The 57,671-nt window shown below is 73.7% G+C and carries 47 protein-coding genes, 1 tRNA gene and 1 pseudogene (1 of these 49 running past the window's edge); 35 read left to right on the plus strand and 14 right to left on the minus strand.

Features of this window, described 5'->3' with window-relative positions; all coding sequences use genetic code 11:
* The 11 genes from ACWGH0_RS04115 to ACWGH0_RS04165 form a co-directional block, all read left to right on the plus strand.
* Positions 1-3,601, plus strand: a 3,601-nt coding sequence (locus ACWGH0_RS04115) for a ThuA domain-containing protein (RefSeq protein ID WP_453402566.1), incomplete at its 5' end; no start/stop codon positions are given.
* Positions 3,602-3,728: 127 nt separating this feature from the next.
* Positions 3,729-4,874: an inositol-3-phosphate synthase gene (locus tag ACWGH0_RS04120; RefSeq protein WP_453402567.1), complete on the plus strand. Its 1,146-nt coding sequence runs from the start codon at positions 3,729-3,731 to the stop codon at positions 4,872-4,874.
* Positions 4,871-6,142 (plus strand): UbiA family prenyltransferase, encoded by a 1,272-nt coding sequence (locus ACWGH0_RS04125; RefSeq protein ID WP_453402568.1) that lies wholly within the window; start codon positions 4,871-4,873, stop codon positions 6,140-6,142. The genes ACWGH0_RS04120 and ACWGH0_RS04125 overlap by 4 nt, the downstream gene beginning before the upstream one ends.
* Positions 6,139-7,080: a sugar phosphate isomerase/epimerase family protein gene (locus ACWGH0_RS04130; RefSeq protein WP_453402569.1), complete on the plus strand. Its 942-nt coding sequence runs from the start codon at positions 6,139-6,141 to the stop codon at positions 7,078-7,080. The genes ACWGH0_RS04125 and ACWGH0_RS04130 overlap by 4 nt, the downstream gene beginning before the upstream one ends.
* Positions 7,081-7,880: 800 nt before the next feature.
* A complete protein-coding gene (locus ACWGH0_RS04135; protein WP_453402701.1) occupies positions 7,881-8,603 on the plus strand; it encodes an EboA domain-containing protein in 723 nt (240 codons plus the stop codon).
* Positions 8,603-9,454 carry a TatD family hydrolase gene (locus ACWGH0_RS04140; RefSeq protein ID WP_453402570.1) on the plus strand — a complete coding sequence of 284 codons (852 nt, stop codon included), beginning with the start codon at positions 8,603-8,605 and terminating at the stop codon, positions 9,452-9,454. Before ACWGH0_RS04135 ends, ACWGH0_RS04140 begins: the two co-directional genes overlap by 1 nt.
* Positions 9,455-9,472: 18 nt before the next feature.
* Entirely contained in the window at positions 9,473-10,642 is a 1,170-nt protein-coding gene (eboE, locus tag ACWGH0_RS04145) for a metabolite traffic protein EboE (protein WP_453402571.1), read from the plus strand.
* Positions 10,639-12,039 carry an alkaline phosphatase family protein gene (locus ACWGH0_RS04150; RefSeq protein ID WP_453402572.1) on the plus strand — a complete coding sequence of 467 codons (1,401 nt, stop codon included), beginning with the start codon at positions 10,639-10,641 and terminating at the stop codon, positions 12,037-12,039. Before eboE ends, ACWGH0_RS04150 begins: the two co-directional genes overlap by 4 nt.
* Before the next feature lie 37 nt (positions 12,040-12,076).
* The gene (locus tag ACWGH0_RS04155) at positions 12,077-13,108 is read left to right on the plus strand and encodes a sugar phosphate isomerase/epimerase family protein (protein WP_453402702.1); all 1,032 of its coding nucleotides are present in this window, start codon (positions 12,077-12,079) and stop codon (positions 13,106-13,108) included.
* Positions 13,109-13,539: 431 nt separating this feature from the next.
* Positions 13,540-13,627, plus strand: a tRNA-Leu gene (locus ACWGH0_RS04160).
* A gap of 135 nt (positions 13,628-13,762) precedes the next feature.
* On the plus strand, positions 13,763-14,242 hold the full coding sequence (locus ACWGH0_RS04165; protein ID WP_453402573.1) for a VOC family protein: 480 nt from the start codon (positions 13,763-13,765) through the stop codon (positions 14,240-14,242).
* 18 nt (positions 14,243-14,260) lie between these two features.
* On the opposite strand, the gene ACWGH0_RS04170 is transcribed toward ACWGH0_RS04165, so the two are convergent.
* Positions 14,261-15,634 carry an aminopeptidase P family protein gene (locus ACWGH0_RS04170; RefSeq protein ID WP_453402703.1) on the minus strand — a complete coding sequence of 458 codons (1,374 nt, stop codon included), beginning with the start codon at positions 15,632-15,634 and terminating at the stop codon, positions 14,261-14,263.
* Positions 15,635-15,856: 222 nt separating this feature from the next.
* On the opposite strand from ACWGH0_RS04170, the gene ACWGH0_RS04175 reads away from it, so the two are divergent.
* The 7 genes from ACWGH0_RS04175 to rbsK all read left to right on the plus strand — a co-directional run bounded on the left by ACWGH0_RS04175 (position 15,857) and on the right by rbsK (position 23,229).
* Complete coding sequence (locus tag ACWGH0_RS04175; RefSeq protein ID WP_453402574.1) at positions 15,857-17,047, plus strand: NAD(P)/FAD-dependent oxidoreductase; 1,191 nt, start codon at positions 15,857-15,859, stop codon at positions 17,045-17,047.
* Positions 17,044-17,382 (plus strand): (2Fe-2S)-binding protein, encoded by a 339-nt coding sequence (locus ACWGH0_RS04180; protein ID WP_453402575.1) that lies wholly within the window; start codon positions 17,044-17,046, stop codon positions 17,380-17,382. Before ACWGH0_RS04175 ends, ACWGH0_RS04180 begins: the two co-directional genes overlap by 4 nt.
* Before the next feature lie 106 nt (positions 17,383-17,488).
* Positions 17,489-18,955 (plus strand): FAD-dependent oxidoreductase, encoded by a 1,467-nt coding sequence (locus ACWGH0_RS04185; protein ID WP_453402576.1) that lies wholly within the window; start codon positions 17,489-17,491, stop codon positions 18,953-18,955.
* A 585-nt stretch (positions 18,956-19,540) separates the two neighbouring features.
* Entirely contained in the window at positions 19,541-20,428 is an 888-nt protein-coding gene (locus ACWGH0_RS04190) for a dihydrodipicolinate synthase family protein (protein ID WP_453402577.1), read from the plus strand.
* 1 nt (position 20,429) lies between these two features.
* Positions 20,430-21,428, plus strand: a complete 999-nt coding sequence (locus ACWGH0_RS04195) for a proline racemase family protein (RefSeq protein WP_453402578.1) — start codon at positions 20,430-20,432, stop codon at positions 21,426-21,428.
* A gap of 66 nt (positions 21,429-21,494) precedes the next feature.
* The gene (locus ACWGH0_RS04200; protein WP_453402579.1) at positions 21,495-22,169 is read left to right on the plus strand and encodes a GntR family transcriptional regulator; all 675 of its coding nucleotides are present in this window, start codon (positions 21,495-21,497) and stop codon (positions 22,167-22,169) included.
* Between the two features lie 148 nt (positions 22,170-22,317).
* Entirely contained in the window at positions 22,318-23,229 is a 912-nt protein-coding gene (gene rbsK, locus ACWGH0_RS04205) for a ribokinase (protein WP_453402580.1), read from the plus strand.
* Positions 23,230-23,341: 112 nt separating this feature from the next.
* Here rbsK and ACWGH0_RS04210 read toward each other — a convergent pair whose 3' ends face one another.
* Positions 23,342-23,851 carry a CHRD domain-containing protein gene (locus ACWGH0_RS04210; protein ID WP_453402581.1) on the minus strand — a complete coding sequence of 170 codons (510 nt, stop codon included), beginning with the start codon at positions 23,849-23,851 and terminating at the stop codon, positions 23,342-23,344.
* A gap of 218 nt (positions 23,852-24,069) precedes the next feature.
* Here ACWGH0_RS04210 and ACWGH0_RS04215 point away from each other — a divergent pair, with 218 nt between their 5' ends.
* From ACWGH0_RS04215 to ACWGH0_RS04235, 5 genes are all read left to right on the plus strand, one after another.
* Positions 24,070-24,858, plus strand: coding sequence for a peptidoglycan recognition protein family protein (locus tag ACWGH0_RS04215; RefSeq protein WP_453402582.1), 789 nt, complete (start codon positions 24,070-24,072; stop codon positions 24,856-24,858).
* Positions 24,859-24,941: 83 nt separating this feature from the next.
* Complete coding sequence (locus tag ACWGH0_RS04220) at positions 24,942-25,847, plus strand: LysR substrate-binding domain-containing protein (RefSeq protein WP_453402583.1); 906 nt, start codon at positions 24,942-24,944, stop codon at positions 25,845-25,847.
* 93 nt (positions 25,848-25,940) lie between these two features.
* Positions 25,941-26,510, plus strand: coding sequence for a cysteine dioxygenase (locus ACWGH0_RS04225; RefSeq protein ID WP_453402584.1), 570 nt, complete (start codon positions 25,941-25,943; stop codon positions 26,508-26,510).
* A 99-nt stretch (positions 26,511-26,609) separates the two neighbouring features.
* Positions 26,610-27,338 carry a 4'-phosphopantetheinyl transferase family protein gene (locus ACWGH0_RS04230; protein ID WP_453402585.1) on the plus strand — a complete coding sequence of 243 codons (729 nt, stop codon included), beginning with the start codon at positions 26,610-26,612 and terminating at the stop codon, positions 27,336-27,338.
* A 206-nt stretch (positions 27,339-27,544) separates the two neighbouring features.
* Positions 27,545-30,175 (plus strand): ATP-binding protein, encoded by a 2,631-nt coding sequence (locus ACWGH0_RS04235; protein WP_453402586.1) that lies wholly within the window; start codon positions 27,545-27,547, stop codon positions 30,173-30,175.
* A 28-nt stretch (positions 30,176-30,203) separates the two neighbouring features.
* Here ACWGH0_RS04235 and ACWGH0_RS04240 read toward each other — a convergent pair whose 3' ends face one another.
* The 3 genes from ACWGH0_RS04240 to ACWGH0_RS04250 all read right to left on the minus strand — a co-directional run bounded on the left by ACWGH0_RS04240 (position 30,204) and on the right by ACWGH0_RS04250 (position 32,500).
* On the minus strand, positions 30,204-31,457 hold the full coding sequence (locus tag ACWGH0_RS04240; RefSeq protein WP_453402587.1) for an SGNH/GDSL hydrolase family protein: 1,254 nt from the start codon (positions 31,455-31,457) through the stop codon (positions 30,204-30,206).
* A 123-nt stretch (positions 31,458-31,580) separates the two neighbouring features.
* Positions 31,581-32,066: a hypothetical protein gene (locus tag ACWGH0_RS04245; protein WP_453402588.1), complete on the minus strand. Its 486-nt coding sequence runs from the start codon at positions 32,064-32,066 to the stop codon at positions 31,581-31,583.
* On the minus strand, positions 32,060-32,500 hold the full coding sequence (locus ACWGH0_RS04250; RefSeq protein ID WP_453402589.1) for an ATP-binding protein: 441 nt from the start codon (positions 32,498-32,500) through the stop codon (positions 32,060-32,062). Before ACWGH0_RS04250 ends, ACWGH0_RS04245 begins: the two co-directional genes overlap by 7 nt.
* A 206-nt stretch (positions 32,501-32,706) precedes the next feature.
* Here ACWGH0_RS04250 and ACWGH0_RS04255 point away from each other — a divergent pair, with 206 nt between their 5' ends.
* The 3 genes from ACWGH0_RS04255 to ACWGH0_RS04265 all read left to right on the plus strand — a co-directional run bounded on the left by ACWGH0_RS04255 (position 32,707) and on the right by ACWGH0_RS04265 (position 34,685).
* On the plus strand, positions 32,707-33,567 hold the full coding sequence (locus ACWGH0_RS04255; protein WP_453402590.1) for a helix-turn-helix domain-containing protein: 861 nt from the start codon (positions 32,707-32,709) through the stop codon (positions 33,565-33,567).
* On the plus strand, positions 33,567-33,803 hold the full coding sequence (locus ACWGH0_RS04260; RefSeq protein ID WP_453402591.1) for a DUF397 domain-containing protein: 237 nt from the start codon (positions 33,567-33,569) through the stop codon (positions 33,801-33,803). The genes ACWGH0_RS04255 and ACWGH0_RS04260 overlap by 1 nt, the downstream gene beginning before the upstream one ends.
* A gap of 72 nt (positions 33,804-33,875) precedes the next feature.
* Entirely contained in the window at positions 33,876-34,685 is an 810-nt protein-coding gene (locus ACWGH0_RS04265; protein ID WP_453402592.1) for an SAM-dependent methyltransferase, read from the plus strand.
* A gap of 184 nt (positions 34,686-34,869) precedes the next feature.
* On the opposite strand, the gene xylB is transcribed toward ACWGH0_RS04265, so the two are convergent.
* Positions 34,870-36,348, minus strand: coding sequence for a xylulokinase (gene xylB, locus ACWGH0_RS04270; RefSeq protein ID WP_453402593.1), 1,479 nt, complete (start codon positions 36,346-36,348; stop codon positions 34,870-34,872).
* Between the two features lie 89 nt (positions 36,349-36,437).
* Between xylB and xylA the strand changes: the two genes are divergently transcribed.
* Positions 36,438-37,610, plus strand: a complete 1,173-nt coding sequence (gene xylA / locus ACWGH0_RS04275; protein ID WP_453402594.1) for a xylose isomerase — start codon at positions 36,438-36,440, stop codon at positions 37,608-37,610.
* A gap of 65 nt (positions 37,611-37,675) precedes the next feature.
* Here xylA and ACWGH0_RS04280 read toward each other — a convergent pair whose 3' ends face one another.
* Positions 37,676-38,899 carry an ROK family protein gene (locus ACWGH0_RS04280; RefSeq protein WP_453402595.1) on the minus strand — a complete coding sequence of 408 codons (1,224 nt, stop codon included), beginning with the start codon at positions 38,897-38,899 and terminating at the stop codon, positions 37,676-37,678.
* A 225-nt stretch (positions 38,900-39,124) separates the two neighbouring features.
* Here ACWGH0_RS04280 and ligA point away from each other — a divergent pair, with 225 nt between their 5' ends.
* Positions 39,125-41,224, plus strand: a complete 2,100-nt coding sequence (gene ligA, locus ACWGH0_RS04285; RefSeq protein WP_453402596.1) for an NAD-dependent DNA ligase LigA — start codon at positions 39,125-39,127, stop codon at positions 41,222-41,224.
* An 84-nt stretch (positions 41,225-41,308) separates the two neighbouring features.
* Here ligA and ACWGH0_RS04290 read toward each other — a convergent pair whose 3' ends face one another.
* The 5 genes from ACWGH0_RS04290 to ACWGH0_RS04310 form a co-directional block, all read right to left on the minus strand.
* Complete coding sequence (locus ACWGH0_RS04290) at positions 41,309-43,234, minus strand: M64 family metallopeptidase (RefSeq protein ID WP_453402597.1); 1,926 nt, start codon at positions 43,232-43,234, stop codon at positions 41,309-41,311.
* 66 nt (positions 43,235-43,300) lie between these two features.
* Entirely contained in the window at positions 43,301-44,632 is a 1,332-nt protein-coding gene (locus ACWGH0_RS04295) for an anhydro-N-acetylmuramic acid kinase (protein WP_453402704.1), read from the minus strand.
* 5 nt (positions 44,633-44,637) lie between these two features.
* Positions 44,638-45,966, minus strand: a complete 1,329-nt coding sequence (locus ACWGH0_RS04300) for an MFS transporter (RefSeq protein ID WP_453402598.1) — start codon at positions 45,964-45,966, stop codon at positions 44,638-44,640.
* A gap of 177 nt (positions 45,967-46,143) precedes the next feature.
* Positions 46,144-46,938, minus strand: a complete 795-nt coding sequence (locus ACWGH0_RS04305) for a hypothetical protein (RefSeq protein ID WP_453402599.1) — start codon at positions 46,936-46,938, stop codon at positions 46,144-46,146.
* Positions 46,938-48,230, minus strand: a complete 1,293-nt coding sequence (locus ACWGH0_RS04310) for a VWA domain-containing protein (protein ID WP_453402600.1) — start codon at positions 48,228-48,230, stop codon at positions 46,938-46,940. Before ACWGH0_RS04310 ends, ACWGH0_RS04305 begins: the two co-directional genes overlap by 1 nt.
* An 84-nt stretch (positions 48,231-48,314) precedes the next feature.
* On the opposite strand from ACWGH0_RS04310, the pseudogene ACWGH0_RS04315 reads away from it, so the two are divergent.
* Both ACWGH0_RS04315 and ACWGH0_RS04320 read left to right on the plus strand, forming a co-directional pair.
* Positions 48,315-48,407: pseudogene (locus tag ACWGH0_RS04315) on the plus strand (peptide ABC transporter ATP-binding protein); the annotation flags it as partial.
* A 61-nt stretch (positions 48,408-48,468) separates the two neighbouring features.
* Positions 48,469-51,762, plus strand: a complete 3,294-nt coding sequence (locus ACWGH0_RS04320) for an NACHT domain-containing protein (protein ID WP_453402601.1) — start codon at positions 48,469-48,471, stop codon at positions 51,760-51,762.
* 3 nt (positions 51,763-51,765) lie between these two features.
* Here the strand turns inward: ACWGH0_RS04320 and ACWGH0_RS04325 are convergent, their stop codons facing one another.
* Entirely contained in the window at positions 51,766-53,550 is a 1,785-nt protein-coding gene (locus tag ACWGH0_RS04325; RefSeq protein WP_453402602.1) for a hydroxysqualene dehydroxylase, read from the minus strand.
* A 145-nt stretch (positions 53,551-53,695) separates the two neighbouring features.
* On the opposite strand from ACWGH0_RS04325, the gene ACWGH0_RS04330 reads away from it, so the two are divergent.
* The 5 genes from ACWGH0_RS04330 to ACWGH0_RS04350 all read left to right on the plus strand — a co-directional run bounded on the left by ACWGH0_RS04330 (position 53,696) and on the right by ACWGH0_RS04350 (position 57,219).
* Positions 53,696-54,148, plus strand: a complete 453-nt coding sequence (locus ACWGH0_RS04330) for a YchJ family protein (RefSeq protein WP_453402603.1) — start codon at positions 53,696-53,698, stop codon at positions 54,146-54,148.
* A 130-nt stretch (positions 54,149-54,278) separates the two neighbouring features.
* Complete coding sequence (locus ACWGH0_RS04335) at positions 54,279-54,620, plus strand: DUF3140 domain-containing protein (protein WP_453402604.1); 342 nt, start codon at positions 54,279-54,281, stop codon at positions 54,618-54,620.
* Complete coding sequence (locus ACWGH0_RS04340; protein ID WP_453402605.1) at positions 54,617-55,264, plus strand: endonuclease; 648 nt, start codon at positions 54,617-54,619, stop codon at positions 55,262-55,264. Before ACWGH0_RS04335 ends, ACWGH0_RS04340 begins: the two co-directional genes overlap by 4 nt.
* A gap of 174 nt (positions 55,265-55,438) precedes the next feature.
* Positions 55,439-56,065, plus strand: a complete 627-nt coding sequence (locus ACWGH0_RS04345; protein ID WP_453402606.1) for a DUF5819 family protein — start codon at positions 55,439-55,441, stop codon at positions 56,063-56,065.
* Positions 56,062-57,219, plus strand: coding sequence for an HTTM domain-containing protein (locus ACWGH0_RS04350; RefSeq protein WP_453402607.1), 1,158 nt, complete (start codon positions 56,062-56,064; stop codon positions 57,217-57,219). The genes ACWGH0_RS04345 and ACWGH0_RS04350 overlap by 4 nt, the downstream gene beginning before the upstream one ends.
* Positions 57,220-57,234: 15 nt before the next feature.
* Here ACWGH0_RS04350 and ACWGH0_RS04355 read toward each other — a convergent pair whose 3' ends face one another.
* Positions 57,235-57,671, minus strand: partial view of an MDR family MFS transporter gene (locus tag ACWGH0_RS04355; RefSeq protein WP_453402608.1) — the final stretch only. The gene runs 1,645 nt beyond the window's last position; only the last 437 of its 2,082 coding nucleotides appear in the window; its start codon lies off the right edge, out of view; its stop codon occupies positions 57,235-57,237.

Below are 57,671 nucleotides of genomic sequence, written 5' to 3' on the forward strand. Positions count from 1 at the left end.
GCCCGCCGGGGCCCGGGCGGCCGCCGCGGACTTCCAGCAGGTCACCCTCGCCAAGGGCGAGCCCGAGACGGGCGAGCCCATGTCGCTCGCCGTGCTCCCCGACCGCAGCGTCCTGCACACCTCGCGCGACGGCGAACTGCGCATGACCGACAGCGCCGGCAACACCCGCGTCATCGGCACGATCCCGGTCTACTCGCACGACGAGGAGGGCCTCCAGGGCATCGGCGTCGACCCGGGCTTCAACGAGAACCGGCGCATCTACCTCTACTACGCGCCCCCGCTCGACACCCCCGCGGGCGACGCCCCGAACGACGGCACGGCCGCCGACTTCGCCAAGTACGACGGCGTCAACCGCCTCTCGCGCTTCGTCCTCAAGGCCGACGGCACGCTCGACAACGCCAGCGAGAAGAAGATCCTCGACGTACCGGCCACCCGCGGCATCTGCTGCCACGTCGGCGGCGACATCGACTTCGACGCGCAGGGCAACCTCTACCTGTCGACCGGTGACGACTCCAACCCCTTCGCCTCCGACGGCTTCACCCCCATCGACGAACGCCCCGGCCGCAACCCCGCGTACGACGCCCGCCGCACCTCCGGCAACACCAACGACCTGCGCGGCAAGATCCTGCGCATCAAGGTGAACGACGACGGCTCGTACGCGGTCCCCGAGGGCAACCTCTTCGCTCCGGGCACCGACAAGACGCGCCCCGAGATCTACGCCATGGGCTTCCGCAACCCGTTCCGCTTCAGCGTCGACCAGCAGACCGGCGTCCTGTACGTCGGTGACTACGGCCCCGACGCCGGCGCCGCCGACCCGAAGCGCGGCCCGGCCGGACAGGTCGAGTTCGCCCGCGTCACCAAGCCCGGCAACTTCGGCTGGCCCTTCTGCACCGGCAAGAACGACCCGTACGTCGACTACGACTTCGCGACCAAGGAGTCCGGCGCCGCGTTCGACTGCGGCGCCCCGAAGAACACCTCGCCCTACAACACCGGCCTGACCGACCTGCCGCCCGCCCAGGAGGCGTGGATCCCGTACGACGGCGGATCGCTCCCGGAGTTCGGCAGCGGCTCCGAGTCCCCGATGGGCGGACCCGTCTACCGGTACGACAAGGACTCCGACTCCCCGGTGAAGTTCCCGGAGGCGTACGACGGCGACTTCTTCGCCACGGAGTTCGGCCGCCGCTGGATCAAGCGCGTCGAGCACGACGCCGACGGCACCGTGCGGTCCATCAACCCCGTCCCCTGGACCGGCACCCAGGTCATGGACTCGGCCTTCGGGCCCGACGGCGCGCTGTACGTCCTCGACTACGGCACCGCCTGGTTCGGCGGCGACGAGCACTCCGGCCTCTACCGCATCGAGAACGCCACCGGCGGCCACTCGCCGGTGGCCGAAGCGGCCGCCGACAGGACGTCCGGCCAGGCCCCGCTGCGGGTGAGGTTCTCCTCCGCCGGAACCACGGACTCCGACGGCGACGCCCTGAAGTACTCCTGGGACTTCGGCGACGGAGGCACGTCGACGGCGGCGAACCCGGCGTACACGTACCGGAAGAACGGCACGTACACCGCGACGGTCACCGCCAAGGACGCCACCGGCCGGACCGGGTCGGCGAGCGTGCGGATCGTCGTCGGCAACACCGCCCCCAAGGTGACCCTCGAACTGCCCGGTGACGGACAGCTCTTCACCTTCGGCGACGAGGTGCCCTTCAAGGTGAAGGTCACCGACGCGGAGGACGGCGCCGTCGACTGCTCGAAGGTCAAGGTGTCCCACTTCCTCGGCCACGACAGCCACGGCCACAAGATCACCGAGGCGTTCGGCTGCTCCGGCACCATCAAGACCATCGCCGACGGAGAGCACGACCCGAACGCCAACATCTTCGGCGCCTTCGACGCCGAGTACACCGACAAGGGGGCCGGCGGCCAGGCCCCGCTGACCACCCACGACCAGTCCGTCGCCCAGCCCAAGCACCGCCAGGCCGAGCACTTCTCCACCTCCTCCGGAGTCAAGGTCCACAACAAGACGCCCGCGCACGGCGGCAAGACCGTCGGCGACATCGAGAACGGCGACTGGATCGCCTTCACGCCCTACCGGGTCGGCGACGCCGCCTCCCTGACCGCGCGGATCTCCTCCGGCGGCGCGGGCGGCACCCTCGAAATCCGCACCGGCTCACCCGACGGCAGGCTCATCGGATCGACCGTCGTGCCCGTGACGGGCGGCTGGGAGACCTTCCAGGACGTGACGACCCCCATCAAGCGGCCGCCGGCCGGGACCACCACGCTCTACCTCGTCTTCAAGGGCGGCGGCGGAGCCCTCTACGACATCGACGACTTCACCTTCTCCACGGCGAAGAGCGACGCCACGCCCAAGAAGCGCGTCCTGGTCTTCACCAAGACCGCCGGCTTCCGCCACGACTCCATCGGCGCGGGCGTCACGGCGCTCAAGGAACTGGGCGCGCAGCGCGGCCTGGCCGTCGACGCCACCGAGGAGGCGAAGCAGTTCACCCCCGAGAACCTCGCGCGCTACGCGGCCGTGGCGTTCCTCTCCACCACGGGCGACGTGCTGAACGCCCACCAGCAGACCGTCTTCGAGCAGTACGTCGCCGACGGCGGCGGCTACCTGGGCGTCCACGCGGCGGCCGACACCGAGTACGACTGGAAGTTCTACGGCGGCCTCGTCGGCGCCCACTTCGACTCGCACCCGCAGATCCAGTCGGCCACCGTGCGCGTCGAGGACCACGACCACCCCGCCACCGCGCACCTGGACAGCACCTGGCAGCGCACCGACGAGTGGTACAACTACCGCACCAACCCCCGCGACCAGGCCCGCGTCCTCGCCACCCTCGACGAGACGACGTACACCGGCGGGAACATGAAGGGCGACCACCCGATCGCCTGGTGCCAGCCGTACGAGGGCGGGCGCTCCTTCTACACGGGCGGCGGCCACACCAAGGAGTCGTACGCCGAACCCGCCTTCCGCAAGCACCTGCTCGGCGGGCTGCTCTACGCGACGGGCATCGCCAAGGTCGACTGCAAGCCCGCCAAGGGCCACCGGTCGATCTTCAACGGCGAGACCCGCGAAGGCTGGAAGCAGGCCGGCCCCGGCTCCTTCGAGATCAAGGACGACCGCACGCTGAACTCCGTCGGCGGCATGGGGCTCCTCTGGTACCAGGCCAAGGAGCTCGGGTCCTACTCGCTGAAGCTCGACTGGAGGATGTCGGGCGACGACAACTCCGGCGTCTTCGTGGGCTTCCCCGCCTCCGACGACCCGTGGTCCGCCGTCGCCAAGGGCTACGAGATCCAGATCGACGCGACGGACGCCCCCGACCGCACCACCGGGTCCGTGTACGGCTTCAAGGCGGCGAACACCGCCGCACGGGACGCCGCGCTGAACCCGCCGGGGGAGTGGAACACGTACGAGATCAGGGTCGAGGGGGAACGGCTCCGCGTCTTCCTCAACGGGGTGAAGATCAACGACTTCACCAACACCGACCCGGCGCGCAGCCTGGCACAGGGCCACATCGGCATCCAGAACCACGGCTCCGGTGACCGGGTCGCCTTCCGCAACATCAAGCTGAAGGAGAAGGCGGCGCCCAGCGGCTCGTAGGGCCGCACGAGACCGGCGGCGGGCGGGTGCACGCCGAGCCCCGCCCGCCGTCTTCCACCGTACGAACGCCCCACCGCCCCACCTCTCCACGTCTTCATCTCTCACCGCTCCGGCAGGGAGGCAGCCCGTGACCACCTCATCCCAAGGCACGACGGCGCACACCGAATCGGCACGCACCGGGGTGTGGTTCGTCGGCGCACGCGGCTCCGTCGCCACCACGGCCGTCGCGGGGTGCGCGGCGCTCACCGCGGGCCTGCACGCTCCGGACGGCATGGTCACCGAGACACCGCCGTTCGCCGGCAGCGGCCTGCCCGCGCTGTCCTCGCTGGTCTTCGGCGGCCACGACACGGTGAGCTGCCCCCTGCCCAAACGGGCCGAGGAGCTGGAGGCGGGCGGCGTCCTGCCGCACGGCCTGGCCTCGGCCGTACGCGGCGAACTGGCGGCGGCCGACGCCGAGATCCGGACCGGCGGCCCCCTGCCGGGCGACACGCGCGGCGACGAGGAGCTCATCGGCACGTTCGCCGCGGACCTGCTGGACTTCGCGCGCCGGCGGCGCCTCGACCGGGTCGTGGTCGTCAACGTCGCCTCGACGGAACCCGCCCCGGCAGACCCCGGCACACTGCCGCCCAGCTCCCTCTACGCGGCCGCCGCCCTGCGCGCCGGCTGCCCGTACGTCAACTTCACGCCTTCCACCGGCCTGCGCGCCCCCGCGCTCCGGGACGCCGTCGCGGCCGCCGGCGTTCCGCACACCGGACGGGACGGCAAGACCGGCCAGACGCTGCTCCGCTCCGTACTCGCCCCGATGTTCGTGCAGCGCGCCCTGTCCGTGCGGGCGTGGTCGGGTACGAACCTGCTCGGCGGCGGGGACGGGGCGGCGCTGGCCGACCCGGCCGCCGCGGCGGCCAAGAACGCGGGCAAGAACCGGGTACTGGCCGACGCGCTCGGCACACTGCCGCAGGGAGACGTCCACATCGACGACGTACCGGCGCTCGGCGAGTGGAAAACGGCCTGGGACCACATCGCCTTCGACGGCTTCCTCGGCTCCCGGATGACGTTGCAGACGACCTGGCAGGGCTGCGACTCGGCGCTCGCCGCGCCGCTGGTCCTCGACCTGGCGCGGCTGCTCGCCCGCGCCCACGAGGCCGGCGTCCGCGGCCCGTTGCCCGAACTCGGCTTCTACTTCAAGGACCCGGACGGCGGCGGCCCGGCTGGTCTGGGGGAGCAGTACGGGGTGCTGCTGGCTTTCGCGGCGCGCCTGCGGGCGGCCCGATGAGGCCGTCCGCCCGGCTCGCCGCGTGGGCGCAGCTCCTGCGGGTGTCCGCCCTGTTCACCGTCCCCGGCGACGCGGTGGCGGGCGCGGCGTCCGTCGGTGTGCGGCCCAACCGGGGCACGGCGCTGGCCGTCGGCGCCTCACTGTGCCTGTACGAGGCGGGCATGGCGCTCAACGACTGGGCGGACAGGACCGAGGACGCGGTGGACCGCCCGCACCGCCCGATCCCCTCGGGCCGCGTCACCCCTCGGGCGGCGCTGGTCGCGTCGGGCGCGCTGACGGCGGCGGGCCTCGCGCTGGCCGCCCGCGCGGGCCGGCCGGCGCTGGCGGTGGCCTCGGGGCTCGCCGCCACGATCTGGGCGTACGACCTGCGCCTGAAGCACACGGTGGCTGCTCCCGCCGCCATGGCCGCGGCCCGCTCCCTCGACCTGCTGCTGGGCGCGACGGCGACGGCGGCACGGGCCCGGGTTCCCGCGCGCCTCGCCGCCTCCCGGGGCCGCCGGTCGCCGCTCGGGCCCGACGCGGCGTGGGCAGGCACTCATGACGCGGCTCGCCAGGCGCGGCACCGGGGGACCGAACCGTCACCGGAAGGCGTGCGGACGGCGGATCACCGCTCGCCCGCGGCGAACCCGGCTCGTCCGGCGTCCGTCGACCGGGGTCCGGAGCGAATCTTGGGCGAGCGCAGCGGCGGGGCGAGAAACGCTGTCCACGGGACACGGCCCACCCATGACGGCCGCGATGCCCGCGATGCACGGCCCACCCCCGGACGCGACGCACTGGCCGCCGCGACCGTGCTCGGCGCGCACACCTACGCCGTCACGGCGGTCTCGCGCCGGGAAACACAGGGCGGCTCCACCGGAGCGCCTCTCGCCGCCCTCGCGGCAGCCGCCGTGCTGGCCTTCCTGACCGCCCGCAGCCGTCCCGGCGGCGCGGGCGCCGTCGAGCCGCCCCGGGGAACCGGTGGAGCACCCGTGCCGGCCACCCGGCGACCACGCGGCCGCCACCGGGCGCACGGCGTCGCCGCCCACCTCGCGACCCCCGCCGGCCTGGCGGCCGCCGCCTACCTCCGCACGGCGGGCAAGCCGCTGCTCCACGCCGCGCTCAACCCCTCGCCGCCGCTCACCCAACGGGCCGTCGGCGGCGGGATCCGCGCCATGATCCCGCTGCAGGCCGCCCTCGCCGCCCGCAGCGGCGCGGTCGGGGCCGGGGCGGCGCTCCTGGGGCTCGTACCCGTCGCCCGCAAGCTGTCGCGAAAGGTGAGCCCCACATGACCGGCACCCGCGCACACCAGTCCGGCCCGGCCCCCGCAGGCCTGTCCCGTTCCGCCCCCGGTTCCCTCCGCTTCGGCTACGGGACCAACGGACTCACCGACCTGCGGCTCGACGACGCCCTGACCCTGCTGGCGGACCTCGGGTACGACGGCGTCGGGCTCACCCTCGACCACATGCATCTGGACCCGCTGGCCCCCGGGCTGGCGGCCCGTACGGCCCAGGTGGCCGCGAGGCTATCGCGGCTCGGTCTGGGCGTGACCGTCGAGACCGGCGCGCGGTACGTCCTCGACCCCCGCCGCAAACACGGGCCGTCGCTGCTCGATCCGGACCCGGCCGCCCGTGCCGCCCGCGTCGCACTGCTCGTCACGGCCGTACGCGTCGCCGCCGATCTGGGCGCCCACGCCGTGCACTGCTTCAGCGGCGTCACCCCGGCGGGCACCACGCCCGGGACCGCCTGGCAGCGGCTGACCGACGCGCTCGCCCCCGTCCTCGACGCGGCAGCGGACGCCGGCGTACCGCTCGCCGTCGAACCCGAACCCGGTCACCTCCTCGCCACCCTCGCCGACTTCCACCACCTGCGTCGCGCGCTCGGCGACCCGGCCCCCCTGGGCCTCACCCTCGACATCGGCCACTGCCAGTGCCTGGAACCGTCCCCGCCCGCCGACTGCGTACGGGAAGCGGCTCCGTGGCTGCGGCACGTCCAGATCGAGGACATGCGCCGGGGTGTGCACGAGCACCTGCCGTTCGGCGAAGGCGAGATCGACTTCCCGCCGGTACTGGAGGCCCTCGCCGCCACCGGCTACCAGGGCCTGACGGTCGTCGAACTCCCCCGCCACTCGCACGCCGGCCCCGAGCTGGCCGCGCGGTCCATCGAATTCCTGCGCACGGCCCGGCCCACCGCACCGCTTCTCCCGGCAGGAGGCGACGCACGGTGCTGACCGAACTGACGAACGGCGCACCGCCCAGCACCCTCCAAGCCGCACTCGAAGGACACCTGGCAGGAGCGGCCCGCGCCTGGCTCCACGAGGCCCTGGCAGAAGCCGAGTCCCACGCCGCCACCCGGGCGGCGCCCACGGGGGAGAGCCCCGCGCCGACGGGGGTGGCCGAGCCTATGGGGGATGCCGCGCCGATGGGGGAGGGGCCCGCACCCACGGGGCAGACCGCACCCACCGGGCAGACCGCGCCGACGGGGGAGGGGCCCGCACCCACAGGGCAGACCACGCCGACGGGGGAGGCCGCGTCGACCGGGGAGGCCGCGTCGACCGGGGAGGCCGCGTCGACGGGCGAGGAAGGCTCGCCCACCGGGCGGACCGATCCGCAGGGGCAAACCCCGCCCACCGGGAAGACCGCGCCGAGGGAGGAGGCCGCGTCGACGGGCGAGGAGGGCTCGCCCATCGGGCGGACCGATCCGCAGGGAAAGGTCGCGCCTAGCGGGCAAGTCGCGCCGAGGGGGGAGGCCGCGTCGACGGGCGAGGAGGGCTCGCCCACCGGGCGGACCGATCCGCAGGGACAGTCCGCCCTGGCCGGGCGGGCCGATCCGCAGCGGCAGCCCCGGCCCACGGGGCAGGCCGCCCCGACGGGGGAGCGGGGCCCGACCAGCGGGCCGGCAGACCCGCAGGGGCGGGCAACGCCGACCGGGGACCACGCCGCTGCCCACACCGCGCCCACGGAGGAGTGCCTGCCGACCGTGCAGGCCGTGCCGACCGTACATGCCGTGCCCGGGGACGGAAGCCCGCCGATCGCCCAGGTTCCGCCCAACGGGCAGCACGTCCCGCCAGCCGGGCAGCACGCCCTGCCCACCCGGCAGCACACCCCGCCCAGCGGGTCCCTGCCCGTCTGGGAGCTTCGCTTCGCCGAAGCCGGGCGTCAGTGCCGTCCCGCACCCTCCGGCCCGTCCGGCCCGGAGCACCGGGCCGGCCCGGACGATGCCGAGGATCTGGCCGCCGCCGCCCGCGTTCTCCTGCTGCACGCCGTACGAGCCGGCCACGGCACCGCCGGCCGTCTCTACGCGCACGGCACCGCCGCCGAACGCCGGGCCGTCCTGCTGGCCCTGCCGCACCTGGGCACGCTGACGCCCCTCGGTTCCGCGCTCCCGCTCGTCGAAGACGCCCTGCGCACCAATGACACCCGCCTGGTCGCCGCCGCGGTCGGCCCGTACGCCGCCGAGCACCTCGACCAGCACGCCTGGCGGCACGCCGTCCTCAAGTGCCTGTTCACCGGCGTGCCGGTGGACGCGGTCGACCGCCTGTCGTCGCGCGCCCGGGCCGACGCCGAACTGGCCCGGATGCTCCGCGACTACGCGGCGGAACGCACCGCCGCGGGCCGCCCCGTACCGGACGATCTCCACCGCGTCCTCGCCCTCACGGCCCACCCGGACACCACGGCCCCCGGCAGCCTCACCGCGCGTCCGGACACCACGGCCCGCCCGGAGCCCACGGCCGCCCCCACAGAGGAGTCCTGATGCGCATCTTCGACCCCCACATCCACATGACCTCCCGCACCACGGACGACTACGAGGCGATGTACGCAGCCGGAGTGCGCGCCGTCGTCGAGCCGTCCTTCTGGCTGGGCCAGCCCCGCACCTCGCCCGCCAGCTTCTTCGACTACTTCGACGCACTCCTCGGCTGGGAGCCGTTCCGCGCCTCCCAGTACGGCATCGCCCACCACTGCACCCTCGCGCTCAACCCCAAAGAGGCGAACGACCCCCGCTGCACCCCCGTTCTCGACGCGCTTCCCCGCTACCTCGTCAAGGACTCTGTCGTCGCCGTCGGCGAGATCGGCTACGACTCCATGACCCCCGCCGAGGACACCGCCCTCGCCGCCCAGCTCCAGCTCGCCGCCGACCACGGGCTGCCCGCCCTCGTCCACACCCCGCACCGCGACAAGCTCGCCGGTCTGCACCGCACCGTCGACGTCATCCGTGAATCGAACCTCCCCCCGGAGCGCGTCCTCCTCGACCACCTCAACGAGACAACCGTAAAGGCCGCCACTGACAGCGGCTGCTGGCTCGGCTTCTCCATCTACCCCGACACCAAGATGGACGAGGACCGCATGGTCGCCGTCATCAAGGACCACGGCACCGAGAAGGTGCTGGTCAACTCCGCCGCCGACTGGGGGAAGAGCGACCCGCTCAAGACCCGGAAGGTCGGTGACGCCCTGCTCGCCGCCGGCTTCACCGAGGACGACGTCGACCAGGTCCTGTGGCGCAACCCCGTCGCCTTCTACGGTCTCAGCGGCCGGCTGCGGCTCGACGTCTCCGACGCCCCCGCCCCGCTCCACGAGGGCAATTCCGTCCTCCGCGGCGGGGAATGAGGGGGAGGGACGCCCACCATGCGCTTCCGGCACCCCGACGGTTCGACCGTCCACCTCGCGTACTGCACGAACGTCCACCCCGCCGAGACCCTCGACGGCGTACGCGCACAGCTGCGCGACCACTGCGAGCCCGTCCGCAGACGCCTCGGCCGCGACCGCCTCGGCATCGGACTGTGGCTCGCCAGGGACGCCGCCCGCGCACTCATCACCGACCCGGCGGCCCTGCGCGGCCTGCGCGCCGAACTGGACCGGCGCGGACTGGAGGTCGTCACCCTCAACGGCTTCCCGTACGCGGGCTTCGGCGCCGAGGAGGTCAAGTACCGGGTGTACCGCCCCGACTGGACCGAGGCCCCCCGGCTCGACCACACCACCGACCTCGCCCACCTCCTCGCCGCACTGCTGCCCGACGACGTCACCGAGGGCACCGTCTCCACCCTCCCCCTCGCCTGGCGCGTCCCCTTCGGCAAGGCCGCCGCCGAGGCCGCCCGCGCGGCGCTCACCACGCTCGCCGAACGCCTGGACGCCCTGGAGGAGCTGACGGGCAAGTCCGTCCGCATCGGCCTCGAACCCGAGCCGGGCTGCACGATCGAGAGCACCGCCGACGCCATCGGCCCCCTCACCGCCCTCGCCACCCCGCGCATCGGGGTCTGCGTCGACACCTGCCACCTCGCCACCTCCTTCGAGGACCCGGCCACCGCCCTCGCCGCGCTCACCGCCGCCGGAATCACCGTCCCCAAGGCGCAGCTTTCCGCCGCCCTGCACGCCGAACACCCCCACCTCCCCGAAGTACGCGAAGCCCTGGCCGCGTTCGCCGAACCGCGCTTCCTCCACCAGACCCGCACCCGCACCGCGGCCGGACTGCGCGGCACCGACGACCTAGGCGAGGCCCTCATCCCGGAAACGCTTCCCGACGGGGCACCCTGGCGCGCCCACTTCCACGTCCCCCTGCACGCCCCGCCCGCCCCGCCGCTCACCTCCACCCTCCCGGTCCTCCAGGACGCCCTCGCCCATCTGGTCGGCGGGCCCGCCCCGCTCACCCGGCACCTGGAGGTCGAGACGTACACCTGGCAGGCACTGCCGCCCGAGCTGCGCCCCCGCAACCGCAACCAGCTCGCCGACGGAATCGCCGCCGAACTCACCCTCGCCCGCGACCTCCTGGTCGACCTCGGCCTCAAGGAGCTGCCGTGACGCACCCAGGCACCACCGGCGCCCGCCCCACCCCCCTGCTCGTCCTGGACGTCGTGGGGCTCACCCCCCGGCTCCTCGCCCACATGCCGCACCTCGCACGGCTGGCCGATTCCGGCTCGCAGGCGCCGCTCGGCACCGTCCTGCCCGCCGTCACCTGCGCCGCCCAGTCGACGTTCCTCACCGGGACCACCCCCGCCGAGCACGGCATCGTCGGCAACGGCTGGTACTTCCGCGAACTCGGCGAAGTGCTTCTGTGGCGCCAGCACAACGGCCTCGTCGCCGGCGACAAGATCTGGGACGCGGCCCGCCGCGCCCACCCCGGCTACACCGTCGCCAACATCTGCTGGTGGTACGCCATGGGCGCGGACACCGACTACACCGTCACACCGCGCCCCGTCTACTACGCCGACGGGCGCAAGGAACCCGACTGCTACACCCGGCCCCCGTCCCTCCACGACGAACTCACCGAGAAGTACGGCACGTTCCCCCTGTTCCACTTCTGGGGCCCCGGCGCCGACCTCGTCTCCTCGCAGTGGATCATCGACGCCACCCGCCACATCCTGCGCACCCGCGAACCCGACCTGGCGCTGTGCTACCTCCCCCACCTCGACTACGACCTCCAGCGCTACGGACCCGACGATCCGCGCTCCCACCGCGCCGCCGCCGACCTCGACGCCGCCCTCGCGCCGCTGCTCGACGACGCGAAGGCCCAAGGCCGTACGGTCGTCGCGCTCTCCGAGTACGGCATCACCCGTGTCTCCCGGCCCGTTGACATCAACCGGGCCCTGCGGCGCGCGGGGCTCGTCGAGGTCCACACCCAGGACGGCATGGAGTACCTCGACCCCACGACCTCACGGGCGTTCGCCGTCGCCGACCACCAGCTGGCGCACGTGTACGTACGCCGCCCCGAGGACCTGGCGGCGACCCGCGCGGCACTCGCGGACCTCGACGGCGTCGCCGAACTCCTCGACGACGAGGGCAAGAAGAGGCACGGACTCGACCACCCCCGCTCCGGTGAACTCGTCGCCGTCGCCGAACCCGACGCCTGGTTCACGTACTACTACTGGCTCGACGACGCGAAGGCCCCCGACTTCGCCCGGCTCGTCGAGATCCACCGCAAGCCCGGCTACGACCCCGCCGAACTGTTCATGGACCCCCTCGACCCGTACGTACGCGTCAAGGCGGCCAAGGCCCTCGCCCGCAAGAAACTCGGCATGCGCTACCGCATGGCGGTCGTGCCCCTCGACCCCTCACCCGTCCGAGGCAGCCACGGCCGCCTCCCCGAGTGCGACGAAGACGGTCCGCTCATCCTGTGCTCCACCCCCCGCGCCGTCGGTGACCGCGTCGCGGCCACCGATGTGAAAGCCCTGCTCCTCCAGCTTGCCGGACTGCACTGACAAGAGCCCTGACGAAGGAGTTCCACCCGTGCGACCCATGAGCCGCAAGACGACCACCACCGACCCCGAGCTCACCCACAAGCTCTCCCGCCGCGGCATGCTCGGCGTGGCCGCCGGGGCCACCGCCGCGGCCCTCCTGGGAGCCACGGCGCCCACGGCGGCGGCCCAGGGCACCGGCCGCGGCCGCCCTGTCCTGCCGCCCGGCCGCCTCGGCATCCAGCTCTACTCCCTGCGCGACAAGGTCTCCACCCTCGGCTTCGCGAAGGTCTTCGCCGAGCTGGAGCGCTTCGGCTACGACGAGGTCGAGTACGCCGGCTACACCCAGGGCTCCGCGGGCGCCATCACCCTGGCCCAGCTCCGGAAGCTCACCCGCGACCACGGCCTGCGCGGCATAGGCAGCCACGTCGGCTACTACTCCGACGGCGACCCCGGCGCGTACACCTTCGCCCAGAACCTCACCAAGGTCCTCGACGACGCCCAGGCCCTCGGCCTCAAGCACATCGGCACCGCCTCAGGACCCTGGCGCTACGGAGCGACCGTCGACGGCTGGAAGCGGGCCGCCGAGGACTTCAACACGTACGGGGCGGCGGCGAAGGCGCGCGGCATGAAGTTCTACCAGCACAACCACGCCGAGGAGTTCTCCTTCGCGACCGACCGGCCCGACATCCGCCTCTACGACGTACTCCTCGCCGAGACCGACCCCGACCTGGTGTACCTGGAGATGGACATCTACTGGGCGTACGCGGCCCAGTTCCGCTTCGGCCGGCGCGCCGACGGCACCCCGGCCCCCTTCGACCCCCTCGACTACGTACTGGAGCAGCCCGACCGCTACCCGCTCTTCCACGTGAAGGACGGCGAGCACGACGCGTCCGCCCGGGACGGCTACCGGATGGTGGACGTCGGGGACGGGGACATCGACTACAAGCGGTTCATCTCGGCTGTGTCGAAGACCCGCGGCGGGCGCCGCGACCACCACTGGCAGGCGGAGCACGACAACCCGGTCGAGTCGTTCGCCTTCGCCCGCAAGTCCAGCGCCCACCTGCACTCACTGCGCGAGAAGGACTGCTGAGGGCAGTCGCCGTCAGACCGCGTCGCGGCTGACCGGCCGCGGGTTCGGCTCGATATGCCGGGCCCGCGGCCGCCCGGCGGATCCGAGGCGCCCTTACAGGCGGGGGACCGCCCCGGCCCACGTGACGTGGCACACAGTCGCGCCGGCCGGGTACGGCCACGCCGTACGCGTCACTGAGGTCCGTACGGGCCCCCCTTGTGCGGCTCTGACAGCCGCCTCGGGGCCCGGCCGCCGTGAAGGCCAACCACACTCCACGAACGCCATGCGTGAACAGGCGGCGACGTGCTGTGACGGCAGTGCCCCGGAGCCGGCCCGGTCGCTCCGTCCCGGGCCCGCCACACGCCCTGACCACGTAATACGCAGGTGAAACCCACACCGAACCCCTGGTATTGTTTTCCATGTCGCCGCGGGAAACCGGGGCCGACCACCTGGTCCGGGTGGCGGAATGGCAGACGCGCTAGCTTGAGGTGCTAGTGCCCTTTATCGGGCGTGGGGGTTCAAGTCCCCCCTCGGACACCAGCAACACCAGCAAGTGGAGACCCCAGTCGATCTGGGGTCTTCTTGCGTTTCACCCCCCCCGCCTCCTCGCCGATGAGTTTGCGGCCGCCGGGCGGTCTTCATGGGTAAACGTCCACGCATGCGCCGGAGGTACCGATGGCCGCCAAGGGATTCACCACCTGTCTGTGGTTCGACGACCGGGCCGAGGAGGCCGCGAACCACTACGTCTCGATCTTCAAGGACTCCCGCCTCGGCAGGATCACCCGCTACAACGAGGCCGGCCCGGGGGAGGCCGGCACGGTCATGACCGTCGATTTCGAAGCCAACGGGCAGCGGTTCGTGGCGCTGAACGGCGGTCCGCGGTTCACCTTCGACGAGGCCGTCTCGTTCCAGATCCTCTGCGACGACCAGGACGAGCTGGACCACTACTGGGACCGGCTCGTCGAAGGCGGCTCCGGTACGGCCTGCGGCTGGCTCAGGGACAAGTTCGGGGTGTCCTGGCAGGTCGTTCCCGCCGGGCTCGTCGAGCTGATCAGCGACATCGACCCGGAGAAGGCGAAGCGGACCACCGAGGCGATGCTGTCGATGGTCAAGTTCGACATCGCCGCACTCCAGAGGGCCCACGCGGGGGAGTAGTCCCGGCCGCCGGCGGTGTCATCGCGGTGCGGTGAGGCCCCGCATCCACCTTTCCACCTCGGACGAGGTGCGGGGCAGGCCCGCCGACAGGTTCTCGTTGCCGTCGGCGGTCACGAGGATGTCGTCCTCGATGCGTACGCCGATGCCCCGGTACTCCGCCGGCACCGTCAGGTCGTCCGGCTGGAAGTACAGACCCGGTTCGACGGTCAGCACCATGCCCGGCAGGAGCGTTCCTTCGACGTACGACTCCCTGCGGGCGGTCGCGCAGTCGTGGACGTCGAGTCCCAGCATGTGACCCGTGCCGGCCATGGTGAAGCGGCGCTGGAGCCCGAGGTCGTGGACACGCTCGGCGGGGCCCTCCAGCAGGCCCCACTCGACCAGCTTCTCCGCCAGGCGCCGCTGCGCCGCGTCGTGGAAGTCCCGGTAGCGCGCGCCGGGGCGCACGGCGTCGATGCCGGCCTGCTGGGCCTCGTACACCGCGTCGTAGATCCGGCGCTGGAGCGGGGTGAAGACGCCGTCGATCGGCAGGGTGCGGGTGACGTCGGCGGTGTAGAGGGTCCGGGTCTCCACACCCGCGTCGAGAAGAAGCAGGTCGCCGGGGCGCACCTCGCCGTCGTTGCGCACCCAGTGCATGATCGTGGCGTGCTCGCCCGCCGCGCAGATGGAGCCGTAGCCGACGTCGTTGCCCTCCAGGCGGGCGCGGCGGTAGAAGGTCCCCTCGATCCACCGTTCGGACGTGGCCACGGCGGTGGCCAGCTCCCGCACCACGTCGGTGAAGCCGCGCACCGTCGCGTCGCACGCCTTGCGCAGCTCCCCGATCTCCCACTCGTCCTTGACCAGGCGCAGCTCGGACAGAGCGGTCTGCAACTCGGTGTCGAGCTTCTCGTCCGTGTCCAGCGCCGCCTCCAGGCCCGCGTCGTGGCCGCGCACCACGCGGGTGGTGACGGCCGGGTCGGCGGCGGCCGCGGCGCGCAGTTCGCGGGCGGCCGCGCGCACGTCCCGGCAGGGCAGCCCCAGCAGTACCTCGGCCTCGGCCAGGCTGTTCCTGCGGCCGACCCACAGCTCACCCTTGGCGGCGTCCCGCCAGAACTCGCCACTCTCCCGGTCTGACCGGGGCAGCAGGTACGCGGTCGCCTCGTGGCCGCCCTCCGGCAGCGGTTCCAGTACCAGCGCCGCGTCCTCGCTCTGGTCCCCGGTGAGGTGCACGTACTCGCTGGAGGGCCGGAAGGGGTAGTGACTGTCGTTGGCCCGTACCTTGAGGTTCCCGGCGGGGATCACCAGCCGCTCGCCGGGGAAGCGGGCGGACAGCGCGGCGCGGCGCTCGGCCGCGTACGGGCTCTGTTCCGCCGGTACGAGGTCGCGCCGCTCGGTGTCCGCCCAGCCGCGCTTCATGAGCGCGGCCAGTTCGTCGGAGACGGTCGGACTGAGGCTGTTGATGCGGTCCTTGAACACGTGCGGTCCTCTTCCCTGTCGCTCGCTTCTGGTCGCTGGGTTGCTGGGTTCTGGTCGCTGGGTTCTGGTCGCGGGGATCTGGGCCTGGTTCTGGTCGCGCGTGGTGCGGGATTCAGCGTAGAGACCCTTGGCGCGAAAGGGAACATGTGACATTGTACTGGCGTGAGTAGCCAACTGACCTGCGATGTCGTGGTGGTTGGGGCCGGAATGGTGGGTGCTGCCTGCGCCTTCTACGCGGCCCGGAGGGGCTTGCGCACCGTGCTCGTCGACCGGGGGCCGGTGGCCGGCGGCACCACGGGGGCGGGCGAGGGAAACCTGCTGGTGTCCGACAAGGAGCCGGGGCCGGAGCTGGAACTGGCTCTGCTCTCATTGAAGTTGTGGCGCCGGCTCGTCGCGGAGGATCCGGGTCTGCGTGCGGCCGTCGAGTACGAGGCCAAAGGCGGGCTCGTGGTGGGTACGGAGTACGCCGGGCTCGCCGCGCTCGAAGAGTTCGCCGCACGGCAGCGTGCGGGCGGGGTGGAGGCGACGGGTGTGGACGCGAGTGAACTGCGCTCCCTCGAACCACACTTGGCAGGCGGACTTGCGGGAGGCGTGTTCTACCCGCAGGACTGCCAGGTGATGCCCGCCCTCGCCGCCGCGCGTCTCGTGCGGGAGGCGCGACGGGCGGGCGCTGTGTTGCGTACGGGGGAAGTCGTGACCGGGGTGCGGCGGGCCGCCGGCGGCGGGCGCGTGCTCGGCGTACGCACCAGCCGGGGGGACATTCACGCGCCGGCCGTCGTCAATGCCGCCGGGACGTGGGGCGGTGAGGTCGCCGCGCTCGCGGGGGCGCACCTTCCGGTCCTCCCGCGGCGCGGTTTCGTGCTCGTCACCGAACCGCTGCCGCCCCGGACCGTCCGGCACAAGGTGTACTCCGCGGATTACGTCGCCGACGTGGCCAGCGACTCGGCCGGGCTCCAGACGTCGGCGGTGGTCGAGGGGACGGCCGCCGGACCCGTGCTGATCGGCGCGAGTCGGGAGCGGGTCGGTTTCGACCGCACGTTCTCGCTGCCGGTGGCGCGGCGGCTCGCGGCGCAGGCGGTCGCGCTCTTCCCGGCGCTGGGCCGGGTCAGCGCCCTGCGCTGCTACCTCGGGTTCCGGCCCTACCTGCCCGACCACCTGCCGGCGATCGGCCCCGACCCGCGGGTGCCGGGCCTGCACCACGCCTGCGGGCACGAGGGGGCGGGCATCGGACTCGCCACGGGTACGGGGTACCTGGTCGCCCAGGGGCTCACGGGTGAGACGCCGGAGCTGGACCTCGCGGCGTTCCGGGGGGACCGGTTCTGTGGTGACGCCTTCAGGGAGGAGTGCCGGTGAGGGCACGTCGTGACGGGGCCGCCCGTGGTCCCACGCCGCTGCGGCTCGTACGGGCGCGGCCCGAGCCCGGCTTCGAGGTCACGCTCGACGGGCGGCCCCTGCGGGCCCTGCCCGGGCGGACCGTCGCCGCCGTGCTGTGGGAGGCGGGCGTCACCGCGTGGCGCACCACGCGGGACGGAGGACGGCCGCGCGGGGTGTTCTGCGGCATCGGGGTGTGTTTCGACTGCCTCGTGACCGTCAACGGCCGCCCCAATGTGCGGGCTTGCCTGGTGACGGTGTCGGCGGGCGATGTCATCCGGACTCAGGAAGGGGTGGGTGGGGGTGGCGAGGAGTAGGGCTCGGGATGCGGGTGCGGGTGCGGGTGCGGGTGCGGGTGCGGGTGCGGGTGTGGTGGGTGTGGTGGGTGTGGCGGGTGTGGCGGGTGTGGCTGGTGTGCGGACTGTGCCGGCGAATGCGGGCGGTGGCGGGCTCGTGGTGGTCGGCGCCGGGCCCGCCGGTGTGGCGGCGGCGGTCCGTGCCGCGGACCTCGGGGTGCGGGTCACCGTCGTGGACGCCGGTGCACGGCCCGGCGGGCAGTTCTACCGGCAGCCCGACGCGAGGCTGGGTGCGCGGCGGCCCTCCGCGCTGCATCACGCGTGGCGTACCTGGGAACGGCTGACGGCCCGGCTGGACGCGCACGTCGCGGGCGGGCGCGTGGTGTTGCTCGCCGACCGGCACGTGTGGTGTGTCGAGCGCGTGGGTTCGGGCACGGGTGGGGGCGAATTCGTGGTGCATGCCCTGGTCGGGCCGGTACAGGACCGGTCCGAGGCGGTCCTGGGCGACGCCGTGCTCCTCGCTACCGGTGCGTACGAACGTGTGCTGCCGTTCCCCGGCTGGACACTGCCGGGGGTTGTCACGGCGGGCGGTGCGCAGGCCATGCTCAAGGGCGGCCTCGTGCTGCCCGGCCGCACCGTCGTGGTCGCCGGGACCGGGCCACTGCTGATGCCGGTGGCCGCCGGGCTGGCGGCGGCGGGGGCGCGGGTGCGTGTGCTGGTCGAGTCCGCCGACCCCCGGTGTGCCGTGCGGGGCGCGGCGCGGCTGGCCGGGCATCCGGAGAAGGTGGCGGAGGGGGCGCGGTACGTCGCCGGGCTGTTGTGGCGCGGGGTCCCTGTGCTGACCCGTCACGTCGTGGTCGCCGCGCACGGCTCGGACCGGCTGGAGGCCGTGACCGTGGCTGCGGTGGACGCTGCGGGGCTGGTGCGGGCCGGTACGGAGCGGCGCATCGCGTGCGACGCCCTCGCGGTCGGTCACGGCCTGCTGCCGCACACCGACCTTGCCGGGGCGCTCGGTTGCCGCCTCGTGGAGACGGACGGCGGTGGCTGGGGGGTCGCCGTGGACGACGAGCAGCGTACGGACGTGCCGGGTGTCTGGGCGGCGGGGGAGGCCGGCGGCGTGGGAGGTGCGGCGCTCGCCCTCGCGGAGGGCAAGATCGCTGGGCGCTCGGTCGCGGCGCGGCTCCTTGGGCGGGAGCCGGAACGGCTTGGGCGGGTGGCACTGGGGCGGACGTCCGACCGGCTCAGGTGGGCGGCGGAGGTCCGGGCGCGGCGGAGGCTGCGGCGGTTCGCTGCGGTGATCGGCGGGGTGTACGTGCCGCCGGCGGGGTGGGTGGAGCGGGTCACGGACGACACGGTCGTGTGCCGGTGCGAGGAGGTTCCGGCGTCGGTGGTGCGGGCGGCGGTGGAGCTCGGCGCCACCGATGTGCGCAGCGTCAAGTTGCTGAGCCGGGCGGGGATGGGGTGGTGCCAGGGGAGGGTGTGCGAGCCGGGGGTTGTGGGGGTGGCGGGGTGTGGGGCGGGGCCGGCTGGGCGGGTGTTCGCGCGGCCGGTGCCGTTGGGGGTGCTGGCGGGGGAGGAGGGGGTGGCGCCTTGAGGGGGCCGCTGGGGGCACGGCCCGGCCCGTCTGCTCCGGCACCGTTTGGGGTGCGGGGGGTGGTTGTTGCCCCCTTTCTCCGGGGGCGTTGGGGTCGGTGCCGTGCCGGGGCGTCTCCTCGGGTGTCGAACGTTCGGGTCCGGCTGCGGTTCTTGGCGAGTGGTTGCGTTCAACACCCTGCGGGGAGCGCCCCGGCACGTCCCCTCCGGCACCGTTTGGCGGTGTCGGCAGCGCCTCAGCGTGTCCCCTCCGGCGCCGCGAGGAGGTGTGGGCAGCGCCCCGGCTGTCCCTTCGGCACCGGGGTGCCGGGCTCGCCCGCTTCCTGGTGCGTCGGAATCGGTGGCGTGGCGGTGCGTTTCTGCCTGCACCGCTTCGAGTGTGGGCAGCGCCCCGGCTGTTCCTTCGGCACCGGGTCGGCAGGATCTCCCGGTTCGCGGTGGCGTCGGGTCGGTGCCGTGGCGACGCGCGCTTTCCGGCATCGGGTGGAGGTGGGGCGCCCCGGGGGGCGGGCCCGCACGCCGTAGTGGTTGGCAGTACCGGTGCGCGACCGGGATTCGCGCAGTCCGCGCTATGAGACGAGGCTTGATGAACACGTACCCCTGGCACGGTGTCCTGGTGGCCACCGCGTTGCCGCTGCGGCGGGATCTCTCCATCGACTACGGCGCCTTCGCGGCCCACTGCGTCTGGCTCGTGGAGAACGGCTGCGACGGCGTCGTTCCGAACGGGTCGCTGGGCGAGTACCAGGTGCTGACGCCGGAGGAGCGCGCCAAGGTCGTCGAGACCGCCGTCGCCGCTGTGGGCGGGGAGCGCGTGATGCCGGGTGTCGCGGCGTACGGGGCCGTCGAGGCGCGGCGCTGGGCCGAGCAGGCCCGGGACGCCGGATGCGCGTCCGTCATGCTGCTGCCACCGAACTCCTACCGCGCCGACGACCGTTCCGTACGGGCCCACTACGCGGAGGTCGCGGCGGCCGGGATTCCCGTGGTGGCGTACAACAATCCGCACGACACGAAAGTCGACCTGCGGCCCGAGCTGCTGGCGTCCCTGTATGCCGACGGTTCCGTCCGGGCGGTCAAGGAGTTCTCCGGTGACGTCCGCCGGATCTACGAGATCGGCGAACTCGCGCCCGGGCTCGACGTGCTGGCCGGGGCCGACGACGTGGTCCTTGAGCTGGTCGTCGCAGGGGCGAAGGGATGGGTGTCCGGGTATCCGAACGCCCTGCCCAGGGCCACGGTGGAGCTCTACCGGTCGGCCGTCGCGGGCGAGTTGGAGACCGCCGTGCCGCTCTACCGGCAGTTGCATCCGCTGCTGCGGTGGGATTCCAAGGTCGAGTTCGTGCAGGCGATCAAGTTGTCCATGGACGTCGTCGGCCGTCACGGCGGTCCCTGCCGGCCGCCGCGCGTTCCCCTGCTGCCCGACCAAGAGGCGGCCGTCCGCGCCGCCACCGAGAAGGCCGTCGCCGCGGGGCTGTGCTGACATGCGGAGCAAAGTCGTCCTGCACGCGGTCGATTCGCACACCGAGGGCATGCCCACCCGCGTGATCACCGGCGGTGTGGGCGTCCTTCCGGGCGCGACCATGTCCGAGCGGCGTACGTACTTCGTCGAGCACCGCGACCACCTGCGCACGCTGCTGATGTACGAGCCGCGCGGTCACGCGGCGATGAGCGGGGCCATTCTCCAGCCGCCCACGAGGCAGGACGCGGACTTCGGCGTGCTGTTCATCGAGGTCTCCGGCTGCCTGCCGATGTGCGGACACGGCACCATCGGGGTGGCGACCGTACTCGTCGAGACGGGCATGGTCCCCGTCACCGAGCCGGTGACGGTGATCCGGCTCGACACCCCGGCGGGGCTGGTCACCGCCGAAGTGGCGGTCGAGGCGGGCGCCGCCGTCGGCGTCACCCTGCGCAACGTGCCCTCGTTCTGCGCCGGTCTCGACCGGAAGGCGACGCTGGCCGACGGGCGCACGGTCACGTACGACCTCGCCTACGGGGGCAACTTCTACGCCATCCTCCCGCTGCAGCGGTTCGGCCTGCCCTTCGACCGCGGGCGCAAGGACGACATCCTCGCCGCCGGTCTCGCGCTCATGGACGCGATCAACGCGGACCCCCCGGTGCACCCGGAGAATCCCGCCATCAGCGGGTGCCACCACGTCCAACTGCTCGCTCCGGGCTCCACCGCGCAGCGCTCCCGGCACGCGATGGCCATCCACCCCGGCTGGTTCGACCGTTCGCCCTGCGGTACGGGCACCAGCGCGCGCATGGCGCAGCTGCACGCGCGCGGTGAACTGCCGCTGTTCCAGGACTTCGTCAACGAATCGTTCATCGGCACGTCGTTCACCGGGCGTCTCGTCGGCGCCACCGAGGTGGGCGGCGCCGCCGCGATCCTGCCCACGGTCACCGGCCGCGCCTGGATCACCGCGACCGCCCAGTACCTCCTCGATCCGGCCGACCCGTTCCCCGCCGGATTCCTGTTGTAGTCCCCGCAGGGCGGTACGTGACACAGCACTAAGATCGGTCGACGCGTACCCGACCGAGGAGGACCCATGGCCGCTGAGCGGAACCAGGCGCCGGATCTGCCGTCGCTCGGCGGCCGGCGCGACAGCTACCGCGAGCGGGTCGCCGACGCGCTGCGCGCCGCCCTGATAGCCGGTGAACTGCGCCCGGGCGACGTCCATTCCGCGCCGAGCCTCGCGGCCCGCTTCGGCGTCTCGGCCACACCCGTGCGGGAAGCGATGCTGGACCTCGTACGGGAAGGTCTGGTCGACACCGTCCCGAACAAGGGATTCCGGGTGACCGCCGTGTCCGAGCGGCAGTTGGACGAGTACAACCACATCCGCTCGCTCATCGAGATCCCGACCGTGACCGGGCTCGCCACGACCGCGGACCCCGCCGCCCTGGAGGCCCTGCGGCCGGTCGCCCGGTCGATCGTCTCCTCCGCCGCCGAGGGGGACCTCATCGCGTACGTCGAGGCGGACCGGCAGTTCCACCTCGGACTGCTGGGCCTGGCCGGCAACGCGCACCTGGTCGAGGTGGTCGGCGACCTGCGCAAGCGGTCGCGGCTGTACGGGCTCACCGCCCTGGTCGAGCGGGGGCTGCTGGAAGCCTCCGCGCAGGAGCACCTCGAACTGCTCGACGCCCTGCTGGCCCGCGACGCCGACCGGGCGCAGGCGATCATGACCCGCCATCTGGGGCACGTCCGGGACAAGTGGGCGGGCTGATCGGCCTCGGGTGAGCGTCACGTCCCGCCTTCGTCGGGGCGGCACGCGCCGTAGAGACGGGCAGCGTGGTAGAGGTGCCGGTCAAGGACGTGACGAAGAGGAACGTCGCCGGCATCTCGTGACCGTCGACAGTGAGGACAGGCCAGGCATGTACGACTACGACCTGCTCGTCGTGGGGTCCGCCAACGCCGACCTGGTGATCGGAGTCGAGCGCCGTCCCGCCGCCGGCGAGACCGTGCTCGGTTCCGACCTGGCGGTGCACCCCGGCGGCAAGGGCGCCAACCAGGCCGTCGCCGCCGCCCGTCTCGGCGCCCGCACGGCGCTGCTGGCCCGCGTCGGCGACGACGCCCACGGGCGGCTGCTGCTGGACTCACAGCGCGCGGCGGGTGTGGACACCGCCGGGGTACGCACCGGCGGGGCGCCCACCGGGGTCGCGCTGATCACGGTGGACCCCTCCGGCGACAACAGCATCGTCGTCTCGCCCGGCGCCAACGCCCGGCTCACCCCCGACGACGTCCGCGACGCCGCGGCCCTGTTCGCCGCCGCCCGCGTCGTGTCGGCGCAACTGGAGGTCCCGCTGGAGACGGTGGCCGAGGCGGTACGCGCCCGGGCCGCCGGAAGCCGGTTCGTACTCAACCCCTCGCCGCCCCGGCCGCTGCCCGCCGACGTGCTCGCCGCGTGCGACCCGCTGGTGCTCAACGAGCACGAGGCGCGGTTCGTGCTGGGCGACGACCCGGACGCCGGCGGCGAGGAGGACCCCGAGAAGCGGGCGAGGGTGCTGCTCGCGCTCGGCGCGCGGTCGGTGGTCGTCACACTGGGCGCGCGCGGCGCATTGGTCGCCGAGCGCGGAACGGCCGTACGGGTCCCGAGCCCCCGGGTCGACGCCGTCGACACCACGGGCGCGGGCGACGCCTTCACCGCGGCCCTGGCCTGGCGGCTCAGCCTCGGCGAGGACCTGGCGGACGCCGCCGCCTTCGCGGTACGGGTGGGAGCCGCCGCCGTCACCAAGGAGGGGGCGCAGGCGTCCTTCCCGACCGCCGCGGAGGTCGCGGCGCTGTGAAGAGGCCGGAAGGCGGGTGCTGCCGCGCTTTCTTCCGACCGGCTGAGGGCTGCGGGCCGGGCGTGGAACCGGGCGGGCTCGCGGGAGCCCGCCCGGCCCCACGCCGCCGTGCCTAGTGGCGGTGGAGCTGCCCGCGCACGGCCCCGTCGGGGTACGGGCGGTTGTGGACGTTCGCGTAGAACTTCCCGGGCTTGCAGGCGATCTGCTTGAGCTCGTGGTACGTCAGCACGGTCGCGGCGTTGGCTTCCGTCTCGTGCCGCTGCGCGGTGATGCAGCCCTTCGACGACCCGTTCTTGGGGGTCTTGAGGGTGACGGCCACAGGACCCGCCGTGCCCCGCTTGCCCCGGTGGATGTGCGCGGCGGTGGGCTTGGCGATCTTGCGCACGTGCAGGGCGTAGCACAGGGTGCCGCGCTCGATCTTGTACCAGAACTCGCCACTGCCGTCGGGGTCGCCGGGACCGGGCACTTCCTCGCGGCCGGTGAGGTCGGCCCGGCCGTGGGTGACCCGGTCGCCCCCGTGGTCGGCGGGGCCGGGGCCGGCGGCGGCGGCCGGAGTGGCCAGGGCGGCGAGGGCGGCCGCGCAGGAGACGGCCGAGACCAGCAGGGTGGTCGGAACACGCATGGGTTGTCTCATCTCTGTGTCGGGCGACCGAGCAGCCCGGAGCCCGGTGGCCCGCGCCGAGGTCGGATCGCTGGCACCCACACAAGGACACCCCCGACCGTCCCTCAACATTTCAGCGGCTGGACGGGGGTACGGGCCACCGCGCCCCGCGCGGGGCGCTTCACCCGTACGGCCGACCGCCCGTGGCGGGCGGCGCCGCGCGGACGCAGGGTGGCGGCATGCGTGCCCTCCACGTGGCGCTGCGGCGCGTGTCCGGGGCCACCGCCACCGGGCTCCTGCTGCTGAGCGCCGCGGCCGCCGACCCGGCGCCGGCGCCAGGGCGGGCCCATCCGTCCCCGCACCGGCCGCCCCCGGCCTCCGCGTACCCGCCCGTACGCCCGGCGCCCTCGGCGCACCGGGCTCCACCGCCGCGCGTCGTGCCCCGGCACACGTGGCTGCGGGGCGCCGAGCACCGCAAGGCACCGGTGCGTTACGCCCACCCCGTCCGGGCGGCCTTCGTCCACCACACCAACTCGCCGAACGGGTACGACTGCGCCGACGTCCCGCGCATCATCCGCAAGGTGTACGCCGCGCAGGCGGGGGGCCGGCACTGGGACGACATCGGGTACAACTTCCTCGTCGACCGCTGCGGCACGATCTACGAGGGCCGCGCGGGAGGCGCCGGACGGCCCGTCGTCGGAGCGCACGCCCAGGGCTTCAACCACCACACCGTGGGCATCGCGGCCATCGGGGTCTTCACCGACGGGGCGGACGTCCCCAAGCCCATGACCGACGCGATCGCGGCGCTCGTGGCGTGGAAGCTCGGCATGGCGGACGTCGACCCCCGCGCGACCGTGCGGCTGGTGTCCTCGAACAGCCGCAGCAGGTTCCCGAAGGGGACGAGCGTACGGCTGAGCGCCGTGTCGGGACACAGCGACGGCTACTCGACGCAGTGCCCGGGGGCGGCACTCCGGGCCGAGCTGCCCGCGATCAGGAAGGCGGCAGCGCGCCTCCAGGGCCGCCGTTAGGGAGCGCGCGGGGCGGGCGGTCTTCGGCCACGGCCGGTGGGAGGCGGTGTCCGTACCTCCCAAAATCCGCTTATGGTTCCCGGGTGTTCGACTCGCGGCACATCAGGACGTTCCACGAAGTGGTCAGGACCGGCTCGTACTCCGCCGCCGCCCGCGCGCTCGGGTACACCCAGCCCGCCATCACCCAGCAGATGAAGGCGCTCGAACGCGACGTCGGCACGCCCCTGTTCACCCGCGCCGGACGCGGCCTGCGGCTCACCGAGGCGGGCGAGACGCTGTCGCGGCACGCGGTCGTCATCCTCGACGACATGTCCGCCGCGCGACAGCAGATGGACTCCCTCACCCGGCTCCGCGCGGGACGGGTGCGCCTGTGCGCCTTCCCCAGCGCCAACGCGACCCTCGTCCCCGAGGCCGTGGCCCTGCTGGCCGCCGCCCACCCCGGGGTGACCGTGGAACTCCTGGAGGGTGAGCCGCCCGGATCGCTGCGGCGCCTCCTGCGCGGCGAGTGCGACATCACGCTCGCCTTCACCTTCCCGGGCCTCGGTGAGGACGTGCCCGACGAGGTGCTGGAAGTGCCCCTGATGGAGGACCAGTCGCTGGTGCTGCTGCCGTCGGGGCATCCGCTCGCGCGCCGCCGCGCCGTGCGGCTCGGCGATCTCGCGGACGAACGCTGGATCGTGGGCTGCCCGCGCTGCCGCGTCCACTTCCTGCACGCCTGCGCGGACGCGGGCTTCGCCCCGGACATCGCCTTCACCACCGACGACGGCCTCGTGGTGCAGAGTCTCGTCGCGGAAGGGCTCGGCGTGGCCATGATGCCGGGCCTGGTGCTCAACTTCCTGCGCCACCCCCGGGTCGCGGGCCGCGCCTCACAGCCGGCGTCCCGGCGGCAGGTTTCGGCGTACGTCCTGCGCGAGCATCTGCGGATCCCGGCCACGGCGTCGGTGCTGGAGACGCTCACGACGGTCGCGGCCAACAAGACCGGCTGCTGACGGGCGCGCGGCCCCCTCCCATAAGCGCTGCTTGGCCGACGCCGTACGAACCCTCCTTGGACGTCCCGGCCCGCGCCCCGTCACCGTGCCGGTATGACCTCTTCCACCGCACCCGCCGGGGGGCGTACGACCACACGTCTCGCCGTACTGATCTCCGACATCCGCCGGGCCGTCGCGCTCGGCCTGCCGCCGGGCCCGACGGCGCACCTCGTCGGCGAGCTGCTCGCGCCGCACCTCGGGGCCGACGACCTGCTCACCGCCGGGCAGCGCGTGGGCGACCCCGAGCGCTACCGCCAGCACCTGCTGCACGCCGAGCCCGACGGCGGCTTCTCGGTCGTCGCGCTCGTCTGGCTGCCCGGGCAGCGCACCCCGGTGCACGACCACGTGGCGTGGTGCACCACCGGCGTCCACGCGGGCGCCGAACGGGAACGGCGCTACCGCCTCGTCCCCTCCCGCGACGGTGCCCCCGCCCGGCTGGTGCCCACCGGGGACGTCGCCGGTCCCCGGGGGACGGTGAGCGGCTTCGCGCCGCCGGGCGACATCCACGAGGTGTGGAACGCGGGCGCGGACGTGGCGATCTCACTCCACGTGTACGGCGCGGACCTGTCGCGGCTCGGCACGAGCGTCCGACGGGTGTACGAGCGCCCTGCCGCCGACGGCTGACCACCGGCGGGCAGCCGACCCGGGATGTGCGGCCCCCGCGCGGTCGCCTTCCGTTCGGGGGGCTTCGGGATTCGAACACCTCCTGCCTATGCTCGGCCGGTGAACGGAACGGTGAAGTACCAGCCCCTGACCGCGGTCTTCGAGGATCCCGCCCCCATCGCGTGGGCCGGGCGGGACGGCGCCGTACCCGTGCTGTGGAGCGTGGACGCCGAGCGGCAGGGGGACGCCGCGGCGCGGCTCGCCGGCGACGTGCTCGACGACGGGGAGAAGGAGCGCGCCGCGGCCTTCGTCCGCGAGAGCGACCGGCGGTGCTACGTCACGGCCCATGTGGCGCTCAGGTCGATGCTGGGCGCCTGCCTGGGCCTCGATCCCGGCGCGGTACGGCTGCACCGCGAGCCGTGCGTGTCCTGCGGCGGCCCGCACGGCCGGCCCGCCACGTCGGACGGCCCGGTGCACTTCTCGCTGTCGCACAGCGGCAGCGTGGCCCTGATCGCCTGCGCGGCGGTGCCCGTGGGGGTGGACGTGGAGGCCGTGCCGCGGCCCGGTGTGGTCGGCGAGATCGCGAAGGAGCTGCATCCGCGCGAGACGGCCGAGCTGCTGGCCCTTCCCGAAGCCGCGAGGAGCGCCGCCTTCGCCCGCGTGTGGGCGCGCAAGGAGGCGTACCTCAAGGGCCTCGGCATCGGTCTGGCCCGCGGCCTGTCGCTCGACTACCTCGGTACCGGCGCCGTGGCGGCGGACCACCCGCCGGGGTGGCGGATCGGCGACGTGGCGGCCCCGGACGGGTTCGCGGCCGCCGTCGCGGTGCGGTCGCCCGCACCGGAGGCGTGAGGAGCGATCCGGCGTACGGGCGAGCGGTCGTATACGGCGCCGGAGGTACGCGGGTTGACCGGACTCCCCGAATCCGCAAGTAGGGGTGACCAGTGACGCAACCTCTGGGTAACGCTCGTTCACTCGTACCGGACCAAAGTCCGCGGAACGATTCCACCCGCGGCGCCACCGGGCTACGCTCGACGTCCGACATGGTTTGGGGAGGGATGATGGTGCCCGGCCCGGAGCACCCGGCCACCGTCCCGCTGCTGGAACGCGAGACGGAACTCGCCGCCGCCGCACACGCGGTCGAAGCGCTCTGCGCCGACGAGCCGGCCGGTGGAGTCCTCGTGTGCAGCGGCGAGGCCGGTATCGGCAAGACGGCGCTGCTGTCCGCGATCCGGCGGCTCGCCGCCGGGCGGTGCACCGTGTGGTCGGCGCGCGGTGGCGAGGCCGTCACCTCCGTGCCGTTCCACGTCGTGCGCCAGCTCCTGCAACCCGTGATCGCCCTGCCCGGCACGGTCGACGCCAGGGATCTGCTCGGGGACGGCTACGAGATCATCGGCCCCGCGCTCGGTGTGGCCCCGCCCGACGGACGGGCCGACCCGCAGGGCGTCCGCGACGGCCTGGACACGCTGCTGCTCCGCCTGGCGGACACGCACCGGCCGCTGGTGCTGCTCGTCGACGACGCGCACTGGTGCGACCTGGAGACCCTCGGCTGGCTCGCGTCCTTCGTCCGGCGCGCCGACCTCCCCGTGCTCGTCGTCATCGCGTACCGCACCGAGGAACCGGCCGGCGACACCGCGGAGTTCATCCGGTCGATGGAGCAGGTCGCCGGGCGGTGCGTCTCCCTGCGGGCCCTCACCCCCGACGCCGTGGCGCGGCTCGCGCGCGCCGCCCTGGGTGAACACGCGGACGACCCGTTCTGCCGCGAGGTGTGGGCCGTCACCGGCGGCAACCTCTACGAGACGGTCGAGCTCATCGCCAAGGTGCGCGACGAATGCCTGGACCCCGTCGAGGGCTCGGCGGGCGCCCTGCGCGCCCTCGGCGCCTCCGCCCGCGGCACCGGCCTGATCGCCCGGCTCGAAGAAATGGGCACCACCACCACGAGGTTCGCCTGGGCGGCCGCCATTCTCGGCACCGAGATCTCGCTCGACCTCGCGGCGTCGCTCGCCGGTCTGGGCGGCGACCAGGCCGCCGACTGCGCCGAACGCCTGCGGGCCGCCCGCATCCTCGCCGGTACGGACCCGATGGAGTTCGTCCACCCGCTCATCGCCGGCGCCGTCTACCGCGCCATCCCGCCGGCCACCCGCACCGCCATGCACGGCCGGGCCGCCTGGGCGGTCACCCGGGCGGGCCGGGGCGCTGCGGCGGCGGCCCGCCACCTCCTGGAGGTCCACCCGGACGACGACCCGGACCTCGTCGCCCAGTTGCGCGAGGCCGCGTCCGAGCACCTCGCCGTCGGCGCGCCGGACGCGGCGAGGCGCTGCCTGGAGCGCGCCCTCCAGGAGCCTCCGCTGCCCGAGGAGCACGCCTCGGTGCTGTACGAGCTGGGTTGTGCCACGCTCCTGACCTCGCCCGCCACCACCGTCCGCCATCTGCGGGACGCGCTCGGCATGCCGGGCCTCGACGCGGACCAGCGGGTCGACGCGGTCTTCCGGCTGTCCCAGGCGCTGACGCACAACAACCAGACGCGCGAAGCGGCTCAGGTCGTGGCCGACGAGGTCGCCAGAACCGACCCCGGCCCGGCCAGGATGCGGCTCCAGGCGGTCCACTTCCTGTGGGAGGGCGTACAGGCGGACGAGGACGACGGCCCCGGACGCTCCCGCCGCCTCGCGGAGATGGCCGAGGGCCTGGCGGGCCGCGACAACTCCGAACGGGTCCTGCTCATACTGAGAGCCTTCGACGGCACCGCACGCGGCGAGAACGCCGAGGAGATCGTCCAGATCTGCGACCGCGCCCTGGCCGGCGGCAACCTGCCCCCGGGGCTCGGCTGGACCAACACCGCGTGGGGGTTCGAGCCCCCGGCGCTGCTCGGACTCACGTACGCCTTCGCGGACCGGCTCGACCGGGCCGAAAGCCTCTTCGACGAGGCCCTGCGCGCCTTCGAGATCTCCGGCTGGAGCGGCGGTCACCTCGCCTTCGCCCACGCGCTCGTCGGCTACCTCCACCGCAGGCGCGGCAAGCTGGCCCAGGCGGAGATGTACCTGCGCGAGAGCCTGCGCCTCGCCGAGCGCGTCGGCAACGGCCTGCCGATGCACTGGGACGCCGCCTGCATGCTCATCGACACGCTCCTCGCGCGCGGCAGGATCGACGCGGCGCGGGAGGCGGCCGAGCGCCACGCGTTCGCTCCGCCGTACCCGTCCTCCATCGTCATCCCCGACGCCCAGTGCGTACGGGGGCGGCTGCTGCTCGCGCAGGGCCGCACCAAGGAGGCCGTCGCCGAACTCGAGGCGGCGGGGGAGTCGTTGCGGGCACGCGGCCGGCACAACGGCGTGATGGCTCCCTGGGCGAGCGACCTGGCCCGCGCGGTGGCAGCCGACGACCCCGAACGCGCCGCGTCCCTCGCCGCCTACGTGCGGGACCGCGCCGAGCGCTTCGGCACGGACACCGCCATCGGCGAGTCCCTGCGCTGCGCCGCCGCCCTGGAGGAGGGCGAGCGGGCCGTGGAGCTGCTGGGCAAGGCGGTCGCGTATCTGGAGGGTTCCCCGTGCGCGTACGAGCACGCCATGGCGCGGGTCGACTACGGCATCGCGGCGCGGTCCGAGGCCGAGCTGACCCGCGGCCTGTCCCTCGCCGAGAAGTGCAGCGCCGACGGACTGGTGCGGCGCGCCAGGGAGGCGCTGCGCTCACTCTGAGGAGCGCCACCGGGCCGGCCCGCCTCCGCTAACGCCTGCGGCAGTCCAGGCTCTTCAGGTCCACGGTGTCCGCCATCGTCCGCATGCCGAGGTCGTTGGGGTGGAGGTGGTCGCCGCTGTCGTACGCGGGCCGGAGCCGTGACGGCGCCTCCGGGTCCAGGACGGCCCTGTCGAAGTCGACGACCGCGTCGAAGACGCCGCCGTCCCGGACGAACGCGTTGACCTGCTGCCGGACGGCCTCGCCCGCCGGAGTCCATTCCCGCCAGCCCTCGTACGGCATGACCGTCGCCCCGACGACGCACACGCCCGCCGCGTGCGCCCTGCGGACGATGTCCCGGTAGCCGGCGGTCAGTTCGGCGGCCGTCGGCGCGGGTACGGCCTTGATGTCGTTGACCCCTTCGAGGAGCACCACCGTGCGGACGCCGTGCTGACCGAGCACGTCCCGGTCGAGCCGTTTGAGCGCGCTCTCGCCGGAGCCGTCCTTCAGCACCTTGTTGCCCGAGATCCCCTCGTTGGCGACGCCCTTGACGCGCGAACCCGGGTCGGCGTCCAGCCTGCGGGCCAGGAAGTCGGGCCAGCGGCGGTTGGCGTCGCGGGTGGAGAGGGCGCCGTCCGTGATGGAGTCGCCCAGGGCGGCCACGGACCCGGTCCCGCGGCGGGCGCCCACGCTCACCGCGTCGAGGTAGAACCACGAAGTGACGCGCTGGGTGTACGGCGCGCCGGTGGCGTCGTCGGCGTGGTCGCCGGCGGGGGCGACGTACGAGGTCTGGAGGGCCGCCCGGTGCCCGGTCGCGGCGCCGCTCGCGCTGCGCACGTACAGGCTGACGGCCAGATCGGCCTGCGGCCGTACCGTGCCGGGCAGCGGGTCGCTGTGGACCGATCCGCCGGGGGCGACGGTCACCGAACGCGACCCGGCGAAGGAAAGCGGCCGGTTGGTGCCCGGCACGAGCGCGGCCCCGGCGCCGCGCAGTCCGGCGTACGCGCTGCCGAAGGTCACCGGCCGGGTGCCGAACGCGTTGGAGAGCCGGATCCGCAGTCCGCTGCCGCCCGCGCTGGTGCGTACGACGAGCCGGTACGTACGGTCCGGGGCGGCGCCCGCGGTCGACAGCCGGTCCGTACTGGCCGCCCAGGTCACGATCGGCGTCCTGCCCGGCTCGGCGGACCCGCGGGCGGGCGGGGGCCCGGCGGTGGAGGGCGGCCCGGAGGCGAGGACCGCGGCGAGGGCGATTGCTGCGGCGACCGTGGCGCGGCGGGCGTGACGGCGTGACGCGGGTCTGTTCATGGCGCGGAGATTCCTCCCCTGGGCATGGGCGTGCCAGGACCGGCACTCAGGGGGGAATTGACGCGCGGCACGGCATGCGCTGTCCAGGGTGCGACGCGGGAACAGGCCATCGCGTGCGGCCGGTCAGGACCCCTGATGGGGCACAGTGGACCACGCCGGAGCGGTGCCCGCGACCCGGCAGACGTTCAGGTAGAGCGGGATCGGTGGCGTGTAGGGCGCGCTGCCCTCCGGCAGGTGGACCAGACGCGGACGCGTCCGCGGTACGCGCGCCCCGGCGACGTAGCGGGCGGGGTGCGGCCAGATCAGGCCGAGGTCCGAACCGGCGGGCACGAGCCACCACCACCAGTCGGCGTCGGCGAAGACGCACCCCGGCCGGGACAGGTGCGCCATTGTCCGGAACCCGTGCCGCGCGGGTAGCCCCACCGCGTCGCAGCCGAGCGGGGTGGCGAAGCCGTCCGGCAGCGGCAGGCGGAAGCCGGCGTCCTGCTCGCCGTCGTGCGCCGGGCCCTGGAGCCCCAGGTCTTGGCGGCGGCCCTGCCCGCCGGCCTCGGGGCGCCGGCCGCGCGACAGGCGGCCGCCCGGCAGGCCGGTCATCACCGACCTCAGCAAGGAAGCTCCGCCCAGACGACCCGTCCGGGGCCGTCGGCGGCGTCGCGCGTCCCCCAGAAACTGCTCAGGGTGTCGACCAGTTGCAGACCGCGCCCGTGCTCGTCCTCACCGGCCTGGCGCAGCCGTGGTCCCGTGGGGCGACGCCCCTGGTCCTTCACCGCGACCCGCAACCGACCGTCGCTGTCGCGCAGTTCGCAGACGACACGCTCGCTTGCGGTGTGCAGCACGGCATTGGTGAAGAGTTCCGAGACGATCAGCGCCGCCGTGTCGCAGATGTCCTCGTCGACGCCCCACTGCGTCAACTGCTGCCTGGTCAGCCGGCGGGCCGCGGCCACGAACTCGGCACGCCCCGGAAGTTCGAACCCGTAACGCCGTATGGCCGTTCCCCGGCAGTGGTCCATGAGCGGGGGGACGAGCACAGAGCCTGGTGCCACGAGCGTTTCCTCACGGTGTGGGGGCAGGGCCGGGCCGCTGCTTCCCCCCGGTGGCAGCGCGCGGCGTCCGCGTGAACTGGTTCACCGCGCAACTCTCCCTCCGAACGCGACACTTGGCAAGGGCCACTATGAAAATTGCAGAGTGTCGTTTCTTTGGCTGCGGCCGCGTGGCACACTGCTCGCAACAGCCCATGGGGAGGTCTGAAGTGAGTGAACCGCGGTCCGCCCCGACGGTGGGTCAGGTCGTCCTCGGCAAGCGCCTGCTGGACCTGCGCGAACGGGCGGGCCTGAGCCGCGAGGAGGCCGCCAGGGTTCTGCGCGTCACCCCGGCCACCATCCGCCGGATGGAGACGGCCGAGGTCGCCCTCAAGATCCCTTACGTTCAGCTCCTGCTCCAGGCGTACGGGCACCGCCCCGAGGACATCGACGCCTTCGTCGAACTCGCCGAAGAGGCGAACAGGCCCGGCTGGTGGCAGCGCTTCCACGGCGTGCTGCCCGACTGGTTCAGCATGTACGTGAGCCTGGAGGGCGCCGCGTCGCTGATCAGGGCGTACGAGCCCCAGTTCGTGCCGGGTCTCCTCCAGACCGAGAGCTACGCCCGTGCCATCCTGCGCGGCGGAGCCGTCGGCGGGGCCGGCGCGGACGCCGTCGAGCGGCACGTTGCCCTGCGCATGGAGCGTCAGAGCCTCCTCACGCGTCCCGACGCCCCCCGGCTGTGGGTCGTCATGGACGAGACGGTGCTGCGGCGGCCGGTGGGCAGTCCCGATGTGCGGGGCGAACAGATCGACCGCCTCCTCGAGGCCGCCGAGAGACCCAACATCACCCTCCAGATCGCCGAGTTCGCGACCGGGCACCACCCCGGCACGTACGGCCCGTTCGTCCTCTTCCGCTTCGCAATGCCGGAACTCCCGGACATGGTCTACAGCGAGTACCTGACCGGCGCGGTCTACCTCGACTCGCGCCCCGAGGTGGCGGCCCACCTGGAGGTCATGGACCGCATGGCGGCTCAGGCCGCGACTGCACAACGCACGAAGGAAATCCTCAAGGATCTCCGCAAGGAGCTGTGATGGACCCGATTTACAACGGCATGCCGGCCAACGACCTGCCCGAGGAGGGCTGGTACAAGCCGTGGAGCGGCGGCAACGGCGGCAACTGCATCGAAGCCATGAAGCTGGCCGACGGCAGAGTCGCCGTCCGGCAGTCCGCCGACCCCGAGGGGCCGGCGCTGATCTACACACCGGGCGAGATCGCCGCCTTCATCCGGGGAGCGAAGGCCGGACAGGCCGACTTCCTGCTCACCTGACTCCGCGACCACCCGACTCCCCGACCACCTGCCAGCTGTGCACCCGCCACCCCCCGACCCATGGAGCGCCGTATGACCGGGCAAGACCGCACCCCCGTCGAGATAGACACCAGCAAGCCGCACCCGGCGCGCATGTACGACTGGTTCCTCGGCGGCAAGGACAACTACCCGGTCGACGAGGAGATGGCACGCCAGCTCCTCACCCTCGACGCGCGCGGGCGCGACATGGCGCGGGTCAACCGCGCGTTCATGCACCGGGCCACGCGCTGGCTCGCGGAGAACGGCGTACGGCAGTTCCTCGACATCGGCACCGGCATACCCACCGAGCCGAACCTGCACCAGGTCGCCCAGCGCACCGCCCCCGACGCGCGGATCGTGTACTGCGACAACGACCCGATCGTGCTGGCCCACGCGGAGGCGCTGCTGCGGTCGACGCCGGAGGGCGCGACGGAGTACATCCAGGCGGACGCCCGTGAGCCCGACCTGATCCTGGAGCGCGCCGGCAAGGTCCTCGACTTCTCGCAGCCCGTCGCGCTGTCCCTCCTGGCGCTGCTGCACTTCGTGGGCGACGAGGACGGCGCGCAGGCGCTGGTCGACCGGCTGATGGACCGCCTCGCGCCCGGCAGCTTCCTGGTGCTGTCCCACGTCACCGGAGACTTCGACCCGGTGGGCGCGGCCAAGGCGTCGGCGCTGTACTCGGCGAAGGGGCTCACCCTGCGGCCTCGCTCGCGTGCGGAGTTCGCCGAGTTCTTCGACGGCTTCGAGCTCGTCGAACCGGGCGTCTCACTGGCCGCCGACTGGCGGCCGGAGCTCGGCGAGGTCGTGCCGGTCGCGGGCGACGACCCGATCCCGGGGTACGCGGGAGTGGCCCGCAAGGTCTGACGGGTCCAGGGGGCGCAAGGCGTACGGGCCTCGGGTTCGTACGCCGCCCCCGCTCCGCCCGAGGGGTTGGGCCAGGTGCCGGCCGCTGATTGCCGCTGCATTGCCGCCGATCGCCGCCGAGGGGGACGGTTGCGGCGGGACGAGGTGCGGCACCGCCGTGCCGCTTTGGCCGGGGCGCGCCCCGTCAGCCGGGGTTCGAGGTGGCGACGAGGCCGTCGAGCACGGACGTGACCCGGTGCCATGTGTCCCAGTCGCGTTCCGCCGGCGGCAGCTGCCTGCCGTCCCCGGAGCCCCACTCCGCCGCCACCGCCACCGCGTCCCGCCCGCTCGCCGCTCCCGCGGCCAGCGCCGCCGCGCCTACGGCGACCAGCTCTCCCGCCGGGGGGATCAGCAGCGGGCGGCCGGAGAGGCGGCGTACCGTCTCCACCCACGTACGGCCCCGCGCACCGCCGCCCACGAGCCGCAGCGGGCGGGAGGCCACCTCCGGATCGGCGGGGTCGAGGCCGCACGCGCGCAGTACCTCGTCCAGGGCCCGCAGCACCGTGACGGCCGCGCCCTCGTAGGCCGCGCCCAGGAGCTGGCGCGCTGTGGTGTCGTGGCGCAGACCGGTCAGGAGGCCGGAGGCGGCGGGGAGGTCGGGAGTGCGTTCGCCGTCGAGGTACGGCAGGAGCACCGCCTCGCCGCCGGGCGCCGCGTCGTCGCGGTCGAGGCCCAGCAGGGCGGCCACCTTGTCGACGGCGAGCGTGCAGTTGAGGGTGCAGGCGAGCGGCAGATAGCCGCCGTCGGCGGCGGCGAAGCCCGCCAGTGCCGGTGAGTCCGGCCGGGTGCGGGTGGCCGCGAACACCGTGCCGGAGGTCCCCAGGCTGAGCACCGGGTGGTCCAGCAGACCGGCGCCGCCGAGACCGAGCCCGACGGCCGCGGCCATGTTGTCGCCCGTGCCCGCCGCGACGGCGATCCCGGCGGGCAGGCCGAGCAGCGCGGCCGCCGCGCCGGTGAGGGAACCGACGCGGGTGGCGCCGGTGGGGGCCACCGCGGGCAGCAGCCCGGCGTCCAGGCCGATCAGATCCAGCAGCGCCGGGTCGTACGCGCCGGTGGCGGTGGAGTACCAGCAGGTGCCCGAGGCGTCGCCCGGGTCGGTCGCGGCCACCCCGGCCAGCCGTTCGGTGAGGAAGTCGTGGGGGAGGCGCACGGCGGCGGCCGACTCGGCGGCGTGCGGCTCGTGCTCGCGCAGCCACCGCCACTTCGCGGCGGTCATGGACGCGACGGGGACCGACCCGGTGCGTGCCGTCCAGGCGGCCGGACCGCCGAGCGCTTCGGTGAGGGCGGCGGCCTGCGGGGCCGAACGGGTGTCGTTCCACAGCAGCGCGGGGCGCAGCGGGCGCCCGGCCCGGTCGAGGACGACCAGGCCGTGCTGCTGCCCGGCGACCGCGATGCCGGTGACGGCGGACGCCGCCACCCCCGACTCCTTCAGCCCGGCGGCCACGGCCCCGGCGAGCGCCCGCCACCACTCCTCGGGGTCGCTCTCGCGCGCCCCGGCCTCGCCGGTGACCCGGTGCGGCGCGCGGCCGACCGCGAGCAGCCGGCCGGTCGCGGCGTCGGTGAAGGCGGCCTTGGTGGACTGCGTGGAGCTGTCCACCCCGACGACGACCGTGCTCGGCGTCATGAGATCCCTCGTTTCCGCGGTGCGCTTCTTGTGGAACAGATTGGTGGTGCAGTATTAGTCATGTCAACAAACAAATGGAGGACGGTCATATGCCGGAGCGCTTCACTCCCACCCCCGACGACAAGTTCACCTTCGGCCTGTGGACCGTCGGCTGGCAGGGCGTCGACCCCTTCGGCACGGCGACCCGCCCGGCCCTCGACCCCGTCGAGACCGTCCGGCGCCTGGCGGAGCTGGGCGCCCACGGCGTCACCTTCCACGACGACGACCTGATCCCCTTCGGCTCCTCGGACGCCGAACGCGAGGCGTGTGTGAAGCGGTTCCGCCAGGCGCTGGACGCCACCGGCATGAAGGTGCCGATGGCCACCACGAACCTGTTCACCCACCCGGTCTTCAAGGACGGCGCGTTCACCGCCAACGACCGCGACGTCCGCCGCTTCGCGCTGCGCAAGACGATCCGCAACATCGACCTCGCCGTCGAACTCGGAGCCACCACCTACGTCGCCTGGGGCGGCCGCGAGGGGGCCGAGTCCGGGGCGGCGAAGGACGTGCGCGTCGCCCTCGACCGCATGAAGGAGGCGTTCGACCTGCTCGGCGCGTACGTCACCGAACAGGGTTACGACCTGCGCTTCGCGATCGAGCCGAAGCCCAACGAGCCGCGCGGCGACATCCTGCTCCCCACCATCGGCCACGCGCTGGCGTTCATCGAGCGCCTGGAACGCCCCGACCTGGTCGGCGTCAACCCCGAGACGGGCCACGAGCAGATGGCCGGCCTCAACTTCCCGCACGGCATCGCGCAGGCCCTGTGGGCGGGCAAGCTCTTCCACATCGACCTCAACGGCCAGACCGGCATCAAGTACGACCAGGACTTCCGCTTCGGCGCCGGCGACCTGCGGCAGGCGTTCTGGCTCGTGGACCTGCTGGAGACGGCGGGTTACGACGGCCCCCGGCACTTCGACTTCAAGCCGGTGCGCACCGACGGCACCGACGGCGTGTGGGCGTCCGCCGCCGGCTGCATGCGCAACTACCTGATCCTCAAGGAGCGCGCCGCCGCCTTCCGCGCCGACCCCGCGGTCCAGGCGGCCCTGCGCGCCTCCCGCCTCGACGACCTGGCCCGCCCGACCGCCGCCGACGGCCTGGCGGCGCTGCTCGCCGACCGGGGGGCGTACGAGGACTTCGACGTCACGGCGGCGGCCGAACGGAGCATGTCCTTCGAGGTGCTGGACCAGCTGGCGCTCGACCACCTGCTGGGCGTACGCGGGTAGGGCACGGGCGGCCGGTGGCGGGGCCCGCGTACGGTGGGCGCCGCGACGCGACCGCCGGCGGTCGTCTAGGCGTACGCCGCCGGGTCCGCCAGGACGTCGCGGACGACCAGGGCCGCCGCGCCGCGCGACGCGTCGCCCGTCAGTGACGAGGCGCGCAGCCGGCCGCTGTCGCCCGACCAGAGGCCCGACACCACCCTGCCGTCCAGCTCCCGGCCGGCCGGGGCCGCCAGCCACGGCATCAGCGTCCGGTAGATGCCGCCGAGCACCACGGCGTCCGGGTCGAAGAGGTTCACCGCGCCGGACAGGACGAGCCCCAGCATCGCGCCGGCCCGCCGGATCGCCTCGACCGCCCGGGCGTCGCCCGCGCGGGCCCGGGACTCCAGCTCCGCCACGCCCGGCAGCCCGGCGTTCTCGTCGATGCCCGCCGCCCGCAGCACCGCCCGCTGGCCGGCGTACTGCTCCAGGCAGCCCCGCGAGCCGCAGCGGCACGCGGGGCCTGCGGGGTCGACCACCACGTGTCCGATCTCCCCGGCGAAGCCGTGGGCGCCGCGCAGCAGTTCGCCGCCCAGTACGAGGGCCCCGCCGACGCCGATCTCCCCGCTCAGGTAGAGGAACGTGCGCTCCCGCCCGAGTCCGCCGAACCACAGCTCGGCCAGGGCCGCAAGGTTCGCCTCGTTGTCCGAGCCGACCGGCAGTGCGGGGCGCCCGGGAAGCAGCTCGGCGAGGGCCCGCGCGAAGAGTTCCTCGGCCGCCACGCCGTTCCAGCCCAGGTTGGGCGCCTGGCGGACCGTACCGCCGGACACCAGGCCGGGCAGCGCCAGTTGTACGCCGACCGGGTCGAGGTCCGCCCCGGCCGCCGACTCCAGCGCCCGCGCCGCGATCGCGGCGGCGTGCGCCAGGACCTCGGCCGGGCGGGCGGCGCGGCCGTCGGTGTGCTCGGTGAGCCGTACCCGGTCGTCGCCGGACAGGTCGGTGACGCACGCCGACACATAGTCGATGCCGACCTCGACGCCCAGGCCCGCGACGCCCGTACGCGCCACCTTCAGGACGGTGCCGGGCCGCCCCGCCTGCCCGCTGAACGTCTTTCCCCACTCGGTGACGAACCCGCTGTCCAGCAGTTGTTCGACCAGCGAGGAGACGGCGGCCCGCGTCAGCCCCACCCGGGCCGCGATCCCGGCCCGGGTCGCCTCGCCCCCGTCGTGGACGGCGCGTAGCACCAGGCTCAGGTTGTGCCTGCGCACGGTGTCCTTGTCGGCCTTGGGCTCCAGGCGCGGGGGGTTGCTCCTCATGACACCGAGAGCCTAGGCGACCCGCTCCGGAAGCCGTCCGTCCGGTCGGGGCGCCGGTTACTCGCGAGGAATGAGGAGGGTGCTCCAAGGTGAGCGGCGCCGCAGATTGAGAGAGGGTCCAGTGGTACGAACCCCCGACTGACCTTCGATCCGAAGGCGCGGCCGGGAGGCCGTCGACGGGCCGGCCCGCGTGGGTCGGAGGCGTTGTCAGTGGTGGGAGGCAGGATGAAGGGCATGACGAACACACCTGCCGTTCTCGCACATTCCGCCGCGTACGCGGAGGCGGTCCAGACCGCGACCCGGGCCGCAGCCGCCTACTACGCCCAGGGCGACAGCGCGCTGGACGACGAGGCGTACGACCGGCTGGTGCGGATGATCGAGACGTACGAGCAGGCGCATCCCGACGAGGTGCTGCCGGACTCCCCGACGGGCAAGGTGGCGGGCGGCGCCGCGGTCGGGGACGTGCCGCACACCGTGCCGATGCTGTCGCTGGACAACGTGTTCTCGCCCGAGCAGTTCGTCACCTGGACGGCGTCGCTGGAGCGCAGACTCGGCCGCCCGGTGGAGCAGTGGAGCGTCGAGCCCAAGCTCGACGGCCTCGCCGTCGCCGCCCGCTACCGGTCCGGCAGACTCGTGCAGCTCATCACGCGCGGCGACGGCACGGCGGGCGAGGACGTGTCGCACGCCCTGGGCACCGTCGTGGGGTTGCCCGGCGAGCTGACCGAGCCGGCCACCTTCGAGGTGCGCGGCGAAGTCCTGATGACGACCGAGCAGTTCGAGAAGGCGAACGCGGTGCGCACGGAGCACGGCGGCGAGCCGTTCGCCAACCCGCGCAACGGCGCCGCCGGCACGCTGCGGGCCAAGGACCGCCCGTACACGGTGGAGATGACCTTCTTCGCGTACGGCGCCCTGCCGCTGCCCGGGTCCGGGGAGCTCGGGGACGGGCTGGGGGAGTGGCCGCACAGTGAGATCCTGCGGCGTGTGGCGGCGCTCGGCGTGCACACCGCGGCCGACACCGCCGTGCCGCCGCGCACGGCGGCCACGGCCGAGGAGGCGCAGGCCAGGATCGAGGAGATCGCCGCCCTGCGCCCCGAGCTGCCGTTCGGCATCGACGGGATCGTCGTCAAGGCGGACTCGGCGGCGGACCAGCGGGAGGCGGGCGCCGGTTCCCGGGCGCCGCGGTGGGCCATCGCGTACAAGCTGCCCGCCGTGGAGAAGGTCACCCGGCTGCTCTCGGTGGAGTGGAACGTCGGGCGTACGGGGATCATCGCGCCGCGCGCCGTGCTGGAACCGGTGGAGATCGACGGCTCGACGGTCACGTACGCCACCCTGCACAACCCCGCCGACATCACGCGGCGCGACCTGCGCCTCGGGGACCAGGTGATGGTCTACAAGGCGGGTGACATCATCCCGCGCATCGAGGCGCCGGTCGCGCATCTGCGCACCGGCGAGGAGCGGCCGATCGTCTTCCCGGAGACCTGCCCGCAGTGCGGCTCGGAGATCGACGCCAGCGAGCAGCGCTGGCGGTGTGTGCGCGGCCGCGACTGCCGGGTGGTGGCGTCCATCGCGTACGCCGTCGGACGCGACCAGCTCGACATCGAGGGGCTGGGTACGACACGTGTCGTGCAACTCGTCGACGCGGGGCTGGTCGGCGACTTCTCCGACCTGTTCTCCCTCACCCGCGAGCAGCTCCTGACACTGGAGCGGATGGGCGAGACCAGCGCGGACAACCTGCTGGCGGCTGTCGAGCGGGCCAGGACCCGGCCGCTTTCGCGCGTCCTCGCGGCGCTCGGCGTACGCGGAACCGGCCGGTCCATGTCCCGCCGCATCGCCCGGCACTTCGCCACGATGGACCACCTGCGTGCCGCCGACGCGGAAGCGGTGCAGCGCGTGGAGGGCATCGGGGTGGAGAAGGCCCCGGTGATCGTCGCCGAACTGGCCGAACTCGGCCCGCTGATCGCCAAGCTGGTCGCCGCCGGGGTGAACATGACGGAGCCGGGGGCGACGCCGCCGGCCGAGAACGAGACCGTGGACGGCACGGCGGCGGAGGAAGCCGCCGACTCCGCCGGTCCGCTCGCCGGGATGACGGTCGTCGTCACCGGCGCCATGACCGGACCCCTGGAGAAGCTGAGCCGCAACCAGATGAACGAGGTCATCGAGCGCGCGGGCGGCAAGGCTTCGTCCAGCGTCTCCAAGCGCACGGCGCTGGTGGTAGCGGGCGACAACGCGGGCTCGAAGCGGGCGAAGGCCGAGGACCTGGGCGTCCGCATCGCCACCCCCGACGAGTTCGCCGCGATGGTCGCGTCCGTACTGCCGCAGGACTGACGTACGGCCCGGCCGGGCGGGGGCCGCCGCCCCGCCCGGCCCCGCTCGCCGGCCGGACGGGGCCGTACCGTCCGGCACGTCCCGTCAGCGCCCGTTGCCTCCCGCCCCCGGCGGGAGCAGCGTCACGGTGAACGCCTTCGCCGGGCCGACGTTGCCCGCCGAGTCGATCGTGCGGTACTCGACCGTGTGCGAGCCGTACTCCGGTGTCGCGTCGTCCCACGGCACGACGCGCGGCGTGCCGAGCTTGCCGTAGACCAGGCCGTCGACGACCGTGCCGCCCGGGGTGAAGCGGAACGGGGCCTCCGCGTCCGTCGGCCAGCCGAAGTACGTGTACCAGCCGTCGCCGTCGACCCTGAACTGCGAGACGACGTACCCCTCCTTGTCGTCGCGGGCCGTCAGCCTCATCGTGAACGGCCCGTCGTAGACGTACTCCACCGGCCTGCCCGGCCGCCGCACCGTACGCAGCGGCTCGGACAGGGCGTACGCCGCCTTCGCCGGGGTGCCGTCGACCGTCCAGCGCAGCGTCCTGTCCGTACCCGCGATGCGCGCCGTCAGCGTGTGGGCGCCGCGCCCCAGCTCCAGCGGGCCGAGGTCGAGGTCACGGTCGTTGCCGGGGTTGCGCACCGGCCGCCCGTCCAGCGCCCACCGCACCCGCGGGATGCTCCCCGTGGGGTGACTGGTGTCGGCGTACACGACCGACTCGGCCCCCACGGGAGCAGCGGTCCCGGTGTGACCGGTGAACTCCGCCGCGGCGGACGCCGGCGGTGTCGTGACCGAGGGGTCCACCGTCCACGTGACGGTACGCGTCAGCGCGTCCGAGGCACGGATCCGCGGGTCCCGCACGAACGGGGTCGGGTCCGAAACCGTCGCCGTGAGGGTGTGGCGACGGCCCTCGCGCAGACCGAGGCGCCGCAGATCCAGACTGCGCCCGCCCGCCGTGCCGTCCACCCGGCGGCCGTCCAGCCGCCACACGGTGCCGAGTTCTCCGCCGACCGGATGCAGCGTGTCGACCCACAGCGTCCGGTCGTCGCCGACCGGCACGCCGTTCGGCGTGTGGTCCTGCACGAGGTTGACCTTGGCGGAGATCGCCTGCGTCATCACCTCCCGCTCCACCTGGTCGAAGGAGTAGCCGAGCGTCTTCATCAGCGAGTGCCTGCTCGGCCGCCACACCCCCTTCGTCCGGTACATGCCGCCTTCATGGCGTCCGATGACACCGCCGGAGTCGCTGCGCTCGCCCAGCCAGCGCCACCACTTCTGCCGCTCGGCGCGCATCTCCTCCTCGGTGCGGAGCGTGTGATGCGCGGAGTCGGGTTCACCGCCCTCGTACGTGCCGCCGGGGACGCCCCGCGCGTAGTAGTCGTACTCGTCCTGGAGCCGGCCCAGCGAGTGGCCTATCTCGTGCGGCGTGATGAGCGACGACAGGGCGTTTCCGCCGGACGCGGTGGCGAAGGCGCCTCCCGCGCCGCCGTACGTGGCGCTGTTGGCGAGGCCGACGATCTGCCGGTTGGAACTCTTCGACCCGGGGACCAGGTCGGCCAGAGCCGTGGCCGCCGCCGAGTCGATCGACAGCAGCCGCTGCACGCTGCCCGGGTCGCAGCCGCCCCAGAAGCCCATGTTCAGCGGGGTGTCGCGGCGCGGCGCGTCCAGGCCGGGGTCGCAGTCGACGCCGGACTCGGGGGACGGCACCTCCACCGCCCAGACGTTGATGTACGAGCGGTAGGAGGCGAACGGCTCCGTGCTCCACAGCACGTTGAGGTGCTTGTCCACGTCGGCGCGGAAGTCCGCCATGTCGTCCGCCGTGTAACCGTCGCCCAGGACGACGAGGTTGAACCGCCGGTCGGCCGGTCCGGTCCGCTGGACCGCCACGACCTCGGCGTTCGCGGTCACGGAGTGGGGAGCCGCGGGCCCGGCCTCCGTCGCCGCCGTGGCCGGCGGTGTGGTGCCGACGGCGCAGGCGACGAGGAGCGCCCCTGCCACCGCGAGAAGCGCGGGTCTGTTCCGGAACTTCATGGTGGTGCACCCTCCGTCTGCCGTACGTCTGGTGATCACGCGGTGGCGGGGAGCGTACGGGTGCGCTCAACGCGCGGTAAAGGGCCCGGTGTTGTGGGTGGCGCGAATGGTGAGGCGGGTGGGCGCGGTCGTCACCGGCTGCGGCAGGCGCGTGCCGGGGCCGCCGGGCGTGATCGAGCCGAGGACGCTCGCGCGGTGGGCGCCGGTGCAGGAAGGGATCGTGCCGGGCAGACCGTGGGCGGTCAGCCAGCCCAGAACGGCGAAGGCGTACGCCTCCTTCGCGGCGGACGGCAGCCCGAGTTCGTCCGAGGTCCGCAACTCGACGCCGTCCCGTCCGGCCCGCAGCTCCTCCCGCAGCCGGCGCATCAGCACGGGGTTGCGGGTGCCGCCGCCCGACGCGATCACCTCCGTCGCCCCGAAGGGCCGTACGGCGTCGGCGACGGTCCTCGCGGTGAGCCGGGTCAGAGTGGCGACGACGTCCTCGACCGGCAGCGGCCCGAAACCGTCCAGAGCGGCGCGCAGGTACGGCAGGTGGAACAGCTCCTTGCCCGTCGTCTTCGGCGCGGGCCGGCCGTAGTACGGCTCCGCCAGCAGCGTTCGCAGCAGGGGCGGATGGACGCGGCCCCGCGCGGCGAGCGCGCCGTCCACGTCCATGGAGTACGCCGCCGGGCCGCCGCCAGGGCCCTCGCGCCCCACCAACTCCCGCACCGCCGCGTCGATCAGCGCGTTGGCCGGCCCGGTGTCGAAGGCCAGCGGCCCACCACCCGCAACGCCGCCACCACCCGCACGGTCCGTATCACCGGCACCGCCTGCCCGGCCCGTACCACTAGCACCGCCCGCGCCGGCCGCACCACCCCCGCCCCCCGAGGCGATCGTGACGTTGGCGATTCCGCCCAGGTTCAGTGCCACCGGCACGCCCGGACGTCCCCGGAGCCACATCACGTCGACCACGTTCACCAGCGGCGCGCCCTGGCCGCCGGCGGCCACGTCCCGTGTGCGGAAGCCCGAGACGACGGGGCGGCCGGTCGCCTCGGCGATCCAGGCGGGCTCGCCGATCTGGAGTGTGCCGTGCACCCTGCCGTCCTCGGCCCAGTGGTAGACGGTCTGTCCGTGCGAGGCGATCAGCTCCGCCCGCCCGCCGCACAGCTCCCGGTCCGCCCGGACGGCGGCGGCGGCGAAAGCCTGCCCGATGCGGGTGTCGAGCCGGCACACGGTGGCCAGGTCCGTCCCGGCCGGCGGCAGCGCGCCGGCCAGTGCCTCCCGCAGACCGTCGTCGTACGCCGTGCTGATCAGACCGAGCGGCGTGAGCACCAGCGTGTCTCCGTCGAGGACGAGGTCGGCGGCCGCCGCGTCGATGGCGTCGTACGACGTGCCCGACATCAGCCCGATCACCCGCAGGCCGCTCACCGCAGCGCCCGCCGGTGGTCGTCGCCGCGCAGGGTCAGCAGTGCGGCGACGCTGACCGCGCAAGTGACGGCCGCGTAGTAGGCGGGGATGTCGGTGTCGCCGGTGCGCTCGACGACCTCGGTGATGATCAGCCCCGCGCAGCCGGAGAACACGGCGTTGGACAGCGCGTACGCCAGACCGAGTCCCGTGTAGCGGACCGTGGTCGGGAACATCTCGGCCAGCATCGCGGGTCCCGGCCCCGCCATCAGCCCCACGGCGGCGCCCGCTCCGAAGAGCGCGGCGCCTTTCGCGTACGCCGATACGCCCGGGTCCTGCACCAGGTTCAGCAGCGGCAGCGCGAGTACGGCGACCAGCAGCGCTCCGGTCAGCATCACCGTCCGCCGCCCGATCCGGTCGCTCGCCGCTCCCGCGGGCAGGATCGAAGCCGCGAAACCGAGGTTGGCCAGGACGGTGGCGACCAGCGCTTGCTGGAACGTCGCGTTCAGCGTGCTCTGGAGGTACGAGGGCAGGACCACCAGGAAGGTGTATCCGGCCGCCGACCACCCCATCAGCCGCCCGGCCCCCAGTGCCACCGCCCCGACCGTCTCGGCGGCGGGCGGCCGCCGGACGGGTGCGCCCGTCCCGGCGACCGCCGACGCGAAGGCGGGCGTCTCGTCCAGGCGCAGCCGCAGCCACAGCGCGACGAGCCCGAGCGGCAGCGTCAGCAGGAAGGGCACCCGCCAGCCCCACCCGTTCAGCTGCGACGCGGTGAGCACGGTCGCGAGGAGCGCCGCGGCGCCCGCGCCCGCGAGCAGGCCGAGCGCCACCGTGAACGACTGCCACGCCCCGTACCGGCCCCGCCGGCCCGGTGGCGCGAACTCGGTCATGACCGACACCGCGCCCCCGAACTCCCCGCCGGCGGAGAGCCCCTGGAGGACGCGCAGCAGTGTCAGGAGCCACGGCGCGGCCGCCCCGATGGAGGCGTACGTGGGCAGCGCGCCGATCAGCGTCGTGGCACCCGTCATGAGGCAGATGACCAGGATCAGGGTCGGCCGGCGGCCGATCCGGTCACCGAGCCGCCCGAACACCGCCGCCCCCACGGGCCGGAAGAAGAACGCGAGGGCGAAGGACGCGTACGTCCTGACGAGCGCCTCCGCGTCGCTGCCGCCCTCGGGGGTGAAGAAGTGCGCCGCGATGACGGTGGCGAAGTAGCCGTACACGCCGAACTCGTACCACTCGATGAAGTTGCCGACGGAGCCCGCCATCAGCGCCCGGCGGGAGCGGACCGGACGGGCCGGCACGGTGGGTGACGCGGGCGACACCGGGCCGGGGGCGGGTGTGGTCATGGGGCAAGGGTGCTGACCGGAAACCCGCACCACAAGCGCCGTGCACCCACCTGCCGTACGCCCCGCCCCCACGCCGTACGCCCCGCCCGCGAACCCATACCGGCCCACCCCCCCCAGCGGGGGTGGGCCGGCCAGTCCCACTCGCCTCTCGCGGGCCGGGCGGGACGGGGCGGGTGCTCAGGCGCCCGGCGGGACCCGCGACGGGCGGCCCGAGCCGCGCGTCAAGCCGTACCCGGCGATGGCGGCGGCCGCCCCGAGGACGCCCCCGCCCACCGTCCAGATCCAGCGCGAGGACCACCGGCCCGACGAGAACGTGTCGTCGGCCGCCTCGGCCACCGCCTCGTCCGACGCCCCCGGCACCAGCGGCGCGGACAGTGCGCCGTCCACCGCCGTCGCGCCGCCCGCGTCCTTCGCCGTCGCGACGACCTCCGCGCGCACCGGCAGGCCCAGGTCCTCCTGCGGCAGCTCGGAGACCGTCAGCCGTACGTAGTAGCGCCCCGGCAGCGGATCGTCGGACCACGGCTCCGCCCAGGCCCGCACCGTCCGCAGCGTGCACGACACGGTGACGGACGCGGCGTCGGCGGGCGCCGCCTTCGCCTGGCTGCCGTGGACGCACGGCTGGCGCCGGCGCAGGCCGTCGTACACGTCCAGCCGCCAGGTGGCCGCGCCGTGCCGGGCCGCCGCCTCCGGGAGTTCCACGGTGGCCCGCGCGGTGGCGGTGCGCCCCGCGTCGGCGTCGAAAACCCAGTAGAGGTAGTCACCGGTGGACGCCTCGGCCGTGGCCGGCTGGTCCTGACGGATCTTCGTCGCCGTACGGAAGGTGGTGCCCGCCTCGGTGGGCGCGGCCTGTTCCTGCCCGTCCCGGCCCGCGTCCGGTGACGGGGTCGAGTCGCCGAGGGCGGGAGCGGCGGCGCCGAGGAGCGCGGCGCCCGCCAGCACGGCGCCGGTCAGCAGACGTGTCGTCGTACCCATCAGTTCGTCCTCCAGACGGCGAAGCGCCAGCGCGAGATCCAGCCCCACAGCAGCCCGGCGAGCAGCCCCGCCAGCGTGAGCACGCCGAGCAGCCACCAGCCGTGCCCGAGACCGAACGACGCGACGTCCGACGCCTCGTCGGGACCGTCCACCACTTCGATGGCCAGCTCGACGGGCAGACCGGGCGTCGTCTTGACGGACGGGGGAGCGGAGAAGGAGTTGCTGACCTGGAGGCAGACGGTCTCGGCCGCCGGCTTCACCTCGTCGGCGACGTCGTCGTCCAGCGGGGCCTTCGGATAGCGCAGACCGGTCGAGATGACGTCCGTACGGCCGTCACCGGCTTCCGAGCCGCGCACGATCTCCCTGCCGCGCGTGGTCACCGCGCGCAGCAGTACGCCGTAGTCGCGGTCGACCGCGCGGTCGGCGCCGACGCTGACGGAGGCCCGCAGTTCCTGGCCGGGCAGTACGTCGACCCGGTACCAGCGGTGCTGGGAGAACTTCTCGCGGTCGGTGTAGACACCGGCCTTCAGCCGCGGCGCGTCCACGCACCGGTCCGCACCCTCCGTGGCGACCGGGCGGACGACGGGGTCGGCCGCGCGGTCCACCAACTGCTTGACCCGCCCCGAGAGTTCGTCGGTGTGCTGCACGGCGGTGTACGTGCCGCCGGTGGCCTCCGCGATGCAGGTGAGCTGCTGCCTAATCTTCGCGTTCGGTACCAGTCCGAGCGTGTCGACGACCAGGTGCGTGCCCTTGGCCGCGATCTCGCGTGCGACCTCGCACGGATCGAGCGGACCGCAGGTGTCCTCGCCGTCGGTGATGAGCACGATCCTGCGGGTGCCCTCGCCGCCTTCGAGATCGTCGGCCGCGCCGAGCAGGGCCGGGCCGATCGGCGTCCAGCCCGTCGGAGCCAGCGTGGCGACGGCGGTCTTGGCCTCGATCCGGTCCAGGGGGCCCACCGGGTAGAGCTGCCTGGTGTCCTTGCAGCCGGTCTTGCGGTTGTCGCCGGGGTAGTCGGCGCCCAAGGTGCGTATGCCGAGCAGCACTTCCTCCGGCACGGCGTCCAGTACGTCGTTGAACGCCTGCTTGGCGGCGGCCATCCTGGACTTGCCGTCGATGTCCTTGGCCCGCATGGAGCCGCTGACGTCGAGGACCAGCTCGACCTTGGGGGCCTGGCGCGCGTCCGGTTCGCCGGCCGCGGCGGCGGCTGCGGCGGGGCCGGCCGGGAGGAGCCCGGCGGCCAGGACGACGAGCAGGCCGAACGCCCTTGCCGCCGACCGTTTTCTTGTGATCATCGCCGGATCCTATTGAAGATCGCCTCCGGCGCCCAAACACGGGCCCGCATCGCCCGCGCGCTCGCCGTACGCCGCAGTGGTGCTGAACGCCGCACGCCGGAGCACGATTTCGGCGCCCCGCGGGAGGAACGCACCCGGCGCTTCCTGCGTCGGATTGTCGAAGCCGGACGCCTGTGACGGGTTCCGGTGATAAACCGGAGCAGTGCGGGGGCGACGACTTCTCAGTTTCCAGGACGCGGTGGCGATTCTCGGCGGCGACAGCGCTGCCCTGACGGCGGCCGACCAGGCGCTCGGCGGCGCGCTGTCGCTGGCGACGGGCGGTACGAGCGACGCGGTGCTCAACCTCTTCGCGGCGCGGGGAGGGGTGCTGGCTCTCGGCCGTGATCTCACGTCCGGACTCCGGGAGCGGCTGGGCACCTCCGAGCGGGCCGAGCGCACGGAACGGATCGCGGCGGCGCACACGGTGCTGGTGGTGACGGCGTACTTCGAGGCCCTCGGAGAGGTGGAACTGCCCTTCGACCTGGCCGAGGCGCGGCTCACGCGGCGCGATCAGATGGCGCTGGCCGGCGGTTCGGACGCGGCGCACGGCTTCGTCCGCCGTCTGGTCGCGACCGGTGCGCCGCAACCGGCCCCGCACGTGCCGTACGAGCAGACCCTCGTCGAGCTCCGCTCCTGGTACCTGGAGCTCTCGGTCCGGCTGAAGACCTTCCTCCAGGGGCTGGCGGTGTGGGACGCGCTGGACGCCACGCAGCGCGGCGCGGCCGAGAGCGCGCTGGGCACCGGGCTGTGCGAGACGGCGATCGGGCGCTTCCAGGACCTCTACACCCAACTCGCGCTCGAAGTGCCGGAGTTCGGCTTCTGGTCCGGTCAGATCGAGCACCAGGCCACCCGTGCGGGCCTGCGCCAGGCCCTCGCCGGCATCGAGACCGCCCTGGCGGGGCTGACCGTCGTACGCCCGCTCGCCCACGCCGCCGCCGCCCTCGCCACGGGCTACCGGGCGGCCCTGCCCCGCCCGATCCTGGCCGAGGGCGACGCCCCGACGGGCGTGTGCCTGCCCACCCTCGGGGAGGGGTACGTCGACCCCGACTTCCGCGTCCGGGCCGTGACCGAGGGCCCCCACGGGCCCGCCGAGGAGGAGTGGTGGGAGACCGCGCCCGTACGCTCCGACCTCACCGAGTACCTCGCGGGAGCCCTCACCTCGGTCGCCACCACCACAGCGCCCCTGGTCGTCCTCGGCCAGCCCGGCGCGGGGAAGTCCGTACTGACCAAGATCCTCGCGGCCCGGCTGCCCGAGGCCGGCTTCCTGCCCGTACGGGTCATCCTGCGCGAAGTGCCGGCCGGCGCCGAAGTCCAGGACCAGATCGAACACGCCGTCCGCGCCACGACCGGCGAGCGGGCGTCCTGGCCGGACCTGGTCCGGGCGGCGGAAGGGGCCGTCCCCGTACTCCTCTTCGACGGCTTCGACGAGCTGCTCCAGGCCACCGGCGTCAGCCAGTCCGACTACCTGGTGCGGGTGGCCCGTTTCCAGCAGCGCGAGGCGGACCAGGGGCGCCCCGTCCTCGCACTGGTCACGAGCAGGACCGCCGTCGCCGACAGGGCGCACTACCCGGAAGGTGCGGTGGCGCTGCGCCTCGAACCCTTCCGGGTGCAGCAGGTCGAGCGCTGGCTGGGGATGTGGAACCGCCTCAACGAGCCGTATCTCGCCGCGAACGGCCTGCGGCCCCTCCCCGCCGCCGTCGCGGCCCGCCACCAGGCCCTCGCCTCCCAGCCGCTGCTCCTGCTGATGCTCGCCCTGTACGACGCGACGGGCAACGCGCTGCAGTGCGGAGCCGAGAACGACGAACCGCTGGGAGAGGCCGAGCTGTACGAGGAACTGCTGGCGTCCTTCGCGGTCCGGGAGGTCGGCAAGTCCGCCGCGGCGCTGCCGGGGCGGCACCTGGCCAACCGCGTGGAGCAGGAGCTCCAGCGACTCTCCCTGATCTCCTTCGGCATGCTCAACCGGCACCGGCAGTGGATCAGCGCGGCGGAACTGGAACAGGACCTGACCGCGCTGCTCGGCCGCCCCGAGCCGACACGGAACGACGGCTTCCGCGCGCCGCTCGACCAGGCGGAGATCGCGCTCGGCCGGTTCTTCTTCGTCCAGAAGGCCCAGGCGCTGCGCGACGACCAGCGGCTGGCGACGTACGAGTTCCTGCACGCCTCCTTCGGCGAGTACCTGGCCGCCCGTCTCGCCGTACAGCTTCTCGTCGGCCTGCTCGACCAGCGCCCGGCGCTGTCCCTCGGCCGCGCGGGAGTCGACGACGACCTGCTGTACGTCCTGCTGTCCTACGCACCGCTCTCGTCGCGCCAGATGCTCCGTTTCGTCGGTGCCCGGATCCGCCGCCTCGCCCCGCGGGACCGTGAGCGGCTCGGTGAACTCCTCGTCACCGTGATGGCGGATCACCGCAACCGCACCGAGCACCGGTTCGCCGAGTACCGGCCCAGTGTGCGTGCGACCTCCTCGCGGCACGGCGTCTACGGCGCGAACCTGATGATGCTGACCGTGCTGGTCAGGGACGGGGTCAGGGCGAGCGAGGTGTTCCCCGGCGACGCCAACCCGGCGGGCACCTGGCACCGGTACGTGCTGCTGTGGCGGTCGGCCCTGACCGAACCGGAGTGGACGGACTTCGCGATCGCTCTCGACCTCCATCACATCTGGAACGACGGCGAGCGGGACCTGGACATCTTTCCGGCGGAAGGCATCCTCGCCGCGGAACCGGTCGACGCCTACTGGCTCTACGGCCGTCCGCCGGGTCACGGCGACCGCAACAGCAGGGTCTGCTGGTCCCGCCCCTACCCGGAACAGATCCGGCACAAGATGGTGGTGTCCGGCGGCACCAATGACGCGCTCGTGCTGCACGCCGTGGACCCTGTCTTCCGCCGGCTGGGTTCCGCCGTCACCACCTTCGTCGGCACGCCGGACGGCACGGCCACGTCGGTCGCCCACAGCCTGACGGACCTGTGGCTGGCCGGCCGCCTCGGCGTACCGGACGGTGAACTGGCGGCTTTGTACGAGCGCTGCGGCACGTTTCTCCATCAACACTCCGGCCTCGACAGTTCCACCCGGCGCTGCGCGACCTGGATCGTCCTGGGACAGCTGGCCGACGACGCGGCCCGGCTTCCGGCTTCCGTGGTGTCGGGCGTGCTGGGCGGGCTGTATCCCGTGGAGCTCGAACCGCACGCGCTGGAAGCGCTGGCTCGATCGGCCATGCGGGCGCTGGAGGCGGGCGCGACGGGGGAGGACCGCACCGCGCTCCGGAGCTACTGGGAGGCGGCCGTGGACTCGCTCCTGGGAGCGGACGCCTTCGACCGCGTGCTGGCCCTGTGGGCGGAGACCGGTGAAGCGCAGTGGGCGAGCGGGTGGTTCGCCGAGGCCGCCCGTCAGGTGCTGGACCGGATGACCGACGACCGGACGCGCGACGTCCCGCCCCAGACGCTGGCCCGGGTGCGCGGTCTGGCCGCCGCGTACCCCGCCCCGTCCGGTGCGTCCTGACCCTCACCCCACGTCCAGCGCGTTCCGCAGGCCCAGGCGGTAGCGGGTCCGGTCGTGCCGCTTCAGGGACTCGATCTCGGGCGGCCGGAAGAGGGGGGTGACCGTGCAGCGCGGGGACGGCGAACCGGCGCGGTCCAGCAGCGCGTTGACCGCCGCGCGGGCCGAGGCGTTCGCGCCCTCCATCGTGGCCAGGTCGATGTCCACGGACACGTAGTCGCCCGCCAGGAAGAAGTTGGGGATCCTGGTGGCCGCCGACGGGCGGTTGTGCAGGGTGCCCACGGGATGGATCAGCAGCTCGTCCTCGTTCGTCGGATGCGGCGTGCCGAGGCCGTCCACGCCGGGGTCGAGGAACCACGAATGCAGGGCGCTGTCGCGCAGCACCGTCCTTCCGGTGTCGTTGAGCGCGGCCTTGAGCTGCGCCCAGACCTCCCGCGCGACCTCCTCGCGGGTGCACTGCTTCGCCGTCTTCCCGTACAGGACCCCGGCCTTGTCCCATTCGGAGATGTCGACCGACAGGCAGTCCGCGGCCGTCCCGTCGCCGTAGTCGGCGGCGAAGTCCCGGTCCGGCCAGTGCTGGGCCTGCGCGATGGCCGTCAGGGACCAGGGCGAGTCGATGCAGTTGAGGTGGCCGTGCAGGATCGGCGTACGCTCCCGCAGGTAGAACTGGATGCCCGTCATCCAGTCCGTCCGGAGCCGGTCGCACCGGGCCAGCTGAGGATCGGCGGCGCGCATCGCGGCGTTCCAGGTGGGGCGCGCGTGTTCCACCGGCAGGGCGCAGACGTAGTGTCCGGCGGTCACGGTCCGGCGTACGCCCTGCGGGTCCTCGATCACCGCCGCGGAGACGCGGCCGTCGGCGTACTTCATCTCCCGTACGGTCCAGCCGATCCGGAAGTCGACGCCGAGCCCGCGCAGGTGGTCCTCCCAGGGGTCGATCCACGCCTCGTTGGTGGGGGCGTTGAGGATGCGGTCCGGGGGGCCGTCGGCGCCCCGGCCCAGCGCGTTCAGCACGAACGCCTCGCCCAGCGTGCCGACCGTGCGGGTGCTGGCCTCCTCCGCCTTCGTCGCGACGATGTTGCGGGTGACGCCGATGGCGAGGATGCGCCGGTAGTCCTCGGACATGCGGGCGGCCCGGGTGAACTCCCACCAGGGCGTGCGCTCCCAGGTGTCGTCGCGCCGCTCGTCGCAGCTGGTCAGGAAGACGAGCGCGCGGTTGACGAAGTAGGCGGCCTCGTGCGCCGGGAGGTTCGCGGCCGTTTCGACGAGGCCGGCCAGCGCGCGGCGCAGGTCGTCGAGGGTGAGCCGGGCCGGCTGGTGACCGGGCCACGGAATCGGCATCCGCAGGTCCTCGCGGCCGGTGCGCGCGAACATCATCTCGCGCGGGGCGACGAGGTTGTCGTGCACGCCGTTGGCGTTCCCGGGGAACGGGATGCGGCGCATGGTGTCCGGCAGGTTGTGGTAGATGCCGGGGATGAAGCGGAAGCCGTGCTCGGCGGGCAGCGGCCTGCGTCCGCCCTTCGCGCTGCCGGGTACGTTCATGCTGCGGGCCTTGCCGCCGAGCGCCCGCCTCTCGTACACGGTGACGGCGAACCCGCGCTCGGCGAGTTCGTGGGCGGCCGTGAGCCCCGCCACCCCGCCGCCCAGCACGGCGACGGACTCCTGAGCCGTACGCCCCGGAACGGCCCCCGGCCCGGCGGGCGCGGCCGTCGCGGGGGCCGCTCCCAGGCCCGTCGCCCCGCCCGCCGCCACGGCCGCGGCCCCTGCCACGAAGGTGCGTCTGGAACTCTCCACGCTGCGCCCCCTGTCGCTTACCGGCGGTAACCACCGCATCAGGCCCAGGAGAATACGGGCGGCCCCCAGGACCCGGAAGGCGCGTGCGGGCCCCGCTCGCACATTGGCGCGAAAGGGCCCCACCCGCCGCGGGCACAATGGGGACATGTCCCGAAGCAGTTCACGCGGCACGAGCCGCCGCCCCCAGGCCCGTTCCGCGACCGCCGCCCTCTCCGCCGCGTCGCCCTGCCCCTGCGGGCCGGCCGCCACGTACGGCGCCTGCTGCGGACGCTTCCACTCCGGAGCGGCCGCCGCGCCGACGGCCGAGGCGCTCATGCGCTCCCGCTACAGCGCGTTCGCCGTCCGGGACGCCGCGTACCTGTCGCGCACCTGGCACCCGGCGACCAGGCCGCGGACGCTCGACCTCGACCCCGCCATGCGCTGGCAGGGCCTGGAGATCCTGGCCACCACGGACGGCAGCGCCTTCCACACCACCGCGACGGTCACCTTCCGCGCCCACTACACGCACGGGGGAGAGGCCGGATCCCTGCACGAGCAGAGCCGCTTCGAGCGCCACGAGGGTGCCTGGGTGTACGTGGACGCGGTCTTCACGCGCTAGCCTCCAGCCCCTTTCCTGCCGGTTCGTCCGTGTTTTGGGCGGCAGTGCGGGGGTACTGCGGACGCGAGGGCGGATCAGCATCACACCGCACCGGCCGCCGCACACCCGTCGCACCACCGGGAGGCACGAGATGGACGGCATATCCGCCCTGGAGCTCGACGGGCTCTGGGAGGACTTCCACCGTGTGGTGAACATGACGTCGCAGGAGCTCGGCGCCTGGCTGCGGACCACCGGTGCGGACGAGGACAGCGAGCCCCTGCCCGAGCGCGCCGGTAGCGACACCGGGCGCCGGGTGCTGGCCATCCTGGGCAAGCGGCGCACGGACCTCACCGACGAGGACGTCTCGGTGATGCGGAAGGTCGTCGAGACGGTGGGCGCACAGCGGCGCACCGATCTGGAGCCCGTGGCCGGCGACACCGTCTGGCGGCACCGGCTGATGACGCTGGGGCACGACCCCCTCAAGCCGGCGTGAGCTCCGCGCACGAGCGCACGGTCCGCGCCCTGCTCGACGCGCACGGGCGTACGTACGCCGCCGAGGCCGGGATCAGGCTGCGCGACACACCGCAACCCCTCTACCGCCTCCTGGTCCTCGCCTGCCTCCTCAGCGCCCGCATCCGGGCGTCGATCGCCGTGGCCGCCGCCCGCGCGCTGCACGACGCGGGGATGCGCGACGCCCGCCGCATGGAGAGTGCCACCTGGCAGCAGCGTGTCGACGCCCTGGGGCGGGGCGGATACCGCCGTTACGACGAGCGGACGGCCACACAGCTGGGGGACGCCGCCCGGCTGGTCCTCGACAGGTACGGCGGCGACCTGCGCCGCATGCGCGCGGCCGCCGACGGCGATCCGGACACGCTGAGGCGCCTGCTGGGCGAGGTGCCCGGGCTCGGTCCCGCCGGTACGGACATCTTCCTGCGCGAGGTGCAGGCCGTCTGGCCGGAGCCGGCCCCGTACCTGGACCGGAAGGCGCTCCAGGGCGCGGAGCGGCTCGGCCTGCCCACGGAGCCGGACGAGTTGGCGGCCCTGGTCGGTGAAGGGGAGACGGCCGTACTGGCGGCGGCGCTCGTACGGGCCGCACTCGACCGGCACATCGCGGACGAACTCAGGACCGGGGACTGACCGGGGCCCCACCCGTCGGCCTTGCGCCGCCGCGCACGGGTCGCCGGTACGGGTGCGCCGCCGGGGCACGGCCGGCGGCACGCGGACCGACGCGGGGACGGGCAACGGGGGCGGCCACCGGCACGGATACCCTGGGCGCCGTTGATATGCCTGGGCACCATGAGGAGAACCAGCGTGGCCGAGTCCGTCATACCGCCGCCCGACCCACTCGCCCCCAGAGGTACGCCTCTTGGGGCGTCGCGACGCGGGGTCCTCCGGTGGTTCGCGGCTTTCGTCGCGTTCGTCGCCCTCGTGCACTCCAGCATGCTGCTGCTCTACGTCGCCACGGACTTCCCGCTGTCCAGGACCTACGCGAAGCAGGTCAACGGGTGGATGCGGCCGCTCTTCCCGCAGGACTGGAGCATCTTCGCGCCCGAGCCCTCCAAGTACAACCAGCACCTCGAAGTGCGCGCGAACGTCGACGGCGGGTTCGGCCCCTGGATCGACCTCACCGCGCACGACAACGCGGCGTACCGGGGCGAGCTGCTCCCCAGCATCGAGGACCAGCTCGTACTGCGCCGGGCCGTGTCTCAGTACCGGACCAGCGCCGCGCGGGGCAACGACCGCAAGGCGACCGGCCGCTCCGCGCGCTATCTGCTCAACGTCGTCCTCGTACGGCTCGACGACATGGGCGAGAAGCGGGGGCAGGCCGTGCAACTGCGCCTGAAGAGCACGCGCATACCGGCGCCCGGCTCCGGGCCCGACGCCCCCGTCACGCGTCCGCAGTATCAGACCCTCGGGTACTGGAAGGTCCGCCCATGACCGTACGCGCAGCACTCGTCCTGGGGCGCGACCGTGCCGCCGGGCTCGGCCGGCAAGTCGTGGGCGCCGCCCGCGATCTGACCCTCAAGCCGCTCGCGCCCTACAGCGCGGCCGCGATCCGCATCGGCCTCGGCGGCCTCTACCTGATCCACCTGCTCCGCGAGTCGGTACGGGCCGACCGCCTGTGGGGGCCGGGTTCCCCGTTCACGGCCGACCTCTTCGAGCAGACGCTCCGGGCCCGGGGCTGGGACGGCGCGTTCTCCTGGTGGTACTCGCTCCTCGTCACCGACAGCGCGCTCGTCTTCTGGGCCTGGTACGGACTGGCCGTCGTGCTCAGCGCCCTGCTGATGCTCGGCTGGCGCACCCGCCTGGTGACCGTGCTCTTCTGGTTCCTCGTGGTGGCCTTCTACATCCGGGGGTCCATGGCCAACAGCGGCTGGGCGCTACTGAGTCTGCTCTTCGCCAACTACCTGCTCTTCGTCGCGTCGGGCCGCCACTGGTCGCTCGACGCCCGCCGCCGTGCCCGCAGGGCGGAGCGGGGCGGGAAGGCCGCCGGGTCGCGGTTCGTGTTCTGGGGCGAGGAGACGGAGGAGCTGCGCCGCCGCGTGGTCACCGTCCTGCACAACGGCGGCATGGCGATGATCGCGCTCCAGGTCGTGGTGATCTACGGTTCCGCGGCGATGTACAAGATCCAGGGCGAGTCGTGGCGCAACGGCACGGCGCTCTACTACTCGATGATGTACGACGACTTCTCGACGTTCCCCGAGCTGTCGGCCTGGATCGCGAGCCACGGCACCTTCGCGGCGTTCATGGCGTACCTCACCGTGTTCTCGCAGATGCTGTTCCCGGCGCTGGTGTTCAACCGGCGCCTGAAGTACTGCATCCTCGTCGTCATGCTGACCACGCACATCGGCATCGGTCTGCTGATGGCGCTGCCGATGTTCTCGGCCATCACGATCGTCGGGGACCTGGTGTTCCTGCCGACCACCTTCTGGCTCGCCGCGTCACGGCTCGTGCGAACGGTACGGGCGGCGCCGGAGGAGGAACCGGCGGCGACGATCGCGCCGCCCCGGGAAGGGGACGGCGGAGGGCACGGCAAAGTGGCCGAGGGCGCCGAACCGGCCGAGGGCGCCGAGGTCCGTTCGACGGCGTGACGCCGCGCACCTGGCTCAGCGGCGGCCGGCCGGAAGGCCGGAACCCTGGGCCAGGTCCTCGGCGAGCAGCCGTTTGGCGATCGCGTCGAAGGCCGCCGCCAGCTGCTCGTTGCCCGGCCGCCCGCCGTCCATCTCCAGCCGGTCGCCGAGCCACCGCGCCCACGCCGCGCTGATGACCTCCGCCTCGCGCGCGCCCGCCGGGGTGTGCGACAGCAGGGTGCCGTCGCGCGTGAGGTAGCCCTCGTCCACCATCCGGTCGAAGACCGGCAGCAGGACTTCCGGCGGGATGTTGCGGCGGGCGGCGATCAGGCCCAGGCCGGCGTGTCCGACGATGCGGGTCAGCAGGGCGACCTGCATCACCGCCCACGCGCCCGCGATGTCCAGCCGGGTGTCGGAGCCGCTGACGATCCACCGGGCCGTGTCCGGGCCCTTGGCGCGGAGGATCTGCGCCA

The organism is Streptomyces sp. NPDC054887, assembly GCF_053610585.1.

What these genes read in the sequence shown, in the direction of transcription:
- ACWGH0_RS04330 (WP_453402603.1), top strand. Translation starts at nt 53,696, where the DNA reads ATGTCCCGAAGCAGTTCACGCGGCACGAGCCGCCGCCCCCAGGCCCGT.
- xylA (WP_453402594.1), top strand. Translation starts at nt 36,438, where the DNA reads ATGCCGGAGCGCTTCACTCCCACCCCCGACGACAAGTTCACCTTCGGC.
- ACWGH0_RS04225 (WP_453402584.1), top strand. Translation starts at nt 25,941, where the DNA reads ATGACCTCTTCCACCGCACCCGCCGGGGGGCGTACGACCACACGTCTC.
- ligA (WP_453402596.1), top strand. Translation starts at nt 39,125, where the DNA reads ATGAAGGGCATGACGAACACACCTGCCGTTCTCGCACATTCCGCCGCG.
- rbsK (WP_453402580.1), top strand. Translation starts at nt 22,318, where the DNA reads ATGTACGACTACGACCTGCTCGTCGTGGGGTCCGCCAACGCCGACCTG.
- ACWGH0_RS04170 (WP_453402703.1), bottom strand. Translation starts at nt 15,634, where the DNA reads ATGAAGCGCGGCTGGGCGGACACCGAGCGGCGCGACCTCGTACCGGCG.
- ACWGH0_RS04280 (WP_453402595.1), bottom strand. Translation starts at nt 38,899, where the DNA reads ATGAGGAGCAACCCCCCGCGCCTGGAGCCCAAGGCCGACAAGGACACC.
- ACWGH0_RS04350 (WP_453402607.1), top strand. Translation starts at nt 56,062, where the DNA reads ATGACCGTACGCGCAGCACTCGTCCTGGGGCGCGACCGTGCCGCCGGG.
- ACWGH0_RS04130 (WP_453402569.1), top strand. Translation starts at nt 6,139, where the DNA reads ATGACCGGCACCCGCGCACACCAGTCCGGCCCGGCCCCCGCAGGCCTG.
- xylB (WP_453402593.1), bottom strand. Translation starts at nt 36,348, where the DNA reads ATGACGCCGAGCACGGTCGTCGTCGGGGTGGACAGCTCCACGCAGTCC.
- ACWGH0_RS04210 (WP_453402581.1), bottom strand. Translation starts at nt 23,851, where the DNA reads ATGCGTGTTCCGACCACCCTGCTGGTCTCGGCCGTCTCCTGCGCGGCC.
- ACWGH0_RS04140 (WP_453402570.1), top strand. Translation starts at nt 8,603, where the DNA reads ATGCGCATCTTCGACCCCCACATCCACATGACCTCCCGCACCACGGAC.
- ACWGH0_RS04190 (WP_453402577.1), top strand. Translation starts at nt 19,541, where the DNA reads ATGAACACGTACCCCTGGCACGGTGTCCTGGTGGCCACCGCGTTGCCG.
- ACWGH0_RS04155 (WP_453402702.1), top strand. Translation starts at nt 12,077, where the DNA reads ATGAGCCGCAAGACGACCACCACCGACCCCGAGCTCACCCACAAGCTC.
- ACWGH0_RS04195 (WP_453402578.1), top strand. Translation starts at nt 20,430, where the DNA reads ATGCGGAGCAAAGTCGTCCTGCACGCGGTCGATTCGCACACCGAGGGC.
- eboE (WP_453402571.1), top strand. Translation starts at nt 9,473, where the DNA reads ATGCGCTTCCGGCACCCCGACGGTTCGACCGTCCACCTCGCGTACTGC.
- ACWGH0_RS04125 (WP_453402568.1), top strand. Translation starts at nt 4,871, where the DNA reads ATGAGGCCGTCCGCCCGGCTCGCCGCGTGGGCGCAGCTCCTGCGGGTG.
- ACWGH0_RS04260 (WP_453402591.1), top strand. Translation starts at nt 33,567, where the DNA reads ATGGACCCGATTTACAACGGCATGCCGGCCAACGACCTGCCCGAGGAG.
- ACWGH0_RS04165 (WP_453402573.1), top strand. Translation starts at nt 13,763, where the DNA reads ATGGCCGCCAAGGGATTCACCACCTGTCTGTGGTTCGACGACCGGGCC.
- ACWGH0_RS04200 (WP_453402579.1), top strand. Translation starts at nt 21,495, where the DNA reads ATGGCCGCTGAGCGGAACCAGGCGCCGGATCTGCCGTCGCTCGGCGGC.
- ACWGH0_RS04215 (WP_453402582.1), top strand. Translation starts at nt 24,070, where the DNA reads ATGCGTGCCCTCCACGTGGCGCTGCGGCGCGTGTCCGGGGCCACCGCC.
- ACWGH0_RS04235 (WP_453402586.1), top strand. Translation starts at nt 27,545, where the DNA reads ATGATGGTGCCCGGCCCGGAGCACCCGGCCACCGTCCCGCTGCTGGAA.
- ACWGH0_RS04290 (WP_453402597.1), bottom strand. Translation starts at nt 43,234, where the DNA reads ATGAAGTTCCGGAACAGACCCGCGCTTCTCGCGGTGGCAGGGGCGCTC.
- ACWGH0_RS04240 (WP_453402587.1), bottom strand. Translation starts at nt 31,457, where the DNA reads ATGAACAGACCCGCGTCACGCCGTCACGCCCGCCGCGCCACGGTCGCC.
- ACWGH0_RS04310 (WP_453402600.1), bottom strand. Translation starts at nt 48,230, where the DNA reads ATGATCACAAGAAAACGGTCGGCGGCAAGGGCGTTCGGCCTGCTCGTC.
- ACWGH0_RS04300 (WP_453402598.1), bottom strand. Translation starts at nt 45,966, where the DNA reads ATGACCACACCCGCCCCCGGCCCGGTGTCGCCCGCGTCACCCACCGTG.
- ACWGH0_RS04265 (WP_453402592.1), top strand. Translation starts at nt 33,876, where the DNA reads ATGACCGGGCAAGACCGCACCCCCGTCGAGATAGACACCAGCAAGCCG.
- ACWGH0_RS04335 (WP_453402604.1), top strand. Translation starts at nt 54,279, where the DNA reads ATGGACGGCATATCCGCCCTGGAGCTCGACGGGCTCTGGGAGGACTTC.
- ACWGH0_RS04305 (WP_453402599.1), bottom strand. Translation starts at nt 46,938, where the DNA reads ATGGGTACGACGACACGTCTGCTGACCGGCGCCGTGCTGGCGGGCGCC.